The organism is Bacillus sp. CH_70 (assembly GCF_038007045.1).
Classification (GTDB): domain Bacteria; phylum Bacillota; class Bacilli; order Bacillales; family Bacillaceae_G; genus Bacillus_A; species Bacillus_A cereus.
The window spans coordinates 1,900,928-1,958,598 of record NZ_JBBOWL010000001.1 but is presented as its reverse complement, the minus strand read 5'-3'; the positions used below and the strand labels follow the sequence as shown (position 1 = coordinate 1,958,598).

Sequence of the window (57,671 nt, the reverse complement as noted above, 5' to 3'; positions counted from 1 at the left end):
CTGTAATTTCAAGCAAACCTACTTCGCTCTCATAATAAGCCTGGTACATATGCCATCCTCCAATTCAGTTCATATTAGTCATTGTAACACGAATATACAAAATTTTTCGTATAAGCGTTTTATTAGAGAAACAAAAAAGAGAATGGTAAAATATAAGAAAATTCAATCAAGGAGGCTATTTGATGAATTCCAAGCTTTTTTCACCTTATACAATTAAGAACGTTACACTAAAAAATCGTATCGTTATGTCGCCTATGTGTATGTATTCATCAGGGAGTGAGGATGGCAGCGTTACGAATTTTCATCTCATTCATTATGGAACTCGCGCTGCTGGCCAAGTAGGTTTAGTTATGGTTGAAGCAACTGCGGTGTTAGCTGAAGGACGAATTTCTAACAAAGACTTGGGCATTTGGGATGACAACCTAATTGAAGGCTTACATAAAACGACTACTTTTATACATGATAACGGTGCAAAAGCTGCCATTCAACTCGCTCACGCCGGAAGAAAAGCTGAATTAGATACGAATGCTTTCGCTCCTTCTGCAATTCCTTTTAATGATACGATGAAAATACCAGTAGAAATGAATATACAACAAATCAAAGAGACTATATTAGCTTTTCAGAAGGCCGCGTTACGTTCAAAACAAGCCGGATTTGATGTTATCGAGCTACATGGCGCTCACGGTTACCTTATCAATGAATTCCTATCACCACTTACTAATAAACGAACGGATGAATACGGCGGCTCACCTGAAAACCGTTATCGTTTCTTACGCGAAATCATCGACTCTGTAAATGAAGTTTGGGACGGACCAATATTCGTTCGTATTTCAGCAAATGATTATCATCCTGACGGGCTAACAGTTCAAGATTATGTTCAGTATACAAAGTGGATGAAAGAACAGGGAATAGATTTAATCGATTGTAGTTCTGGTGCAGTTGTACCAGCACATATTGATGTGTATCCTGGTTACCAAGTACAATACGCCAAACATATTAAAGAGCATACTAAGATTGCAACTGGTGCAGTTGGATTGATTACGACTGGGTCACAAGCAGAGCAAATTTTAAATAATAACGAAGCAGATTTAATTTTCATCGGACGTGAATTACTTCGCAATCCGTACTTCCCAAGAATAGCGGCCAATGAACTTGGCTTTGAATTGCAAGAACCTCACCAATATAAGCGAGCACCAGGAAAAATTCATACGAATAAATAAAACCGAGAAGTCATTCTTCTCGGTTTTATTTATTCTATCGTTGTAATTTCATTTGAATTATAAGTATGGATACCCGATTCTTCTCGCAGCGCGGTTATATACATACCTTTCGCCACATCTTTAGCTGAAATTGGTTTATACTTTTTGAAAGCCCCTTTAAAAATAAAAGGAATAATACGAGATAACTTTTCAGCCATTCGTTCGCCGAAACGAAATTCTTGTCGGTTTCCTACTAATAATGATGGTCTAAAAATGTGAATACCACCAATCACTAACTTTTGCAATTCTTCTTCCATTTTTCCTTTCACTTGTGAATAAAAGAAAAATGATTTAGGATTCGCTCCCATAGAAGACACAACAAGGAAATTTTGCACCCCTTGTTTTTCAGCTAAACAAGCAGCTCGTAACGTATATTCATAATCTACTTTTTTAAAATTTGCTTTTGTTTTTGCTTTTTTTATTGTTGTTCCTAAGCAACTAAAAACATCATCCACAGCAAAGAACTCTTTATATTCCTCTAATACCGAAAAATCAACTTGTTTCTGCTGTAACTTCTCATGTTGCAATTGCATTGGCTCTCTTACAAAAATAGTAACCGAATCGTAGTAATCTGATTCAAGTAATAGACGCGTTATCTCTTGTCCAACTAAACCACTTGCACCAAGTATTAACGCTGTTCGCTTATTCATATATGCATATACCTCTTATTTTACTTTTCTCTCCTTCAGTAAAATACAACCTTTAGGAGTTTCCTGCTCTTATTTTACCACAAGTAAAACACTATGCGTACGCATAGTGCTTTACTCACTCTTTTTTCTCATCTCTCTCTTGTAATTTCGTTATTGTTGTAGCGTCCCCTAAATTACTTATTAATCTTCTTAAAAAAATTAATACGAAAGATAATGGCAATACTACCGCTAATATTAATAAAATAGCTTCCATTAAGTAACCCAAGCGCTCATCCCCCTCTTTACCTCCTTTTCAATATATGAAAACAGCGTTGTCACATATGCATGCATTTGCAAAAATAATACACCTATATTTGACAACTTTATAACAAAAACAAATCGGAATGATTATTATTTATTGCAACTTTATTAAAGATGTATTATACTAAGTTCGCAAACTAAAACGTAATTATTCCGTTTTGTATTAAAATGATATTTTTCTTCTATAATTGGGGAAAATATATCCGTAAAAAAGAAAAGAGGAGAACTTCATGCCTAAAAGATTGACTATATTTTCATTCTTACTTATTTTTACCTTAATTTTCGCTGGATGCTCAAATAAAAAAGAAAGTAATGCCAAGAAAGATGGAAAGCTAACAGTTTATACAACGATTTTCCCACTTGCTGATTTCGCAAAGAAAATCGGTGGCGACTATGTAAATGTTGAAGCAATTTACCCACCTGGTGCAGATTCACATACATTTGAACCAAGTCAAAAACAAACAGTACAAGTTGCAAAAGCCAATTTATTCGTTTATAACGGCGCTGAATTAGAACCATTTGCTGAAAAAATGGAAAAAACATTACAAAAAGAAAATGTTAAAATTGTAAATGCATCTAAAGGTATTGAGCTTCGTGCTTCTACTGAAGAAGAGCATCATGATCATGGAGATGGCCATAAAGAAGATGAACATCATCACGATAAAGACCCACATGTTTGGTTAGATCCTACTCTAGCAATGAAACAGGCAGAAAAAATTAAAAATGCACTTGTAGAATTACAACCTGAACATAAAAAAGAATTCGAAAAAAACTTTGCAGCACTTCAAACTAAATTTACTGATTTAGACGATCAATTTAAGGCAGCTGTAGCGAACGCAAAAACGAAAGAAATTTTAGTTTCTCATGCTGCCTATGGTTACTGGGAACAACGATACGGCCTAAAACAAATTCCTATCGCTGGAATTTCAGCTTCTGATGAACCATCTCAAAAACAGCTTGCTGACATTACAAAAACAGTAAAAGAACATAATCTAAAATATATTTTATTCGAAACTTTCTCTACTCCAAAAGTAGCATCTGTTATTCAAAAAGAAACTGGTACAAAAGTTTTACGCTTAAATCACTTAGCTACTGTTTCTGAAGATGATGCAAAAAATAATAAAGATTACTTCACTTTAATGGAAGAAAACGTAAACACATTGAAAGAAGCAACAAACTAATCCATTATATTTTCTAGGCAGCTGAATCTAGTATTCAGCTGCCTTTTTATGTATTTATCCTTGACTTGACCAAAATAACAAGTAAAATTATCCATATTAGCTTTAAAGCTATATTAATTTAGAAGGTGAGTTGGAATTATGAATCTTCACATTTGTGAAGTAACAGCAAAAAATTGGCGTTCAGTAGTTGCTTTAGACGTCGCAAAAGATCAGCAACAATTTATTGAAAGTAACGCGTTTTCTTTAGCAGAATCATTATATGAAGGAAACGGAACGTCAGTAGGTTTATATGATGGAGAAACACTTGTAGGTTATGCAATGTATGGATGGTATTCAGTAAAACATAAAAGTGTATGGCTCGATCGCTTTATGATTGACCAACAATATCAAGGAAAAGGATACGCGAAACGTTTCCTTCGCTTACTCATTCAATTCTTACAAGAAAAATTTGAATGCAAAATAATTTACTTAAGTTTACATCCAGACAACAAACTTGCAATGGGACTGTATGAATCATTTGGTTTCCGCTTAAATGGTGATATTGATGATGAAGGTCCAGTTGTGGGTGTTGTAATGGAGTTACTAATAGACGAAAATACAAGCCTGTGAAAACAGGCTTTTTATTATACATGTATCAATTTTTAGTTTCTTTCCCTTATTTAATTCTGTTTTGCAATCTAATAGAATGCTTATAAAAAATAAGCCTGCGATTTACACAGACTTATTTCACACACTCCTCGAAATGTTCTTGGAACCACTCTTTATTAATATCTCTTCCAATAAAAACTACTTCACTTACTCGCTCTTCGCCCTCTTGCCACTCTCTATCGTACGAAGCAGCAAATAACGTATGTACACCTTGGAAAACGATACGTTTATCTACTCCATCTATCGATAAAATTCCTTTGTAACGATATAAATATTCCCCTAGCTCTTGAACGACAGCTGACATCCACTCATTAAGCTTTTGTAAATCCAGCGGACGTTCTTCACGTAATACAAATGATTTCACACCTTCTAAGTGGTTATGTTCTTTATGAGGGTAAATTTGCAACGTATCTTTCGTTTTAAACGTTTGGATTTGTAATAAAGATGGTATATCTACCTCACAGTTAGTCGCCTCAATTAACTTTGCAGTCGGGTTAATTCCTTGAAGTTCATGCAAAAGATTTTCTTTCTCACTCTCTTCAATTAAGTCTAATTTATTTACTAAAACGACATCAGCAAACGCAATTTGCTCTTTTGCTTCTAATCCTTTTTCAAAATGTTTATGTATATGATAACTATCTACCACCGTTACAACACCATTAATTTGGTATGCAGATTGAATGACTGGATCTAAAAAGAATGTTTGAATAATCGGCCCTGGATTTGCAAGGCCAGTCGTTTCAATTACTAAACCATCAAAATCCATTTTCCCTTCCGCTTTTACGTCCAGTAACTGTTTTAAAGCAACGAGTAAATCTTCACGTACAGTACAGCATAAACAGCCATTTGTCATTTCCATAATTTCTTCTTCCACATTCATAATCAACTGATTATCAATGCCAATTTGCCCTATTTCATTTACAATCACCGCTAATTTCTTACCGTGATTTTCTGATAAAATACGATTTAATAATGTCGTTTTCCCAGATCCAAGAAAACCAGTTAATATTGTTACTGGAATCATTTCGTACATCTCCTTCTAGCTATATGTTTCTACATTATAGCATATGAACACTCCCCCACTTAGCAAATCTTGAAGTGGGGGTTTCTAACGTTTCGACCTAACGGACGATTAACGTCAGGGGAGTTAACACATTAGCGAGCTTGTTTCACGCCTAACCCCTCTATCCCATTTGTCCATGCATTTGGGATTACCTTTCGTAAAATGTTAGCCGCAGCATTTACATCTGCATTAATTAAAGTTTTATTTGCTGAACGATATATGCCGCGCTCTATTCGTTTTCCTGAAAAAGTTGTATTTTGGTCATTTTCTCCATACGTTGGAATGAAGTCGTTATCCAGAAAACTTGCTTTCGATGTATATGATTCTTCAGTTACAACAACTTGAATGCCTACAGCATTTGCTTTGTATGTAATCATTTGAATCAATAAACTATGTGGGATATGACAAAACGTTTGGTTATTTCTTTTTCCCATATTCGTTTCTTGTTTCCAACTTTTGTTTTGACCAATAACAATTTTACAAACTTCTTCTTCTTGAGCTAGTTTTACGATATGGTGACTAACTTTATGGAAGACGTCTTTTATTTTCAAGTAACGTTTTTGATGAAGTTTTTCTATCCTTTTAGAAGTAAAAGGCCCTTCATTCGTTTGTTTTCCATTTCTAAGAACGCTTGTAAAATGACTCTTCATTTTGTTGTAATATTGATTTATGCTTTTGACATGTTTGCCCTTAACAAGGACAGGTTTCATACCTGTGTTTGTTACGATGGTTGCAAGGTTATCAATCCCTAAATCAATACTCATATAACGAGCATTCTCTTCAATCATTTGTTGTTCAGAAGGAACATCAATTACCAATTCCACTACATATTCATTGTATTTTGGAATCACACGAACTTGTTTCAGTTTACCCTCAGTGAAACCTAGTTTCCCAATATTTAATTGCAATTTCGTCTTTGGAAACTTTAAAAATCTATCGTTTTTAATGATGCAATCTTGATTTGTATACAGAATCTCTTTTTCAGAAGAACGAATATACTTTGGAATTCTAGGCGATTCAGCATATTTGTTTGGATTCTTTTTATAGTCTTTTAAACTAGCAAAAAAAGATTTCCAATTTTGGAACAAACCTTTCATGATTGACTGGCTACATTGCGTAGGCAAAGCTCGATAATCATTTTGAATCATAGCCTTAAATAGTGCATCTAGAAAGTTGTAATCTACATAAGGTTTTTCAAAATTAGGTTCTGAAAACAAATTACATGTAATCTCTTTCTGTTCTTCTTTAGGCTTTAATTTCTCTTTTTCCAATTTCTTCTGATAGGCAAGACGTTGTGTGTCATTCATCTTACCAATATTTTTATGAATATGATCCAGAACTTCTTTTTGCAAAGGCTGCAACTCTTTTTCTTGCGTTAATCCAGTGTACACCTGGCGTATATAAAAGTTTGTGGTGTTGTACATGTTCTTAGCGTTATGACAACATTCTTGAAAATAAGAATACATACGATGCCCTTTTTTAATCCAGATTTGAAGAGTTTTATAGTTTGATGGATTTTCCTTTGTCATTTTATTCACCTCCTGTTAAGGATATTATAGTAAAAACGGAACATACGTTTCTGTTTTTTTGCTTGAAAATAAAATATTTCTTTCGATTCACCTCACCACCTTCATTTACGTTTAGAGGTGGGAGTCCTCTCGAAAGGCATGATAGAAAAAATCGTTTTTATAGCAAAACATATTTATTGTTTGTACACCTAATTAACTATATAATAATATGTAGTAAGAAAGCCTTTTCAAAACATTATTATTCATCAAGGGGGTACTTATAATGGAGCGAGTTCAAATGGCTGAAACGCTAGAATTTTCTCGTATTATTCAAGGATTTTGGCGTTTAGCAGAATGGAATATGACAAAACAAGAATTACTTTCTTTCATTGAAGATTGTATGGATATGGGAATTACTACTTTTGATCACGCTGATATTTACGGCGGATATACGTGTGAAGGGTTATTTGGCGAAGCTTTACAATTAAAGCCTTCCTTACGAGAAAACATGCAAATTATTACAAAGTGTGGAATCGCTCCCCCATCACCGAAATTTCCAGAGCGATATGTTGCTCACTACAATACTAGTGCAGAGCATATTATGCAAAGTGTAGAAGCATCACTTAAAAATTTACATACAAATTATATTGACGTATTACTTATTCATCGTCCCGATCCTTTTATGGATCCAAATGAAGTGGCAAAAGCATTTACACAATTAAAACAAGAAGGAAAAGTTCGTCACTTCGGTGTATCTAACTTCTTACCTTCACAATTTAATATGTTAAGTTCGTACTTAGATTTTCCACTTATTACGAACCAAATTGAAGTTTCTGCATTGCAGCTTGAGCATTTTGAAAAAGGAACAATTGACTTATGCCAAGAAAAACGAATCAATCCAATGATTTGGTCACCTCTTGCTGGTGGTGAGATCTTTACTGGTCAATCAGAACGTGCTGTACGTGTACGCGAAACTGTGCAAAAAGTTGCTACTGAGCTAGGTGTTTCTAGTATCGATACGGTTATGTATGCTTGGTTACTTGCTCATCCAACTAATATGATGCCAATCGTTGGCTCTGGTAAATTAGATCGCGTAAAAACTGCCGCTCTTGCTACAAAAGTTAACTTAGACCGTCAACAATGGTTTACAATTTTCGAAAGCTCTAACGGACATCCTGTACCATAATGCATAAAAAGAAGAGCTGTTTTCTTACAGCTCTTCTTTTTCATATGTATTTCTAGTCATGGCAAATACACACATATCCCTTAATCCGTTTCCATCTACCGCAACACTCGCACTTTCTAACGTACCTTCTAACTTAAAGCCTAATTTCTCAGGTATCGCTCTACTCTTTTTATTTAAAGAATCACAACGAATTTCTACACGGTTTGCTTTCAATTCAGAAAAAGCGTAATCCGTTATACCTTTCGCAGCCTCTACCATATAGCCTTTTCCGCTAAACCTTGTATCAATCCAATATCCGATTTCAAATTGAGGTATATCCCAATTAATACGATGTAATCCGGCTGAAGCAATAAATTCACCTGTTTCTTTCGAAAACACTAGTAATCTTAAATCCTCACGTTGCAAAAATTGAATATGTGATTTTCTAATACTTTCTTCTATTTCTTGCTCTGTTTGCTCTTTTTGTGCAAACACCATCCAAGGTTTTAGTTCTTCTATTGAAGCCTGAATTGCATCATATACAACTTTACCATCTCCTGGTTTCGGCATTCGAATAAAAAGCCTGTCAGTATAAAATTCAGAAGGAAAATCGAATAATAACGGATTCACTGTAAACACTCCCCATAATTCTTTTATATATAATAATATCCATCTCAAGTTATATAGTAAAGAATTTTCTGAATTGAAAACCTTTTACTCATTCACTTCCAACGCTACACGAATTCCAGATTCAATCGCACCTTGAATCCATCCGTGATATAGCGTTGTATGATCTCCAGCGAAGAATATTCTCCCCTCTGGTTTGACAATCGCTGGTTGCAGCTCAGATTCTTGACCTGCTTGAAAAAGTGCAAACCCTCCAAGCGCATACGGATCTAATGTCCAGCTTTTTGATATTCCAGATATGAACTCATCATACACTTGACCACCTAATATTGTTGCTAAGTTGTGTAATGCGTAATAAATACGATCACCTTTTGATAAACCATCCCATAACAACGCGTCATAAGACCATGTATAGCTACCTAACATCATAGCCGGTCCTTTCTCCCCAATTCCATAGCTTGGATAATAGGCATAACGAATTGGCAAATCTGTTATAATTCTGCCGCCTAATTGTCCTTGTTCTTCCCAAAATCGGCTTTTAAATTGAATTCCTATTTTCGTCGCAGGCATATAATGTAATTCACGAATTGCTTTCCATTTTTCATGAGATATAGAATCAAACGGATCTACTTCTACAAAACGCATTGTCGAAAACGGAATGGTAACAATAACTAAATCTCCTGTAATACTACTATATTCAAAAGTTTCCTCGTTCCGATAGAAAGCTGTCACACCATTATCGTGTTGATGTAGCTTCATTAATTTTTGATTATATATAATATTCTCTTCTAATTGCGGTAAAAATGACTTTGGCAATCTATCGTTCCCGCCCACAATTTCACAAAATCCGCTCTCCTCTTGCATAATGTATAGAAAGCGTAAAGTCTCTACAAACGATCGTTCCAAAAAACCTTCTAAATCTAATAGAACACCGATCATCTCAATTGTTACTGGCGAAAAGTAAGTATTATACTGATAAGGATGATACTTTAAAAATTGCCCAGTAGAGTATCTTCCAAAATCCTTTACTACAACGTCCCAATTTTTTTCTGGGTTCTTTTTTATAAAATTTATAATGGGCTGTACCGCTAACAATAATAATTCCTCTGACGTTTTTCCAACTTCATTCATTTCCACAGGATATCTTAGAATACTTGGATCTTTTTCATATTGTTTTAACGTCGTTTTCCGTCCATTTACGTATATAATATCCGTCTCATTTCTATTAATAAAAGGTCTCACCTGTAGCCCAAATTTTCTTATATATGTCATCGTTAATGTATGCGAATATGGAATCCTCATTGCTCCAACATCTAAATATAATCCGGTATCTTCCATTCTAACCGTTTCTATACGGCCACCTACCCGGTTGTTTGCTTCAAAAATTTTCACATCATGTCCTGCAGCCTTTAATAAAGATGCTGAAACTAATCCAGCCATACCAGCTCCCACTACAATAATTTGTTTTGGATTTATCGTCTTCTTCAATCCTTTATCTATAACTTTTAACGCTTCATCCATTTCAGTGTTATACATTATATCTTTCTGCACAATTCCACCCCTTACTTCATCAAATGGACGTTAGTGGTTTAGTGCATTTTATTCATAAATCTCCATAAACATAACACCATTGCAATTTGAATATTCACTAAAAGTACATAAGAGACAGATTTCATATTTCTTTATGCTTCGTATAATATAGCAACCGCAACGAAGGAGTGACTAAAAAATGAAACATACTTATGATTACCACGCTACAAAAAAGCATTTAGAATTAAAGAAACAAAACTTATGTAAAAAACTTAGCAATATGACACTATCTGAAAAAGAACGTGAACAGCTAAAATGTGAAATTGACAACTATGAATATATTTTAAATCTGGTTGAAATGAATCATTATGAACGCGGATTTTCTCATTAAAAGCGGAAATAGGATTATCCACTTTTCATTTTGAGCATTTCACTACGCATTTTTCATAAGTAAATATATAATAGGATGTACATTAAGATTGAGAGGTATATTCTATGATCAAGTTAAGTGTATTAGACCAATCACCTATTTCAGATGGTAGCACAGCAGCACAAGCTTTTTCACATACAGTTACGCTTGCACAAGAAGTTGAAAAACTCGGATTCACACGTTTTTGGGTATCCGAACATCATAATTCCGTAAGCTTAGCTGGTTCAAGTCCAGAAATACTTATTTCTCATATTGCCACAAAAACGGATCGTATTAGAGTCGGTTCAGGTGGTGTTATGTTACCACATTATAGCCCATATAAAGTTGCTGAGAATTTCCGTGTTCTAGAAGCACTGTATCCGAACCGCATCGATCTCGGTGTTGGTAGAGCTCCTGGTGGTATGCCAATAGCAACTCGCGCACTTCAAGAAGGGAAAATGGTCTCACTTGATCAATATCCAGAACAAATTGCAGACGTTGCAATGTACTTACATGATCAAATACCAGAAAACCATCACTATGCAAACTTAAAAGCTACTCCAGTTATCCCAACATCTCCTGAAATGTGGATGCTCGGTTCTAGCGGAGAGAGCGCTAAAATTGCTGCAAACAACGGAGCTTCTTTCGCATTTGCACAATTTATTAATGGCTTCGGAGGCCCTGAAGTTATGAGGGCTTACCAAGAACAATATCAGCCTTCATTTTTAGGAGATAAGCCTAATTCAATCGTTGCCATCTTTGTTATATGCGGAGAAACAAATGAAGAAGCGGAAAAAATTGCTTCTAGTTTAGATTTATCAATCTTATTATTAGAGCAAGGAAAACGAACTACTGGTACACCTTCTATTGAAACTGCTCAAAATTATTCATACAGTGCTTATGATTTATTCCGTATAAAAGAAAATCGTCAACGTATGATTGTTGGTGATCCGTCTTCTGTAAAAGAAAAAATAATAAATTTAAGCAAAGCATACAATACAGACGAATTTATGATTGTCACGATTACCCATCAATTTGAACATAAATTAAAGTCTTATCGCCTACTAGCAAATGCTTTTAATTTATAACTCTAAAAAGAGATGCATCACATATGATGCATCTCTTTTTCTTACTACTTATTGTTTTTATTTCCTATATATTCAATAGCTTCTTTTAATAGCTCATCAAAGTTAATAGGATAATCATGATCTAAGTTAGGCACAACTTTATACTTATGTTCTATATTCTTATCTCTTAATAATCGTACAAATTGCTGCGTGGATTCGAAACAATCTTCATCTTGATCCCCGCATACTATATATCCTTTTATATGTTTATCCTGCAGCACTCTTAGCAACTCATCCCATTCTTCAATCTCAGGAAGCCATGGTGCCATAAAAATAAAACCATCTACATCTATATCTTTTTGTAAAATCGTATATAAAGCTACTCTTGCCCCTGCAGAAAAACCACCAATTATCACATTTTCTACTGTATGATTTTCTATAAACTTATTGTAATGCTCTTTTAATTCTTCTTTCCCTCTCTCTATATCATCCCAAACAAATCCATCTGAAAACTGAATTTGTGAAGGCTGTGGTAAAGCTAACGTGTAATCTTGTGTCAAAACTGATTTCCAATATGGCTCTACTATTTGAATATTTTCTTGATCACCATGTAATGTAAGTAGTAGATTCCCCTCTTTCTTGCTGTATATATATTTCACATCTGGTCTTTCCTTTTTATGTGCTAATTCTTCTCTTTCTTTACATAATTGCACCATTGTATGAAATTCTTTAAATTTATGTAGTGATTTTAAATCTTCGTCGGAAATTAAATATTCATTTCCATACCAGAATCCCTTTTCTATAATGGCCTCCCTCATTAAATGTAATGCTTCTTTTTCAAGTCCTGATGCACTTGCGAGCGCATACTTAAAATTATATATTTGCGCCTCATTCCCTATTACACCTATAGCGTTTTCCATTATATAATTGTACGCTTCAAAACTTCCTTTATTTGCATAACAACGTAACGTTTCATTTAATAATTGAATGTAAGTCATACTATTTTTCATGTACCAATTCCCCCGAAACTTTTTATAATATTTATTTTGCGAATCTTTATACCACTTTGTGAAGATTTTATATAACTCGCCCTAGCAATATCTTATTCTCGGAATGATACTTAATAGTTATCCTTCCCTATCCAATACATTTAATATAAATATTAATAAACTGAAAAGTCAATGTTTTTAAAAACAAAAAAAGACAACAATATATGTATTGTTGTTTTCATTACGTCTACCCGCTTTTTTGTTTTTTTCTATCTGGTTTACTTGAAACTAAATAATGTTTTTCTGAAATATATAAGTCTCTTTTTAAGCTACGATTTAAGTAAGGTCCTAGTTTCATTCCGCATATGAGGCGATCTTCGCTACCTTCAACAATTGGGAACATTTCTTTTTCTGTTACGTATTGATCTACTGCCTTTTGTACGACATCAATTTCTTTCACTAGGTTTAAATTTTCTGCTGTATGTTCAAATACCTCAAGCGTTTCCTTCGTTATGAGAAAATCATTTGTTGGAAATGCAGGTAAATACGGTTTTAACAAATCATAATTTACTGTATAATCTTCATTTACTAATACTGTATAAACGATATTAGCATTCGTTTCTAAAAACTGAGCCATCGCTTGTTCTAATTCATCTTTCGTAATTTCCCGCTCTTCTTTTCCAGTTCTGAAAAAGCGAAACATCGCATCGCCTCCTTTTTACTATATTATAGCATAAAAGAAAACTGAAAAATCATAAAAAAACCCATTGAAATAATTTTTCAATGGGTTTCTTTATATTTTTTATCGTTATTTTAAGAATGCACTTAGCATCCATACATGTTGTTCTAATGTTGTATGAATTGCTAACAGCATGTCAGCTGATGTTTCATCGCCAGCTTCGCCCGCAACTTCCATACCTTCTTTTAATTCTTGAATAAGTGCAGAATAATCATTCACTAATGTTTGCACCATTTCTTCTGCAGATTCTTTGCTTGTCCCTTCGCTGACACTAGATGTTGCAAGATATTCTTTCATTGTCGCTAATGGTTTACCTTCTAAAGCTAAAATACGTTCTGCTAACTCATCAATATACGTTCCAGCTTCATTATAAAACTCTTCAAATTTCTCATGTAATGTAAAGAAGTGTGGCCCTGTCACATACCAGTGATAATTATGTAGTTTCACATATAACACATTCCAGTTTGCTACCTGCTTGTTTAATACTTCAACAACATTTGTTTTCGTACTCATACAATCCACTCCTCTTATCATTTTGTAATGTTTATCTTTTAATAACCTAATTACATTTTACCATACATTCCCTTTCCTTTCGAACAATCGGCTTATATGTAACAAAGTTTTAACACCTTTAATACTTCCCTAATATCATTTAATTCATGTATTTTTTCAAACACTTCATACGTCTAATTGTCCAAGCTCATACATATGCATAATAGTACATCAAGCTCATCATAGTAGAAAGAGGGATAACATGGACAATCAACAATGGCAAGTAGCAAAGAAAGTAGCCGCTACTTATATCGGAACTGTCGTTGGAGCTGGATTTGCTACTGGACGAGAAATTGTTGAATTTTTCACAGTGAATGGATTATACGGGACAATTGGCATATGTATAAGTGGATTTTTTTTTATTTGGCTCGGCACAAAGATGATGTTACTTTCATCACAAATCGGGGCATTTTCAGCGCAAGAATTTAACAAGTATTTATTTGGGGATGTATTTGGGAATGTTGTAAACACATTATTATTACTCGTTTTATTCGGCGTAACGAGCGTTATGTTATCAGGGGCTGGTGCAGTATTTGAAGAGCAACTTCGCTTACCAAGACAACTCGGTATTCTCATTACAGTTATCGCTTGTCTCATTATAAGTAGCCGCGGATTACAAGGTGTTTTTGAAGTAAATACACTTGTCGTACCTATTATGATGATTTTTATTATCGGACTTGCTATTACAACCTTTTTTCACGGTACCCCTTCCATTAATAACACTATTCCTACAGAGAGTTGGAATATGAAATGGATTACTAGCCCTATTACATATGTCGCCTTAAATCTTTCTCTTGCCCAAAGTGTTCTCGTCCCATTAGCCAGTGAAGTAAAGGATCGAAAAGCCATTTTTTTGGGTGGGATTTTAGGTGGTGCTGGACTTTCTTTAATTTTATTATGCAGCCATTTAGCAATCTTATCAGTCGATCAATTTTATCAATATAACATCCCAATGGCTGAAGTCATAAGAAGATTTAATGCAACTTTTCACTTCTTCTTCGTTCTCATTATTTTCGGTGAAGTTTTCACAACTTTAGTTGGTAATGTGTTCGGGATGACAAAACAGATGCAATCTATTACCGGGTGGAAAAATAACAATATTATTTTCTTCATTTTACTAATTAGTTATTGCTTTAGTTACATCGGTTACAGTGACTTACTTCACATTCTATATCCTATCATCGGATGGGTAAGTATTGTTATACTTCCAATCATTGCGTTTAAACAACTTCAAAAAACATAAAAAAGCATCCATGTTATTGGATGCTTTTTTATGTTCATTCACAATCATCACATACTTCCCAGTACGGCCCCATTTCTAATGCTAAATATGGCTTTAATTGCAACCGAATCATTCGACTAGGCATGCGCTCTAAAACAAATTGAATACCCTCTTCATCTTCGTCTAATTCAACTTTTGAAATCACAATTCTTTGTATAGTCGTAATGGGAATTCCATCTTTATATAAAGTGATTTTCACCTCATCGTATTCATTAAAATACAATTCGACACTCATTTGATTTTTCAGTATTTCATCAACAATTTTATATGTATCATTTTGTTCTTGGATTATATATTTCCATCCGCCTCTATCTTCTTTCGGAGCTGTTTGAAATAATGTCTCCAAATCCTCGTATAGCATAAGATAACCCCTCTCTTACTAAAAAACGATGAGTATTTTATATACCCTTTATCTCTATCACTATCCATAGCTATTGTAACATATATCACCGTTCTTACCGTATTCATTTGCTTCATAGATACTTATAAAATAACTAATTCTATCTCCATTATTATGTATATTACCTCATTACTCCATACACTCTTACAAGTTTAAATAGCGTCAGACTTTAATCCATGCAAATATTGTCTACTCTCCGCTTTTATTAGCTCACAGCATTCATACTTTTACATATAATAAGACTACCACAAATAAAAAAGGAGAGTGACTTATACCACTCCCCTTAAAAGAACTTCCCTATAGCTGCTAAAACTAATACGATTATTAAAATTGCAAATAATAATGAGACAATGAAACTAAAAATAGGTAACGCTTTCTTTTCATTCTTCTTAAATAGTAACTTTAAACTAAGAAAAATATTTACTGGTACAAGTATAAAATAAAAATATTTAACAATTTGTACCGAGCTATTCGAAAGTGTTTTTAATATAAACACTTCAATTAGAAAAACAATAAAAAATGAAATACTTAGCCAAAATGAGACGTAACTAGGCCAAGAATGTCTTTTTGTCCCCCAATACACTCCCATAATACTCTCCTTTTATTTGTATTCTATACGTTAATAATTATACACAAAGCTAACAAATACCTCTATTTTTCGACAAACATTATGTAAAATGCCATTTTAAACGTCATAAAGAAAGTCTACATCCCTATTTGATTTTACACAATAAAACAGACTACCCTCTAGTGGCATAATGCTACTAGGGGATAGTCTGTTCTCTATTAAACTTTAAATCTGTCAATTAGTCCTTGTAACTCTTCAGCCATTTGAGATAGCGTGCCCGCTGCGGATCCAATTTCCTCCATCGAAGCTAGCTGTTCTTCAGCTGAAGCCGCAACGTTTTGTGTGCTTGTCGCATTATTTTGCGCTGTCATTGCAATTTGTCCTACCGAAATAGATACTTCATTTGCCCCTTTTGACATTCCATTAGCCGTTTCAACCATCGTCTTAATTTGATTAGCTATTTCATTTGTAGATTGTAAAATTTCAGCAAAGTTTTGCTTCGTTTCATTTGCGATAACAAGTCCAGATTGAACTTCCTCATTTACATGATTCATAGATTTGACTGTCTTACCCATATCATCTTGTATTTCACATATTAATTTACTAATTTCACTAGAAGATACGCTAGACTGCTCTGCCAATTTACGCACTTCATCTGCAACAATTGCGAAACCTCTTCCATGCTCACCGGCTCTTGCGGCTTCAATCGCCGCATTTAAAGCTAGAAGGTTTGTTTGATCTGCAATATTTTGAATTACTTCTAAAATATCACCAATTTGTTTTGATTTATTATTTAGTAATTGTATAACTGCATCTGATTGTGACACAGATTCTGCAATAGACTGCATCTGGTTTACTGTTCTTCCTACTAGTTTCCCACCATCTTCTGCTTTTTCACGAGTATGTGCAGAAGCCGTATTAATAGATGATGAACTATTTGCTACATGCTGAATTCCTTCCGTTACATCAAACAGTAACATAGCGCCATTTTCTACGCTTGTTGTTTGCGTCGTTGCCCCACTTGATATTTCATCCATTGCGATTGTGATTTGCTCAGTCGCTTCACTTGCTTGCCTTACACTTGCAGTTAGCTCTTCTGATGCCGCTGCAACATGCCCAGCTGAATCGTTAATTCTTCCGATTAACGTCCGTAACGAATTCGTCATCTCATTAAATCCTTTAGCAAGTTGGCCGATTTCATCATTAGAATGAATTTCAATTGTTTGCGTTAAATCCCCTTCACTTATTTCTTTAGAGGTAACAACTAATCTCTTTAAAGGCTTCGTAATTGAAAGTGTTACAAAATAAATAAGTGCTCCACCTATTACTAATGAGATAAGCATAACAATTAACATATTATAAAATACAGGTTGAGCAGCTTCAATTACTTCACTTGAGTACATAGTCCCACCAATTTTCCAACCTGTTTTTACATTTGTAGCAAATACCATATTCTTTTCACTACCGCCATAAGAATATGAAAAAGCACCGTGATTATCTTCATAAATTTTCTTTGCCCAAGAATCAGCCGCTTTTTCCCCTGATTTTTCTTGTGGATGAGCAATTATTTTTTGCTTTCCATCTAAAATGAAGGCATATCCTTTTTTACCAATATTAATTAACTTTGATGTTTTTAATAAATTATCTAAACTTAAATCTAGCGCAACAACCCCATTTTTATCTTCTGTTTGTTTTGCGATTGTTACAACAATATGTCCATTTCCTTTTGCCTTATATGGCTCAGTAACAACAATACCACCTTGTTTTGCAACTGCATCTTTATACCAAGAACGCTCTGTTGGATCATAGTCTGCTGCCATTTGTATATTTGGTTCTTGTACAAATTTTTTATCATTTCCGGCAACATATACTTGTTCAACATCTTTATTTAAATTTATATATTGAGATAACATTTTTCTTAATTCATCCTGATTATCTCCTTGATACATATTTCCCTGAATTACTCGTGCAAAGTTATTCACATCATTAAATTTCACTTCAATCATTTGATTGATTAAATTATCTAATATTTTTATATTGTCGTGAGCACTACTCGTAATTTGCGATTCAAAATTCTTTTTAGCTGTTTGATAAGACATGCCTCCGATAATAGACACAGCCGCAATTAAAATTACAAAGAATGAAATTAATAGCTTTTTTGCTACTTTCATATCACGAAACAAATTTAATAGTTTATCCATTATGAACCTCCTAATTTTCAAATTTAAAAGTTAAATTGAGTTAATTATGAATATTTCCCAATCCCTAATTATTATTTTCATAACCTATTATGATGAATACTTTGTAAAGTTTAAACAATTAAGTTCCCTTTGTCTATATATATGAATAATATTATTATAAAATTTACAAATAGAAAAAACCAAAGGGGCACCCTTTGGTTTTTACATTTTTTTATGTTGTTTAGAAAGCTTTTTCCACTTATCACGCTCTGCTCTGGCAAGGATTACATCTTGTTTTCTCATAAAATACGCCAGTTCTCTTTGTAATTTTTTATAGCTTTTCAAACGATCTATCGTAATAAGTCCGTTATCAATTGCACTATGCACCGCGCATCCTGGTTCATCCTCATGCTTACAATCACGAAAACGGCATGTTGTCGCAAGTTTTTCAATATCAGAGAATGTTGTTTGAATCGCTTCGCTTCCTTCCCAAAGTTGCAATTCTCTCATGCCGGGAGTATCAATTACGAGAGCGCCACTTGGCAATTGAAATAACTCTCGATGCGTTGTCGTATGCCTCCCCCTACTATCCTCTTCACGTATATCTCCCGTTTTTGCTACCTCAATTCCTATTAGCGCATTTAACAAAGTTGACTTTCCTACCCCTGATGACCCAACTAAAGCAATTGTTTTCCCTGAAGAAACGAATTGTTTCAACGAATCAATACCTGTATGCTCTAAACTATCAACAACGAAAATAGGAACACCAATTGCTATAGCTTCCGTTTCTACAATTTTCTGTTCTACATCATTACATATACTACTCTTTGTTAAAACAATAACTGGCATAGCGCCACTTTCATACGCTAATAATAAATAACGTTCCATCCTTCTAACATTAAAATCATGATTAAGTGCATTCACTAAAAATAAATAATCTACATTTGCTGCTATTACTTGTTCTTCCGTTCGAGTACCAGCTTCTTGCCTAGAAAAAGAGCTTCTTCTCGGAAAAATACGATGAATGATAGCTTTCTTTTCATTCTCTATTTTCTTTATATACACCCAATCACCAACAGCTGGATAATCTCCCTTCGTTACTGCTTCATGCCGAAACTTTCCAGACAGTTCTGCCATATATTCACCATCATTACAAATAATTCGATATATATGCTTATGCTCAAGTAAAATACGCCCTACTTCAAAGTTCTCTACAGCTTGTTCCTCAAAAAAAGAATCCCAGCCATACGATTCTAAAATATTTTGATTCAAATTGATATCCTCCCTAGTTTAAGCTAAGTGGAAGGATAGTGCGCTCACTTATATCGTTTCGCCCTTTCCATCCACCTTTGTATTTGGTTTATTATTCATATAAGTTATTTTCGCCATAATACATCACCCCGTTCTTATTTTAATTACTCTCATTATATGGAATTCTCCTATAAAAAGCTACATCATTTAACGTAATTTTCAAATAACTCGTTTTTGAGCATTCTAATTTGTCCTCGGTGACTAATTTCATCTTCTAGCACATGAAACCAAAGATAGTGCTGGTTATATACTACACCGTTAGGCCACTTTCTTTCTGACATGAGCCACTCATTACCTTGTTCACTTAAATACTTCAGAGATTCTTCTCGAACACTTTGTAGAAGTTGTACATAATACTGTATTTCATGACCACAGATCGCTCTACCTGCTTCCCCTAAATACAATGCATCTTCCCATATTTCTAATTCTTCTTTTGTAAATTCACGATCTTGAAATGAAATAAGCTGATGAACTTTTTCAATAGCTGCTATATGCTTTAATAAGGCGCCAATTGAATTTCCGCTGCTCTGCATAATTAAATCTAATTGCTCAACTGATAAATTTTTTACTTCGCCTAATGTTACAGCTCTCGTATGCTCAAGCATGCTTACTAATTCCCCTATTTTTTTTGTATAACCATCTACACTTCTTATTCGATAATCTATATTCATATGACGCACCCCTTTCTGCATTCATATTATTGTAAAAATGATTCATATAATAGACTGAAATCTATCGAAATTTTCTGTTATAATTAAATTGAATACAAAATATACCCAAACAAACTTTCTCAATATGCTTATATGAAATATTAAAAGGAATCAATATAAAATAATCGAATCTTATTCACTAAAAGGAGTGGATTCGATGGAAATGTATCAATGGCTAACCGCTGTTCTCGTTGGTGGCATTACTGGCTTCGTTTCCCATCTAATCAATAACCAAGGTAAGTTATTGCTTCCACGCCGTTTGAAAACTTTTTTTCACTTTGGATTTTTAACTGATGTTTTTACCGGTAGCCTAGCTGCACTTCTTGGACTCGTTTTATTCGATGTCACCGCAATAAAAGAAATTATAAAAGTATCCATTGTAACTGCTATTTCCGGTCAAACTTTCTTACTACATCAAGCTCTTGGTGGCGAACAGGCTAAAAATACGCAAATTGGGAAAGCTGATGAGAAGATTCAAGAAATTGACAAATTATTGCGACGTTAGTGTATACTTTCTTTTAAAATTATTGTTATAATGAGAAATAAATATTTTCTATTGCGTCGTTTGTCAGGAGAAAGGGTGTTTCGTATGACAAAAAAGAAAATAGAAGATTTCTTAACAAACTCCGAAAAAGAGGAACTGCTAGAAAACTATAAATGTTTACGAGAAGCCCGCACAAAAAGCGAAGCTAACTATTTTGGTGAAGCAGTAAACCATCTATTAAATAAAGCAAAACAACGAATTATTAAAGATGCAGGTATACATGATGAAAATGCTGCAACTGTTCAATCAAAGAGAAAAGCACTGTTTTAGCTACATTAGCTAAAACAGTGCTTTTTATTACAACATTTTTCACATTACTTTCACATCTATTTCACAATTATAAGTACTCCTATATGTTAAACTAGGTATATCCTTTTCCGAGGAGCTATATGCCGATATATAAACCCCTATCTATATAGGGGTTTTTTATTTTCCCATAATTTTATTACAAATCCTTTTCAATCATACAGCTCAACGACGAATTATTAAAAATACAGCAACTATGCAATCAAAAAGCACCTTTTTAACTTATCCTGAAAAATTGTTTTTTGATTTACTAAAACTTTATGATGCAATTCCTTTTTCATTATCTTTACTAATGTTTTCACCTTTTCTAAACAGAAATAAAGCTACAACATATAATAACGCTGTAAAGCTACCTACTAGTATAAAATTGTGAGATGTTGCAAATAACATTCCTGCTATTACCGCACCAATCATTTGGCCAATGTACATCGAGGCGTTAGCAAGGGCAGCACCTGTTCCCCGTGCTATAGTAGACATGTTTTGTAAATGTCCCATCATTAATACAAACAAAATTCCTGTCACAAAAAATAAAACAAAGAAAAAGAATTCAACAAAAATAAGATTCTTTAAATAGGGAAGTATTACATATAACACTGCCGTAAATACAATTCCACCATAGAAAGAAAGATTGTATCCAATTTTATTTACAAGTCTAGGGCCAAAAATATTACCAGCTAAATTTCCTAATCCTAGTACAAGCATAGCCGTACCTACTTCATGAACCTGTAAGCCAAATTGAATGGAAAGCCATACACCAAAAAATGAAAATGCAGCAAAATTTCCGGTTTGAAAAACAAAGTATGCAAAATAAGAAAGTGAAACCTTTGAATCTGTAAGTAATTGTTTATAACGCTGTAAAATCACTTTTTTATTTCCACCTATATGAACCGACTGTATTTCTGGTAATACAACATAAATAAGAATAACAAGTAGTGCTGATAATATACCAATGAAATAGAATGGGATTGTATAATGTATCGTTGCTAAATAAGCTCCCAGTGGCAGCCCTAAAATTTGAGAGATTGATAACCCTGCTGTTGCAACCCCAATTGCTTTCACAATTTGCTTTTTCTCTATAAGGAGCGGAATGGATGCCCACACTTGTGGAGATACAAAAGCTGCACTTACACCTGCTAAAAATCTAAATGTTAGCATCCATAAAAAACTCGGTGCAATTCCACACAAAAACGTACTTATTGCAAAAAAACTCATACCTAGTACCATCACTTTTTTTCTGTTTAATCCATCTGATATAGGACCAGCAATAAGCGCAAATCCAGCATACCCTAAAGCATACGAACTCACCATCCATCCTGACAACTCGGTTGAAACATGATACACCTGTTGTAATGTCGGCAACAGTGGTGAAATTAAGAAAGTGTCTGTACCGATCATAAACATTATCGTGAAAAATACAGCTAGTACTCTATTCATTTAGACCTTCTCCTTATATAAACAGAGGGTACTATCCCTCTGTTTCACTAATCTTCTAAAATAGATTGGATTTCTTTCATGACTCTTTCATTCAATGAAACGTCTACCGCTTTCACACTTTCTCTTATTTGCTCTGCCCGCTTTCCACCAGGTATAACTGTATCAATTCCTTCTTTATTTAATAACCATGCTAACGCTAAATGAGACACTTCAATATCATTTTCTTTCGCTAACCCTTTTAACTTTTCCACTTTCTTAAAATTACTCTTATATGTATTTTCTTCAAATAGATTTACATTTTGGCGCCAATCGACTTCGTTCAATTTAAAATCTTCTGTATATTTTCCGCCTAATATTCCAAAAGCAAGAGGCCCATATGGAATAAATGAAATACCCGCTTCTATACAATACGGCAACAGTTCTTCCTCAGCCGTACGTTCTAACACATTGTACGGAGATTGTACAACATCTATATGACCATGTTGGTTCGCTTCTTTTAATTGTTCTATGTTTACGTTCGATATTCCAATTGAACGAATTTTCCCTTCTTCTTTTAAACGAGTAAGCTCTCCGATTGAATCTATGTAACTTGTTTCAGGATTTGTAAAATGTAAATAATATAAATCAATATAATCAGTCTGTAATCTTCTTAAGCTATTCTCCACAGCATTTCTTAAATAACTTGGTTCATTGTTAATATAAGTTTCTCCATTTAACAACGGTTGAATTCCACCTTTTGTAGCAAGTATAAACTCATGACGTTTTCCCTTTAATACTTCTCCTACTAATTCCTCTGATCTACCGAAACCATATGAATCTGCTGTATCAAAAAATGTAATCCTTTGCTGAATAGCTTCTTCTACTAATCGCTTTCCTTCTTCTTCATTCACATCAGCATATAAATTATGTCCCCCTACTGCATTTGTACCTAAACCCAACTTTGAAATATTTAATCCTGCCTTTTGCAATTTTGTATACTTCATTTTTTCTCCCCCTATATTTCTATATGTTATAGTGCAAATATCTTAACTTATACAAGTAGGTGAAATATGCGTACACTCTATCATCCAAATCGAGAAGAAATTCAATTTTCTTCTGTCTTATATGCACTTAGCGATCAAATTCGTTTACAAATTGTAAATATGTTACTAGAGAAAAGTGAACAATCTTGTGGTGCTTTAAACATCCCTATTGCGAAATCAACTTTATCTCACCATTTCAAAGTTTTACGTGAGTCAGGTGTTATGTACACGCGCCTTGAAGGAACACAACGTTTCATTTCAATTCGTGAAGAAGATTTAAATGCTAGATTCCCAGGTTTGTTACAAGTTGTATTACATGCGACAAAGCCATATTAAAAAACATCTCATATTCATATGAGATGTTTTTTAATATGGCTATTCTTTTAATAAATCTATTAATCCATTCCCTTCAGATGTACGTTCGTACCCTAAAGGTACAGTTCTTTTAATAAGTTGTGCATATATTTCCGGCTCTGATAACTTTCGACCGTATTCTTTCTCACACTGTTTAATGAGCAAGGCGAGCGCCCCAGCAATATGCGGCGTCGCCATGGAAGTTCCACTTAACACAGCATATTTCCCATCTGGATACGTAGATAATATTTCATCACCTGGCGCTACTAGATCAATTTCTTGATTTGAATTACTAAAACATGCAATCTTCCGCTCTAAATTAACAGCACCAACTTCAATTACCTCAGAGTAAGCACCTGGGAAATCTAATTCCTCTGTTTCATCATCGCAATCTCCATTATTTCCAGCAGCACATACAACGAGAACATCCTGCTTTACCGCATTTTGAATTGCTTCATGTAATTCTGGAACATCTTGCGGACCACCAAGTGACATTGAAATAATTCTCACTTTCTCTTGATTCGGCCCTCTCCAATTTACAGCATAATGAATTGCCTCAATAATTTGCTCATAACTTCCAGAACCATCTCCCGCTAAAACTTTTAATACTAACATTTTAGCAAGTGGTGCAACTCCTAATACACCGACACCATTTTCAGTCGCGGCAATCGTCCCCGCTACATGAGTACCATGTCCGTTATTATCAAGATACACATTTGGATCAGCTTCATAATCTTTTGTGAAATTTCTTCCGTCGATAATACGATCTTTTAAATCTATATGATTAGTATCACACCCTGTATCTAATACGGCAACGACTACATCTTGCCCCTTCACACTCTTTTCCCATACTTGCGGAGCGTGAATCATTTGTACACCTGGTGGAATTTCATTTACTTGTTCTACCACCTTATTTACGGTAAACGGAATCAATTGTATACCTTTTTGTTTATTCACTGTACTACTCATCGTAATCCCTCCTGAAAATGTATTATTTTCATTTCAGACCACTTTTGAATACGTGTAAATGTAACATTCGTTTTATTCTTTTTGTTTTCCTTCTTTTCAAATATTTCTCAACATCATTTACTAACTCTATACTACTTTTTTATTTTCCCTATGATTTGTAGGAAGTAACCCCCATGTCGTTCAACTACTAACCAAAATAAGAGAACCAATTAATGGTCCTCTTACAGTCTTTTAAAAGAATGATATGTAATTGGAAAAATAATATAAATTAAGACTAAACCTCACTCTTGTTTAAAAACTTTTCTATTTCTTTTACTAAATATTCCGCTCCCTCTATCCCAACAGTAATATTTCCATTTGCTAATGATATGTTCTGTTCTGAAACATCACCTGTGATTTGGCAAGCATTGTAAGGTTGATATTTTTGTAAAATGATTTTATCTGCTTCTACAAAAATTTCAAGCGGTGATTTGATTTGTATTCCCAATACATCGCGTAATTCTTTAGGGATAACAATTCGTCCTAATTCGTCTACTTTTCGAATAACTCCTGTTGCTTTCATATTTCTCCCCCCTTACTCTATATTAATTTTTTCACCTCGCTTTTTCCATTTTATCACTTTTTGGCAATACTTGCCTCTTTTTAGAAAATTTTGTACTCGAGTTAAAAAAACACATTTAATGCATACGTAATCTCTCTTTCAATTGTTTTACATAACGGGATCTTATAAGTAAGAAGTATACAATTTGAATACCTATGAAAATACTTAATACAACTGTATTTTCTTTAAACAATGAGTACTCAAACATTTGCCCTAACGCAGTTAAGGCTACTGCCCCATGTAATGTTGCAACACCAATTGGAACGAAGAATAAAAGCGCCAATCGAATTGTAACTACCTTCGATAATTCCCCACTCGTCAATCCAACTTTTCGAATCATTTCGAACAAGCGAACATCATCCTCCAAATCGGAGAATAAACGGAAGTAAAGGAAACTTCCTGCGCAAACGAAAAATACTATACCAATAAAGAAACCTACAAATAAAATCGGTCCTGCAATTTGTAAACTTTGGTTTTGTTCGTACTCTTCCGCACTAAACGTTGACTGTTCTTGATACGGTTTAATTTGATGAGTAAGCTCTTTACCAATTTCAATCTCATCTTTCGTTCTTTCAGTTTTATACATATAATCTTTTGTCTCTATAAATCCATCTTGTAATGAATCATATTGATTATTAGAGATTACATAAACATTTCCTCTTAATATTTTCCCCAATGAAGATGAAGTAACTTTTTTCACCTTTAAACTTTCATTCATATTGGGTAAAGTAATTTCTTTTCTTTCTTTCATCGCTGGCCCTGGTATATCAGCTGACAAAAATACAATCTCTTTATTGGCTACAGTATTAAATGGTTCTCCTGTTAACTTTGCATATTCCTTATAATCTGATTCTTTTATAAAAGTGGCGCTTCTTAACGACTGTTCCTCCGTTTTCTTTGTCGAAATATTAGTTTTTGAAGCTGCTATATTATGTTTCTTTAATCCTTTGTCAATCATTTGTATATGTTGTGATTCATTACTATTCCCTTCCTTAGAATGGTAATGAAACGCAATTGGTCTCTCCATTATCCCTTTCGTCATGGATGCGAAGCCGACTAATGTCCCTATTGCGGAAAATGCTACAGTAGAAATAATGGTTACAATAAAGAACATTCTTGCGTTATCTCTCATGCGATACGCTAAATCTGATAACGTAATAATATTAGTCTGTGTCCAATAGAAACGTTTACTTTTTTTACATAATCGAATAATAAAGACACTCAGCTGCTTGTACAACAAATACGTCCCAATAATAACTACCGTTGTAACAGGAATCATCATAATAAATACCATTGCGCCATGCGATAGAAGAGCTCCTATATAGCCAGCACTAAGCAATACTACTGCTAATATTGAAGAAATGATTGATGCTTTCGGTTCTGGTTTTGCCTCTGCTGACCCTCTAAACAACTTCATAATTTTATTTTTACGAATCATTCCTGCACTAAACAATGATATGATCATAAATAATATGAAAAACATAATACTTGTTACAACAATTGCTTTCATCGGTATGTAATAGGATAAGGAGATATCTAGTTTTAATATCATCGGGGCGACAAATAGTAATACCCCTGAAAATAACATACCTGAAAGAATACCAAAAATAATTGCCCCTATTCCAATCATAATATTTTCAAAAAAGATAAGACGCTTTAATTGATATTTCGTCATACCTAGCATCATTAAAATTCCTAGCTCACGCTTTCTCGTTTTTAAAAACATTCCCATCGAATATAAAATAAAGAAGAATGTAAATAAGTAAATAATAGACTGTGCAAAAGACATACTTACGAATACGTACTGACCCAATTCTCCTGCACTTAATGCCGGATGAAACGCAAAAAATGAATACACAAAAAAGGCCATAATAGCAAATGCACTACTCAAAAAATAGGCTGAGTATGTCCGTCTATTTCGCGTTACATTCCGATATGCGAGTTCTCTAATGTTCATATTACTTCTCCGCCCTTCTTTCTACTAACTATGTTTTTATATTAGTAAAGTACGGAAATACCTTCCATCGATTCAAATGACAAAAACCTTACAGTTTTGAAAGGTTTAAAAAATTGCTTATACGTAGTACTTTATTTATAATGACTACATTCATATTCATACACACATCCTATTGTATATTCGTTAGTTTTGCGAAATAATAAAGGATAGAAGTATGTACCATTATACATATAAACTTATTTACCGCTTTAATATGAATAGGAGGAAAACATAATGACATTACAAGAACAGATTATGAAAGCATTACATGTTCAGCCTGTAATTGATCCAAAAGTTGAAATTCGTAAACGAGTTGATTTCTTAAAAGATTATGTAAAAAAAACAGGCGCAAAAGGATTTGTACTTGGTATTAGCGGCGGCCAAGACTCTACATTAGCAGGACGCTTAGCACAACTTGCAGTTGAAGAAATTCGTAACGAAGGTGGTAATGTAACGTTTATCGCCGTACGTCTTCCTTATAAAGTACAAAAAGATGAAGATGATGCACAATTAGCATTACAATTCATTCAAGCAGATCAATCTGTTGCATTTGATATTGCTTCAACTGTTGATGCTTTTTCAAATCAATATGAAAACTTATTGGGTGAATCATTAACAGATTTCAATAAAGGTAACGTGAAAGCACGTATCCGTATGGTTACTCAATATGCAATTGGTGGACAAAAAGGGCTACTTGTTATCGGAACAGATCACGCTGCAGAAGCTGTAACAGGGTTCTTTACAAAATTCGGAGATGGTGGTGCAGATTTATTACCATTAACGGGATTAACGAAGCGCCAAGGACGTGCATTATTACAAGAGTTAGGTGCAGACGAGCGACTTTACTTAAAAATGCCAACAGCTGATTTATTAGATGAAAAACCAGGTCAAGCTGACGAAACAGAGTTAGGTATTACTTATGATCAATTAGATGATTATTTAGAAGGTAAAGCAGTTCCAGCTGACGTTGCAGAGAAAATTGAAAAACGTTACACAGTGAGTGAGCATAAAAGACAAGTACCAGCGTCAATGTTTGATGATTGGTGGAAATAAATAAAACATAAAAAAGAAGCTAATCTCATTTAGCTTCTTTTTTATATGTTAACGATATACCCCTACTCTTTTCTCCAATAAATCTTGCAGGCAATCTTCATGCTGTTTACAAAATAACGGTGGCATGTCGTCTAACGGGAAAAACTTCAAATCCAACGTTTCATCACCATCTACTTTTTTGTCGCCCCCAACTATTGAGCATGAAAAACACATCACAATTGACTGTGCCTTGTCTCCATTTGGATATGATTGAAAATATTTTGTATACACTCCAATAAGCTCATTTATTTCTACATCATACCCGGTTTCTTCTTTTATTTCTCGGATTGCAGTTTCTGCAGCCGATTCTCCTATCTCCATTGCGCCACCTGGAAAGCCCCAAGCGTTAAAGTCTCCTCTTTTTTGCAGTAATACTTCCCCTTCTTTATTAAATACACAACCACCGGCAAAGTTTAAGAAAACATAATCATGTCCTACTTTTTCACGTAATTCTTTTATATAATTCGCCATTCTCTTTCCCCTTTTCATACTTCTTCTATCGCTATTTCTTATCTTTTTCAAGCAATTCAATAATTCGATCTAGCTTCTGGTTCATATTAATCACGTGGTGTTTCTTTGCAACGCTGCTTTGTAATACTCTTCTAATAAACAAAGTAAATGATATGAAAAACAAAACGATAAGTCCGATTACTAAACAAGTATATATCAATGTGAAAATATTACTTTCGAACAAGTTCATTCAGCATTCACATCCTCTCCTTTTTATTTTATCACATAATTCCCAATATTTTAAAGTGATCAACAAATATAAAAAGAGCATCTTTTACAGATGCTCTTTCTCATTGCTTAATACGTAAATGTAATTGTCGCCAATGAATAACCAGCCAATGCACTATAAGGTGCTACTTGATAAGACACACGCTTTGCACCTTTTGGCCAATTTATTTCATTTAATACTTTCTTTATATCTTGCATCGTTCCATCCATGGACTGCTTATATCGTACTTCTACTTTTTCTGGTTTGGCTGCAAACTGTTGCTGCAACTTTTGCTTAAATTCATTATAATTTTCTGCTCCGTATTCTGCAGATAAGTATTGTAAATTTGTTTCTTTTAACATCTGCTCATATACAACAGTTTTTGAGCTACCAGCTTTTATTTTATTTGTTAATTCACCAAAATAACTTGTAGTTGCCGCTGGATATTTGCTACGATCCCATTCATGATCTTTACTTAACTGTTCGTCAGACATATTAAAATATGAGTAAGTTACACGCCCTGCTTTATCTGGTACTGGATCATCAAATGTAGTATCTAGGTGATACCATTTGTTTTCAATGTTCACTAAATTCCACGCGTGAGCTTGTCCATTTCCTGTGCCTGTTACAATATGATTTTGAATACCTGCCTCTTTTAACAACTCATACGTTAATAATGTATATCCTTGGCAAACGGCAGAACGATTCGCTAATGCTTCATATGCTGTATACGCTTGATAAGACGTATCATAAGACACATGCTTCACAACGTAATCGTGAATAGCTTTTACTTTCTCATGCTCATCCATCCCTGGTTTTACAATTGATCCAACAATTGATTTCGCCTGAGCTTTTACATATTGAGTTTGTTCTTTTGATTCACGGTATTTTACTTGCAGTGTAAACGTATAGTCCCCTGGCATTCCTTTAATAGAATATCTAGTAGACGCTACATTATATTTTACATACTCATCAGCATCTACAATTTTATTAAACTCACCATACAATTGATCCATAATATTTCTAGCATTTCTATCTTTTGTTTTATATGTGATTGTAATATTTTCTTCTCGATTATCAATCTGTTTTTTTAATTCTTTTCTGAAATCATCTAATAACTTTACATCTGATTGTGCTGTCACCGTAGTCGGATTTGTAGCTGCATAAGATACAGATGACGCTTGTAAGCCTCCCATTACTATAGTTGAACAAAGTGCGGCAGCTGTCACATACTTACTTGTCTTTCCCATCTTGTCACTCCTTATATTCTATAACTATACGAAAAAGTATCGTATAGTTTCAGAGTATACAATACTTTTTCGTATAGGTCATATGAGATTATGCATATTAACTAATTCACATAAAAAGGTTGTTCTTTTTAAAAGAACAACCTTTTTTCATTAGCATGTTTGTAATACACAGCATGTATTTTCAAAACGTTGATTTTTCAAATCTTCATTACTAATACAGAAATATAGCATCCCTAGTTCTCCCCAAACCATATTACAATTTTTATGATCTGAATCAATTTGGAATAAAAGAGTCATTTGCTGCGGGTCTACTCCCATATATTCTCCTGTCTCATATAACACTTCTTCTTGTACAGAGAATGGCTCACCAAACATTTGATGGTTATCGTAGTTATCTGGAATTAGCTCTTCAAGTAATTGCAAGAAACGATCTGAATCAGCCTCATCTTCAATGAAAAGTTCTGGTAATTTGTATGTCAGTTCAAAAATAATTGCACACTGGTTATATTTCGCTTGTATTTCATTTTCTCTTCGTAATTGCTCTACAGGAACATCATAATAAAGTACACGCCCAGCTTCTGTTAGATTCACATTTTCTTCAAAATAATTTTCAATGCAAAAGAAATACAGCATCCCCGTCTTAGGAAGATTGTGATCCATACCAACGTTTTGTAAATCAGTTAAGTTAAATTGCGCGATAAATTGTAGTGGATTTCCCTTATGCTTTGGATATTCAAATAAAGCTGGTAAATCAGGAACTCCTCCCATTTTCGAACTACCTATCGCAACAGTTTCCTGCTGCTTTGGCACAACTTTTATACAAGGAAATACAGTATTAATAAGTTCTTCTTTCAAGTGTGTTAGTTCATATTTATCAATTAATACTTCAATTTTTTTATTCATAAATTCTCCTTACATTTACATACTTATTTATATCATAGTACAAAGATTATACTTCATTCTTTACAAAATCAACAAGCCTCTAAAAAAACGGGCTTATCCTTCGTACGCGAACAAGTTTAAAAAAGCATACTATACATTGTTCCTACAAACACGATAATTCTTTATTTCTTCCAGTACATTTTCCCCTCGTTCATTTTTAAATATAAGGAGGAATTCCACATGGGTTACGGATATAGTTGCTGTGGTTACGGATACGGTGGCGGCGGTTGTGGTTACGGAGGTTTCGCTTTATTAATCGTTTTATTTATCCTTCTAATCATCATCGGAGCTAGCTGTTGGGGCGGCTTTGTAGGCTGCTAGTAAACTTAAAAACTATTAAAAAAAGCACGTACAATACGTGCTTTTTTGCCATTTCCAAATCTTTTATTCGAAAGGAAGTATGTTTAATGAAGATTGATGGTGTTTTTGAAGGAGGCGGTGTGCGCGGTATTGCGCATGTCGGGGCAATTTGCGCGTTAGCCGAAAAAGGTTATGAATGGGAACGTGTAGCTGGTACATCGGCTGGTTCGATTATTGCAGCGCTCCTAGCGGCAGGATATTCTTGTTCAGAGTTAAAAACGATTATAACTGATATTGATTATAATAAATTTACGAAAAGAACTTTTATTGATAGAATTCCTTTTATCGGTAAGGGACTAAGTGCATGGACTACTCTAGGTATATACTCTAATGTATTTATAGAAGAATGGATTGAAGAATTACTTCGAAAAAAAGGTGTTCATTTATTTACTGATTTACCAGATCTAAACAAACTCAAAATCATCGCCTCTGATATTAGTAATGGTAAAATGGTTGTCTTTCCTGACGACTTACCAAACTACGGATTTTTAAATTATCGCTTCTCTATCGCTAAAGCGGTAAGAATGAGTAGTACAATCCCCTTCTTCTTTGAACCCGTAAAATGGAGAACTCCAAAATGGAAGCAGTCTTGTTATATGGTTGATGGAGGAATTCTAAGTAATTATCCAATTTGGATCTTCGATTCACCTACCGCTCCTCGCTGGCCGACTTTCGGATTTCATTTTGTAAAAGATGAAATTCAAGCTGACCCTGCTCACTATAACGAGCCTATTTCTATGTTCAAAGGACTATTTAAAACAATGATGCAAGCTCACGATTTACGTCATTTAGATAAGGAATCAAAAGCAAGAACCATTACAATTCCAACAGGAACGATTACAAGTACTAATTTTGAACTGACAAAGGAAGAAAAAGAATGGCTTTACAATTCTGGTTATAACTCTGCTAATAAATTTTTACAAGCTTGGAACTTTAGGCAATATATTGATGAATATAGAAAAGGAAATCAAGACCGAAAGACAAATCGATTTTTTCGTCAACTTGACTCATAATATTATTATTTTGCATACAAAAACGTTTGACAAATTAATAGTAAATAAGCCTAGTAATTTCTTATATTACTAGGCTTATTTACTTCCTATACAATCTCGTACATTGTTTAAGGATACGATAACCCTTCGGCTTCTTCTGCAGTAATAACTATGTAACGATTTCCCGTTCTTAATCCTAACAGTTCTGCTTTTTCAATTGCTTCTTGCTGCGTCTCGGCATAAGCAGCTAAATATTTTTCTCCATTGATCATTTGGCAAATTACATATTGTTTCATTACTTTCTCCTCTTACTTTTTCATTAGTTGTGCAAGTTTTTTTATACCTATTTCAATTTCTTCTAACGTTGCGTATGAATACGATAGGCGCAAAAATTGATTTGCACTTCTATCATATAAAGTACCTGGGTTTAATAAAACCTTTTCTTGCAGAGCTTTATCAAATAAACTGCGATATGAAATGGGTATTTTTATATGTACCCATATATAAAACCCGCCTGTTGGTTCATGCCAAGTTGCTATTTCACGAAGATATTTATCTAACATTAGTAACATAAAATCTCTTCGTTTTTTCAATTCACTTCTTACAAATCGCAAATGCTCATCATATAGACCATTTGTAAACCACTCTGCTGCAATTTGCTGGGATATAGTGCTTGAACCATAATCTGTTTGCATTTTTATGTCTGACAATCTTTGAATTACTGGCTCGGGTCCAACAATCCATCCAATTCTTAAACCTGGACTAATTACTTTGGACATGCTTCCAATATGTAGTACAATTCCATTTTTATCATAGGCTTTTAAAGATTTCGAACTAGGTGCATCAAACCATAAGTCTTGATACACTGCGTCCTCTATAATAGGTAATCCAATTTCATTACATACTTCCATTATTTCTTTTCGCTTCTTAGTATTCATACTAAAATTCGTCGGATTATGAAAAGACGGGATTGTATATAAAATAGAGGCATTGAACTGCTTCTTATATTTCTTAATATATGATGTATGTAACCCGCTCTCATCCATTGGGATTCCAATTAAACGTACTCCTGCTGATTGAAAAACATTAAGCGAATATAAATAGGATGGTTTCTCTAATAAGATGGATGCCCCTTTCGAAAGAAGCCCCATAGAAATAAGTTGCAGCGCTTGAATTGCTCCTGAAACAATTAATATAGAGGCAGGAGATACATATACGCCATGCTCCTTTAAGTATTCGGAAATCTTTTCCCTTAAATACAGATTTCCTTTCGGCTCTTCATACCCAAGCGTCACATTTGACTTTAAAAGCTTATTCATAATTTCTTTCATCTTTTTCTCAGGTAAGAGACTCGGCGCGAGCTCACCTGTTCCTAACCGAATTACATGTGGATAAAATTCAGCTTGATTAATCTCTTGAATAGCTGGGAGATTCGGATAATGAACTCCTGTTTCTACATAAGACTGCCAATTAGGCGGGGGTGCGTAAGTTGAAGCATTCTCATTATTATTTACAACAATTGTTCCTTTCCTGCCATTCCCTTCAATATATCCCTTCGCAACTAGTTCATCGAAAGCCATTACAATTGTGCTTCGATTCACACCAAATGTATGGGCCAAATCTCTTTGTGAAGGTAATTTTGTTCCAACGGTCCATTCTCCATTAACAATCCTTTCTTTTATATACGTTTCTATTTGTTTATACAGCGGCGTCGCTAGAGACATATTCGGTTTCCAAACGAATCTTTCCATCATATCACCTTATATTCTTTTTGGTTGGTAACCTCCCCAACCATATGGATGGATACAAATTTTCATTTCTTCTATACAATATACACTATCATAATGAATTAAAATAGGAGGTAATATGATGAGTGAAGCAATTATTCATGGTATCATTCTTGCATTTGGACTTATCATTCCATTAGGTGTACAAAATGTTTTTGTCTTTAACCAAGGCGCTAGCCAACCAAACATTTGGAGGGCAGCCCCTGTAGTATTAACTGCCTCTATATGTGATACGTTACTCATATTGATTGCGGTGCAAGGTGTCTCCCTTGTACTCCTTACTTTTTCTTGGCTAACTAACTCGTTATATATAATTGGATTTTTCTTTCTCCTATATATGGGCTTTGTTATTTGGAGAAGTAACCCTTCCAACGATGTAAAACAAGAAAAAAGTATGTCCTTAAAAAAGCAAATCCTTTTCGCAGCATCAGTTTCGTTATTAAATCCACATGCAATTTTAGACACAATCGGTGTAATTGGAACAAATTCTATTCAATACATAGAAAGTGAAAAGTGGGCTTTTACACTTGCAACTATTATCGTTTCTTGGATTTGGTTTATAAGCTTAGCTTTAGCGGGGAAATTTCTAAAAAGACTAGACTCAACCGGAAAGACAATCTTATTATTAAATAAATTTTCTGGTCTCATCATATGGGGTGTCGCGCTTTATATGTTAAAACAAGTTATTTATTCTTAATGAACGAAAGAGAATTGCATGTTACTGAAAACATCATGCAATTCTCTTTCAAATTATGAAGTAGGTTCTGGTTTCTGTTTTACCATCTTTGCATCTTTTGCTGGTTTAATCCAAATGATTGCTATAACAGCACCAATGGCAGCGAAAATACTTGTCAAATAAAACACTTCATGGTCCGCCCCTTTCATAAAAAAAGAATATAAAGGTGGTCCAGCTGCTACACCGATAAATCGCATTGAACTATAAAAGGACGTAACCGTTCCCCTTTGCTCCTTTTCAATCCCTTGTGTAATGAGAGCATCTAAACATGGGAGTGCCATACCAATTCCTATCCCCATAATAACGAGACAAAGAAGTAGTAAGTAAATCCCTTTTATAAATAAAGGAATGATGACTGATGCAGCTGCCATTAAAAAACCAATATAAATACACTTCTTCATAACATTTTGATTATCTCCAATTTTTTTACCGGCCATATAGGAACTAAGTGACAGTACAAGTAACGGGATAGCAAGCACACACCCTTTCCATATACCATGAATGTCATACTTTGATTCCAGTATAGTCGACAAATAAAAGAGAATTCCGAATAAAATAAGCATAATAATTGCACCTAATGCAAAAATGGCAATTAACCATCTTCCCTTTTCTCGAAACGTAGAGATAATAGATCGAATAAACTCTTTTAGTGGCGGTACTTCCCCTTCTTGTTTTTTTGCCTTTACTAATACCAGCAATAAAACAATTGCTACGACACATAAAACTGGAATCGCCCAAAATGGTAAGAACCATACAATGGCAGCAAGAGCAGATCCTAAAATAGGGCTCAGCACTTTTCCAAATGTATTGGATGTCTCAATGATTCCCAAACCTGTACTAACTTGTTTTTCATCTTTGTATAAATCACCAACACACGGTATAACAACCGGCATTGCACCAGCAGCACCAATACCTTGAATCGCTCTACCGATTAGTATCCAAATGTAGGGATTATCAACTTTCCATGATACCCAACCAGTTATCGCTCCTCCTATAGCCGCAATCAGCAAACTCGGAACCATTACCATCTTTCGTCCCCATCTATCTGATAAATAACCAGCAATCGGTATAAGTAAAATGGCTACGATAGAGTAAATTGTAATAATCATGGATACTTGAAACGATGAAATATGTAATTTCTTTTCAATTGTCGGCAAGATTGGAATGAGCATTGAATTCCCTAATGTCATGACAAGTGGAACTGATGCAAGCGCAATTAAACAACAGTTTTCTTTTTTTAACATGTTGATTTCGGAACCTTTCATCATATATTTCTTACCATATAATAGCCCTGCTGGAACATAATTTTCATTCCACCAGGGCTATTACATCTTTAATACTTCCCATTCACAACAAAAGAAATTGGGTAAAATATAGTATTACTTCTATTCTTTGAATTCTGTTCACTATATATCCATACCAATTAATTGAAAAAAAAAGAAAGGAAGAATCCTTCCTTTCTCCTATAACCTTCTACATTTAGCGAGTATATCCGCCACCAAGCTGTTGTTCTGCCATCGCTACTAGGCGTTTTGTGATTTCACCGCCTACAGAACCGTTTGCACGTGAAGAAGTATCAGCTCCAAGTTGTACACCGAACTCTTGTGCAATTTCATACTTCATTTGATCTAAAGCTGCTTGTGCTCCATGTGATGCTAATTGATTAGAATTACGATTTCTAGCCATTACCAATCACCTCCTTATTTATATATAAATTGTGTTAAATTCAAATTAAAATACATGGAAATTTTTGGTTATTTTTTACCGTAAAAAAAGAGCCTCTAAACGAGACTCTCACATCATTTCACATTACGAAGTTACTACTTCTAATTTTCTATTTATTAATACTTTCATTTCTTCTTTTAATATCTCTTTTGAATTATGTCCAAACCATTCTAAGGAAGCAAAAAGATCCGTATTTCTCACTTCCTGAATAATCTCATCATAATTTACAATACCTTCAAATAACGGAACCATACCTATACGACTTCCTGCTGCAGCATATACATTATTAGGTTCAAACACATGCAAATAATCCGCTGAAGATATATTCTTAAAATGGTAATGTAGTGTCCACGGCTTTAATCGATGGAAACTGTCTATTGGATCTGCGCCAGACTCCCATATATGAAGAAAATCAAGATTTATTTTTAAATTCGGATGGTTTACTTCTTCTAATAACTCTATAGTAGAAGGCAATGTGTCCGTTAGTGTATTGGGATGTGTTTCTAACAGCACATACATATTGTTCTGAGCAAACACATCACAAATCTTACGTATTCGCTTCACATACTCTTTTCTCTCTTGTTCCGAGAAGTCCTTGCTCCCTTTTTGCCCAGCAAACGTGCGAATTTTATTCGTATTAAACCAATTAGCTAGTACTACAAGTTGTTCACTTTTCTCTATCGTTTTTTCAAAATCTGCTGATAATGATATATCTAAGTAATCACTTATCATCGTAATTTCTAAGTTTTTATCCTTTAGAAAATTCAATTCTCGTTCTGTCGTTTCACGTTCTTGCATGTACAAATTTTGTGCATGCGTCCCCCATAATTCAATTCCTTCAAAACCGTTTTCATATGCAAATTGAACAATATCAGTAAATGAAATTAATTGATGACGAAATGAAATGGTACATAGCGAATATTTCATAGTATTAAACTCTCCTATCTTAAATTCAGTTAGCTTATTAAAGAGTTGCGACAGATTGATTTGTTTTCATACCTTTCCATGATAGAAACTGTCTCTCTAATTCCTTCTTAATTTGCAGTTCAATTGCATTCATTTCATCCAGTTTTTCAATAATCGATACTAGCATACCTTTATTATTCGTCATTGCCATTTTAATTGCACGATACTGTACATTTGTAAATCCTTGTACAATATCCTCTACTCGATCACACCAATAATCAAATTCTTGCTCCGAATATTGCAACGTTTCACGGAAGTATGCAAAGGCATGCTCATAACTATATTTACGAATTGCAAGTACTGGTATTTGTTTTACTGCTGCTACAAGTCCAGAAAGCGCATATCCTTCTTCCTCATTTGCCATTTTTACAATTAAATTTTTCAGTTCCATAGTCAGTTCATTGTCGTTCTTTTTGAATGTTTCTGTGAAATAACTAGCTACTGTTTCTTGCGTTGGCTCTCCAATTCCTTCTATATCAATGAAATAACCTCCACCAAATGGGTTATCTTGAATAGAGTGAAGTACTTTTTCTCTTTCCATATTTCCTTCCCAACGAAAATCAGGATCTAGCATGAACCATTCTTCTTCTTTCTCTGTTTTTGATATCATTAAATAATGTGGAAACGGTTTTTGATGAAATTTATTTTCCCTCTCTGGTAATAGAGACATATCAACCATTACAATGACATAACGATTTTCCGGCTTGTTTTCTACTAATTCTAAAAACGTTTCTACATTGCTATCTTTATCTTTTGCATGATCATACCATTCGTTTACTTTAATACCGTACAATTTTTCAAACCAAAGTAAATAATGATCATGGTTAATGTTTTCAGAGTGATATGAAATAATTCCGCCTTGTGTTATATCAAAATCTCCATCCCATAGTCCAAAATAAAATGGACGAAAATCAATGTCGCTACGCCTTTTTATAATTTCACAAAAACAACTCACTAAACAGTGCACTTTAATTGAAGTCATACTCTCATCCACTTTCCTAAAGGTTAGTTATTCACATTTACTTCCTGTAACGGCTCTAACTCTTCCATAAAATCAAGCAAAGATCCTACAGTAAGAAATGCCTTTGGGTCTACCTCATCCTCTGGAACGCATAGCTTTACATCCATTTCTATGTATACAATAAGCTGTAACATCATTACCGAATCTATATATAAATCTTGATTTAAGCGCATCGTTTCTTCTAAATGCGTTACATTTTTCAGTTCCATTTTTTCTATCATAATTTTTAACACGGCATTCTTTAACGCTTCCCGTCTCATGTTGTAACCTCTCCCATCTCTAGTAACTTTCTACTTACTTTTCCAGTTTTATTTTTAGGAATTTCATTTACACTTTCAATTTCATGCGGAACTTTATAAGAAGGTAAGTGCTGAATACACCATTCTCTTATTTTCACTGGATCAACATGAGAGATCACTTTCGCTTTAACTATTTCGCCCATCACAGGATGTTTCCCCCGATATACAATTGCCTCTTGCACACCTTCCAATCGAAGCATCGTTTCTTCTACCTCTATAGGAAAGACTTTTAATCCTGAGACATTAATTACATCGTCCATACGCCCCATAAAATGAATGCCACGCTCAGATTTATACCCTAAATCCTTCGTGAAAATTTCCTTATCATTCATTTTCACGACGATTTCTTCCGGTGCATTTTCATCTGAACCTATGCTTATACTTGCATGAGGTAGAGGGTTTCCTAAATCTAAATGGCTTTTCATATCATGACATATACTAATACAACCTGCTTCAGAACAACCGTATTGCTGCATCATATATGTTGTCATTTTTTTTAGTTTATAAAATAGGGCTTCTGGCAAAGGCGATCCTGATGTCATAATTTTATGAAACTGGAACGTTCCTAATGGAAAACTCCCCATAATGTGTAACATAAGTGGTACTGCATATATAATATGTTTTTCTGTATTGCGAACTATATTTAATGCGAATTTAGGATTTTTGTTCGTAATGATTACAGGCTTGCTCCCCCTCGTAATTGCTGATAACGTACCACATATTAGTCCATATGAATGTGAAACAGGAGACATAACGATTGGCACTTCATCTACTTCACAGTTTAAAGCTTCATTATAGGCAGTAATTTCTGTATCAACTTCCGTCCATGCTCTACGAATCAGTTTCGGTTCTCCCGTAGTTCCCGAACTATATTGCAATAAAGAAGGCTCTTCTAGTAAAAAGTTCCCTACTTCTAATTTTGTAAAATCGCCATATTCTCCATATAAAATCCCTACACAATTTGCACGCTTTGCCATTTCAATAGCCGTTTCTTTTGGCGTATCTTCATGTATAAGTAATACTGATGATTTCTTTTCTTTTAAGAAAAACACAAGCGTAATAATATCGAATGGATCTTTCAGACAAAGTGCAAATCTATTTCCTTCTGCTTTTTGAAATTGTTCCATTTCCTCATAAACTTGTAATCTCAATTCAAAATCACTTTTGCTATACTCTTGTTTATTAACGATTAGCATAATTTCCCCCTGTAACAGCTGATTTTTGTTTCATAAGTTGTCTTACTCTATACAATGGATTTGGAACTTCATGAACAAGCGATTCCACATCCATATATAATCGACGTTTCGTTAATTGTTCAGCATAGAATGTAGGTGCATATAATTGAATATTTTCAAATCTACCTTTCAAATGTGGATATATTCTTAAATGATTTTCAATTTCTTCAACAACCATCATCCAAAAATGTTCTTCTTTCAATCCATACTCATCCGCAAGTACGAATGCTAATTCTCCTAAATTAAACAGGAATAGTGCATCTAACACCATCTCTTGCAAACATTCAATGCGATCCATTTCAAAGAAATCATTCATTTTTCCATTCGCATATGTTTTATGCATTTTAGTAAAGTCGGGACATTTGTCAACTTCTTTCAAATATGGACGATAAAACTCAAGCCCTTCATGAAAATCCTTTAACGCAATACGAACAGGCACCCCTTCTTTATGGACTAGAATCATATTTTGTCCATGTGATTCCAGTGCGATGCCATGCTCTACAACAAGATGTATAACTGGTATTATCGCTTTTTGAATAAGTAATTGTAGCCAATCCTTCATTCCATATTTATTCAACCACGCATCAATAATTGGTGTACCATCTTTCTCTTTAGCGTATAAACCATTAAAAGGAATTGCATCCTCTTGTGCATCTAAATACTTGTGAACGCTTTCGCGCCAAATACATCCTAATGAACCATATATAGCTTTCTTATTCGTGTCATACGTTACACTTGAAAACTCACTTAACAAGATTAAACGTGCTTCATCCATTAAATAGGCGTCATTACTTACAACATCATTTAACCAATTTGATATTACTGGTGCACTCACAACAGAGTATGGTTTCAGCGTACGAAGTGTTGAAGTGTTGAGTAAATTCATCGATAATTTAACGTACGGTTTCTTTTGACTCGTAATATTTCTTAACGTTCTCATTGACTGTTGCGCGCAATAATCGTCCTCTGATGTTTCTAAATAAATAATAAATTTCCCCTGTATATGATCCCCATAATTTGAAATGATGAAATTCTCCCACTGCCATGGGTGAACAGGTATAAACACGTACTGTTTTGGATTACATCCCTTATTACGAATTCGTTCCATAAACTCTTCTAATTTACGATCGCCAATCTCCTCTCTTAAAAGGTTGTTATACATCACTTCATTCTCATAACCTACAGTCGCATAATTCTTATGCGCTGCAATCCATATGAGTTTTATTGGCTGCATAAATTCATAACCATATTGAAAATTGTCACGATATTGAAATCCAACACGTGCTTTATAACTAGGATGATATGGATGGCCGTCTATTAAATGACTTTCAAACTCATCGTAAGATTTTTGAGTGTATTCTTTCTTATTATTTCTTTCATATTGTGCAATCGTGTCTTTAAATATTGTTTGTTCTAATTCGTGCATAAAAGAATCTAATTTAGCTTGTTCTACACTAGCAACCCGAAAAACTTCTTCTAGAAATTGCGAGACAGATTGTATTTCTTGCTGTTCATCTTGGACTCTTACTATTAATGAGTCTAAAGAAATACGTCCAAATGTCATCCGTTCCCTGCCATAGCATTTGTACGTGACACTTTTGTCTTCTTCATCAAGTCCTTGTATTATAAAAAGAATTTGTTCTTCTTTTTCTATGCGAACCGGTGTAATAATCCCCTCATAAATTAACGATTCTACTAATTGACGTAGCACTCTTCTTCGTACCGAAATGTAATCTTCTGATTCGAGCGCCTTCAATACTTTCGTATGATACATGTCCACTCTCATAAAACCCTCCACCTTATGACAAAATACCATTATTTGTATTACGTGAAATTTTAACGCTATTTATGAACGAACAGCCACTTCTCTAACAAGCGGATTATGTACTTGCACATAAATTGCTTGCTCTAATGGATTACTTAACTCATCGACATCGAAAAATCTCGTTAGTAAATTTGCTTTACACGCTAACTTATCTTCGTCCAATAATTCTCTTAAAAAAGTTGAAGGTTCCCGGTTATACGGAAGGAATGATTCAAGTACAGACCTTAATTCCGAGAGAAGAATTTCCTCCTTAATTAATCCTGCTGTGCCAAAACCATTAATGAGGCCAAACATATGATTGAAAATTAAGTAGTAACGAAATCTCTCATCCACAATATAGTCGTCATATAAATTTCCAGTACGTTCTCCAATACCAACTAATTCATTATTAAGCATCTCTTTCATTGAATTACAGAAATAAAATCCTTGATTATCACGGAAATAATATTTGACCGGATAACCATCTTTTAGCTGAACAACGCTATTTTGCTGATGAGCTTCTAATGCAACACCATACTGTAAATACATCCATACCATTGGCTTTAAAGAAATATTCATATATCGTCTAAACCACTCTAAGCTTACTTCTTCACAGCTTTTACTTTCTAAATTTGCTAGGCGATGAATAATATTCGATAACCGCGTACGCTCTCCAGGTATAGCGTCTTGAACTAGCCCAGCAATTAATGTTGCGTCGTTTGCATGTTCACTATAAAAAGGGTTCTCGCGAATAATCACTTCAAATCCAGATTCTTGTGTTCCATAATTTAATGTAATATAGGCTGGATCACAAATAAAATCAAAGCCTGGAAATCTTTCTCGTACTTCACCAATAGCCGTATTTAACATTTCCTTTCCTTCAAGACCACTCTCAAGTTCTTTCAGTTTATTAATACGCATTGAATTCGTTACTTTCACCGGAAATGAAAACTTAAGCATATACTTCGAATCAGGATGATACAGTGTCCTTAGTGATGATGTTGCCATATAATACTTACCTACAGGTCCAATATACTCAAGCAATTCTTGAACTATCCAATCTTGTACGTAAGCTTGATGCAAGAGCCATTCTGCCTGAAGCGGATGAATTGGAATTAATGCATATTGATCTTCCTTACAGTACTTCTCTATAAATTCCTTACTAACCATCTCATCATTACTTAATTCTTCTTTTATAATCGTTGTTGTAGAATCTGATAATAATGATTTTTCATTTACTATACTTTTATGGGCCCGAAAATAATGAAGCTGACATTCTCCTTTTAATTCTGGAGAATACATTGCATTTTTCCAATCCAATATCCCCTGTCTACTCTTTGGTGTAGGATGAGTTAAATGCCCAAATAATAAAGACTGCTCCGCTTCTATAAAAGTTGTATGGAAACCGTATAATGCGGACGTATCTTCTATTCTCTCTTTTGTAAATTCCTCAATATTTTGACAACTACGGATAACTCGAAGCATAAGTTCCGCAGGATTCGTCCCTTCTCCGTAGTTGATAGACATCTCTTTTATTAAAAATGTAATAACTGTAACGTAATCTGCTTTAATAACAGAATTACTATCTCCAATTTGATAATAAAATTGTTCTCCAAACAAATGACGATCTGTTGATGATTTATATATAACTTCTCCATACAAAGTAACGTTCTGTGCCGATAGCCGACAACATAAATATGTGGGGACTGTATCTCTATTCAACGTATTACTGAAGATAAGCTTCATTCTTTCATCCTCTGTAATCCATTCTCCACTCGCTGTTTCTCTTAAATAACAGTTTAAAAAGCTTTGTAATGTTGCATGTTCTGCGATTTGTTTCGCATGCTGCATGTTGGTCCTCCTCTTTATATTAAAGCTATCGAAATTTTATATAATAAACGATAATTGAATGTCGTTATCAATTATGATTCTAATTGATAATGATATTCAATTCAAGAGTATATTTCAGAATTTTTTTATCTGATTTAATTTTTCTTGTTTTCTCTCTTTTCTTTAATCTAGTTAAAAATACACGAAAAAAATACTCAATTTCAAACTACATACTTACTATTTTTCATTAGTAATCTATCCAAAATGGTTAAACAAAAGAGGTATACCTTAATTGGTATACCTCTTTCAAACATAAAGTTTACATAATAATATTATTTAAGCAAATCTATATAACTTTTTGTATAACAAATTCAAATCTCTCCAACAATACGCTGTTTCTTCTACCCTTACTCTCTCTAAAAATTTCGTATCAATTTTTTCAGGGTTAAATTTTTCATAAAACTTTTTAGAAGGATTATTCGTAACAACCCAAACTAAAAGTGATTGCATATCATTGTTTATACAATCCGATAATAAAGCTTGAAATAACTTTTGTCCTATTTTCATTCCTTGATACTCTTGTAAAAGGTAGATTGCATATAATTCTCCATCACAATTATATGTACCAGTTCTTTCTACTCCCCCATCGACGAATCCAACTATGTCTCCATTTAAATTCTCTGCTACAAATCTAAATTGATGATTACCTTCTTTTTGAAAAATATCTTCCCATTGTTTTTCTCGTTTCTCATATGCTACATTATCTAGAATTTCGTCAGCAAATATCCCTTTATACGTTGTTTTCCAACTATCAACATGCACCTTTGCTATACCTGGTATATCATCCTTTATTGCTCTTCTAATATGTATTCCCATCATTTCTCCCCCTTGTTACTCATCATTATATCAATTTCATTCCTTAAAAATCCAAATAAAAAAGAGTGAATTCACTTCACTCTTTTTATCACAATTATCTACTTTCCACTTCAACTGAAACTACTCGATCAATCTCTTTCAGGGAACTATATAACTCTGTTGTATATAAATCTTCTGGAGCTAAAATAACCATCTCCAGTTGCTGAAATGCTCCACTATCTATATCTTTAATTTTCACGCGTTTCACATGCATGCCTAAATTTTTAATTTGCTTAAATATACCATCTAACTCATGATGCTCTTTAACAGTAATTTTTATAGATAAATCCTTTTGTCTTAATGAATACGGTCCTGCAATTTTCACAAGTTGCGGAAGTACATTAATCGCTAAAATAATTAAAACCATAGCAACTGTCGCTTGTAAATAGAATCCCGCACCAATTGCGATCCCTAAAGCTGAAGCAGCCCACACCATAGAAGCTGTTGTTAATCCAGAAATAACATCATTACTTCTTCGTAAAATGACACCTGCGCCAAGAAAACCAATTCCACTAACAATTTGAGCGGCCAGTCGCATCGGATCCATATTTGTATGTCCTGGAACAGAATATACATGCACAGATTCAATTGAAACCATCGTAATTAAACAACTTGCTACAGAAATAACCATACTTGTTTTCACACCAAGTGGTTTATTCTTTAGCTGCCTATCTATCCCGATGAATAATCCTAAAAAGAGTGCTAAACCTAATTTGAGTAAAAATTCATATGACATATTTCCATTCTCCTTACTTTACAATGTTTCCCTTAGAATAACTCACTATAACTCTTTTATGATATCAATTCCAGTCTTTTCTATTCATTTAACGTAAAAAACCGAAAAAACATTTATAACGATGTTTCTCCGGCTTTTTATTACACTTTAGATTCTTCTTTATTTCTGATCTTTAATCTTAATTTCTGCATCTTTGTAGAATGCTAATTTACTGTCATTATACTCTTTTGTAAATTTGTTAAACTGCTCTTTCGACTTTTGTGCTTCCACATTTAATTCATTAACAGTTTTAACTTTTTCACCGATTTCTTTTAATTTCGTTTCTTTTACTTTTAATTTTTCATACAGTTCTTTTTCAGTCGCTAACACTTTCGTGTAATTTTCATTCATCTTTTTGAATGCATCATAACGATTTTTATACGACTCTTCTACTGCTTTTGCTTGTTTTTGTAACTTCTTATCTTCAATCTTCTCTATATTACTTTGAACAGATTTCGTTTCCTTCTGTGCTTTTTCTAGCATTTCTTTTTCACTTTTCAATACTTTTTCACGATCATCTACATTTGCAGTAGCTTGCTCTATTTTCTTCACAACTGCTTCATTATGATCTTTACCTTCTTGCAAAATTTGAGCATATAATTCTTGCCCTTGTTTCTCTAACTGCTCTAATTTTTTTGCTTCATCCACTAAAGATTTTTCTTGTGTTGCTGCTGTTTCAAAAGCTGTATATAGATTTTCTTCTGGCTTTTCACCGAAACAACCTGTTAAAAGTCCTACTGATAATGCTCCAACTACTGCTACTTTTCCATACTTCAACGTTCATTCCTCCATTACATACGGTTATCATGCCAGAAGTTCACTGGGAAGTGACTCTCTTCATGATAAGCTTCAAACTCATAACCCTTTTCTTTTAGCCCCTTTAAAATTGCTGGCACAGCAGCAACTGATTGCGGGTGAATATCATGCATTAAAATTACTTCTTGTGGTTTTGTTGCATTTGTTAATACGTTTTGAGCAATTTGTGCTGCAGCTGCATCAACTGGCATTTTATTGTATCTCCAATCTAATGAATCAATTGTCCAATCCCACACTTTAAATCCGCCTTCTACCACTTTATTTCGAAGACCTTCATTCAATCCAGGCATCGAACCATATGGAGGACGTGTTAATTTAGGTGATTTCCCAATAATATTAGCGATTAAACCTTGATCTTCTTTCATCTCATTTACATACTCGCCATTTTTATATAACTTTGCGAAATTATGTGTCATACTATGCATGCCTACATAATGACCCTCAGCATTTTCACGTTTCACTAAATCAGGAAATTCTTTTACATTCGCTCCAATTAAAAAGAACGTCGCCTTCGCATCATGTTGTTTTAGCGTATTTAATAATTCAGCCGTATATTTCCCTGGCCCATCGTCAAATGTAAGATAAGCAACTTTTCTTTCTTTTCCATTAAAACGACTTGGTGCCGTTTTATTCATTTCAACTTTCGGCTGTTCACTTGCAAGCTGCACTACATTTTCTTGTTTCGCAACAGCTTTTGCTGGTGAAGTAATTGATTGAAACATGTAATACCCAATAGCTACTGCGGCAATCGCTATTAAAACGACTACTATTTGTTTAATTTTTAAAGCTTTTTCCATTCTATCGAATTCCTCTCCCTATTAATCTTATATATAAATCGCCCAATATAATTATACATCTATTTATTTTTATTTCACCATATAAATAGATTTTATTTGTATTATAATGGGAGTTTTATCAAAATTGTTGTTCCTATTCCTTCTTTACTTGTAACACTAAGCGCACCGCCATGAAGCTCCACCATTTTTTTAACGATAGCTAAACCAATACCTGCACCTGCAGCATGATTATTAATTTGGTAAAATGATTGCTCAATATATGGTAAATGTTCTTTAGCAATTCCAATCCCTTCGTCTCTTACCTTAATCACTGCTTGTCCTTCTATTTTAGTCGCTTCAATGTGTATTGTGCTTTTTTTATGTGAATACTTAATTGCATTTTGAACAATATTCAAGAAAACTTGCTTTAGCCTATTTCGATCTCCCATCAATTCAATTCGGTCTATAGTAGTAATAAATTGAATTTCCTTCTCTTCCGATTTAGGAGTTAATTGCCAAATCGTCTCCTCTAGTATATCGTACAATTGCACCTTTTGTTTATATAAATTAAAATGATTTGATTGTAATCTTGAAAAATCTAACAATTCTTCTACTAAATGAATCAACCTATCTGTCTCACCTGAAATAATGCCCATACCTTGCTTTATTTCTTCTTCTGTTAAATGATCTACTGTTTTTAACGTCTCACTCCAACCTTTAATTCCTGTTAAAGGCGTTCGTATTTCGTGCGAAATAGAAGCAATGAATTCATTTTTCATCTGCTCAGCCTTATCTATTTTATAGGCCATATAATTTAAACTATGTGCCAAGTCACCTAATTCTCCAGGATAATCTTCTTTAATTTTTTGCTTTAATGTGCCTTCTGCAATTTGTGAAGAGGCTTGAATAATGGATTCAATTGGCTCAACAAATGAATTTGCCAAACGTCTACTAATTAAGAAGACGACTCCCGAAATAACAATACCTACAGAAATAGTAAACGTAATAATTTCAATAATCTTTTTATTTACATTTGTTAAAACAGTCGTATATTTTAAAACACCAATAGTTTGTCCTTGATGTATAAGTGGGCTTAGCACCTCTAGTTGTTTTTTATTACCTTTCTTAGTAACTTGATTATACATTTCACCTTCTAATAATGATTGTGGAATGTTCACTTTACCTTCTATCTTTTCACCACTTGAAGATTGTATAACCGAGCCGTGACGATCAATTAACTGTAATTCTGTTCCTTCTAATTGAAAGCTACTAATTATGTCACCACTATATTCTTGTAATCGAATAAAGTATAGTGAATTGTATTCTGAAAAAAAACGTGTACTCGTTTTCGCATGAGACTCTATATATTGCACAATACCATTATAATAGTATCGATAAATTGAGACTGAAAATACAACTTCAAATAATACAAGCATAAGTGTAATGACCGTCATAAAATATAAAGTCACTTTCCGTTTCATCTTATACTTTCCTTCCACACATATCCTTTTCCCCACACCGTAAGAATAAATTCAGGTTCTGATGGATTACATTCTATCTTTTGACGTAACCGTCTCATATTTACATCTACCACTTTCGTCTCACCTACGTAATTGGTTCCCCAAATCATATTTAAAATTTCATCACGCGAAACTGGCTTTGAAGCCTGATTCATTAAATACTGTAATATCATATACTCTGTAGGTGTTAAATCGACTAATTGTCCATCTTTATACAATCTTTCTTCTATAATATTTAACGAAAATGGACCTGACGTAACAATATTCGTTTTTTCTTCATGTACTTCTATTCTTCTTAATAAAGACTGTATACGTGCAGTTAATACTACTGGACTAAACGGTTTTGCAATATAATCATCTGCACCTATCCCTAGTCCTTGCACCTTATCTTCATCTTGTACACGTGCGGTTAACATAATAATACCCATTTTTTTATTTTCTTTCCTGATAGCCTTACAAACTTCTAAACCATTAATCCCCGGTAACATTACATCCAGCAGTGCTATATCAACAGTTTGTTCACTCAAAATTTGTAACGCTTCTTCTCCAGTAGTAGCTTCTATTACATAAAATCCAGCACGTTTTAAATTTAAAACAATAAAGCTACGGATTGTTAATTCATCTTCTAAAACTAAAATTTTTGACATAATTCTCACCTCCTACTCTTGTTGATAATCCGCTAGCGGTTTTATATATGCTTTCACTTTTTCAAATTTTGATTGCTTCGGTACTGCATATACGTGAGAAGCCGTTTTAATTGCTGCGCTGTAGCCTTTTATATTGAACCATTCTTTCCGCTTAAAAATATGAACTTCAAGCCATATTTCATTTGTTCTTGTATCCAAAAACTTTTGAGAATTTGATTCTTTTTGCTGATCTGGTATTGTAATTTTCCCTATTAACTCTTTAGGGATTTTCACATAATACCCTTTTTCTATATCTATATATCGTTCTTCAATTGGTTTAATTCCAGATTCACTCCACTGTATGTAACGTTCGAAAAGCGGACTATCACCATGTGATTTATCTTCCCAACCTTTTGGGCGTACAGTACGAACAAATTCAATAATGTCGTCTTCATTAACATCTTTACTTTCTACAACATATTCATTAAATAAATCTTCTTTCCCATCTATAGGTAATACTTCATAATGATCCTGATCAAATTTTGCTACATAAGTTATACCTGAATGAGCCCCTGTTCCCGCATCGATTACAACTGCCTTTAATGATTTAGAAATACGACCCATTTGTATTCTTTGAATACTATTTATATACGGATCAAATGTAACCTCTGACAATACCTTAAACTTTTCAATGAACTGAACCTTCAACTGTTCATCTTTCATATGCGAAACAAGGCTTATGTCTTTAAAACCATTTTTGTTTAAATCATCTATAAATAACTTTGTATACTTCTGTCTATAAAATTCCTTTATATCGTCACTCTCATCGGAAAAAACATACATTGTGTTTTCTAATAAATCACGATTGGTAGTTATTCCTATCAATAGTTCCCTTTTCCCACTCCCTGTGAAATCTCCTACCTCAACAATATCTACTTCTTCCCCATCAAATGTATAGGTTGACTTCATATTCCATCCATTATTTTTCTTCTCATATACGGCTAAATATATATGATAATCTTCATTAGGTATTTTATATACGATGACAGCTTCTTTGTTATTATCTCGCTCGAAATTCATTGACCATGTCGTCTGTTTATCTCTATTAGACATTGGAGTAAGTAAGCGATAATTAACAGGTAAATCTTTATCAATTTGTTCATTTAATTCATTAATCCATTTTTTATTTGTAGGAGCTTCCATTAGACTTGTTGGAGCTTCAGACATTTTACATCCAGTCAATATAAAGATAATTCCCATCATGCTTAACCATTTCTGCATATGATATCTTTCCTTACCACAAATTTTGAATATGTCCTTTTACTTTTTTACCTATCCATTATACTCATACATATGAGTATAATTTTTCTAAACTAAAAAATCGTTACAGAAAAGTTACAAATACATTCCAAAAAAAAAGATTGGCAAAAGCCAATCTTTTTTTATTATTCGTTTCGAACTGGTTTTGGCGTTACACCTAAATGATCATTTAATTTTTTTGAAATATCTTTTACATTTTTTTCATTTGGAATGTAATAATAAATACCACCGATACGTTTATCTGTACCTTCTATTTGCATTTTTTCCATTTCCAAATTAGATCCTGCCATATTTTTTGTAATGGCAAGCATATCGTCAAATGTTAAGTTCGTTTTCATGTTTTTATCAACCGCATCTAGTAAAGAGCCCATTTTGCTAATTGATTGAACAGACATCGCTTTTTTGGCAATTGCTTCTATTACAAGTTGCTGTCTCTGTCCACGCATTGCGTCACTATCAATTTTACGCGTTCTTGCAAGTGCAAGTGCTTGTTCTCCATTTAAATGTTGGTAACCTTTTTCTAAATGGATCATACCAGCTTGGTCTTTACTATCTTGTTCAGTGAAAGTAACTGGTACATCAATATCAATACCACCAATTGAATCGACAATTTGTACGAATGATTCAAAGTTAAACTTCACATAATAATCAACAGGGACATTTAAAAATCTTTCCACCGTATCGCGTGTGCTTTCTACGCCACCAAATACGTGAGCATGAGTAATTTTATCTAATTTTTTTCTAGTTGGAATATAAACACGTGAATCACGTGGAATACTTACTAGCTTAACAGACTTATCATCTTTATTAATTGTTGCTAATAAAAGTGCATCTGTTCGAACTGCTTCGCCATATTGGCTTTTTCTCATTTCACTTCCATCTACACCCATGATTAATATTGAAATATTATCCTTTAAAGGTTCAACTTCTTTATCACGCTTTGATGACTTTTCAATTTTCGCATACGCATCATTTACAACAGCTTTTGCTTTATTATATATAAACGAACCATATCCTACTCCTCCAAAAATAAGTAGGAAAAATGGAATTAATATGAACCATTTTATTGACTTTCTTTTAGAACGCTTTTTATTACTTCTCGTATTTTGTTCTAATTCAGAGCTCATACCCATTCGCCTCTCTTTCTCTTTACCAAGTATAATGTAAGTCTATTTATCTTCATATTGAATTTCCTTTCATTAACCTTACAATTTTGTAAGGTTACTACTAAAACCCAATATGTATTCCATTTCACATTATACTCTCGTACTTATTTTTGGCAAGTCACTATTTACCAATTTCAAAAATTTAGCACTTCGCAACATGCAAATTTATAAACTCATTAACTCTTTCATTTTAAATTAGGATATCTTTTTCCAGATAAACGATATGAATAAAGAGTCCAGCTAATGATAAAACCTCTATGAGTACAGTATATTTCACGTTATTATTTCTCAAACGGCGTATACATGCTTTTCTTCCCCTGATTATCAATAAAAGCCGACTTTGCTTTTATTTTCGTTTTTTCTACTTCCATGTCTTCATTTGAGAAGTTCACAATGATTTTAATATTTTTTCCATAAGAAACAGATTGTACTAGCTTATCTTCTGACAAATACGCAAAATTCGTCATCTCTTCTTTTACTGCTTTTTCATGAACTTCATTCCAAACTTTTAGATGCTCTGTAATTTCTTTTTTATGTTTATTCCACTCTACTTCATTTAAATGGTACAACGGAGGAACATTATACAATAATTCAGACAGCATTCGATTTCCAACTTCATCTTTTACCTTTAAACTTCCCCATTCCCAATGATGCGTTGTAATAACGGAATCATTGTATACTAATTTATATAATGGTACCGAATATACTGGGTTTAAATACACTTGTTTATATTCTTCTTTCAATGGTACTTGTTTTGCATATTTTTCGGGAACATTTTGATTTGGTGACCAATATCCACCGACATAATACGGACTTGTTTTATTTTTCCGCATATCTTCATCGTCCCATTTAATAACAGGTGTTTCAATTCCGTGTGCAAATGCAATCGTACTACTAGCAAAATCATTTCCACCTTCAGAACCAACGACCATACCCTTTTCTTGTGCAATGTAGTCCATTCGTTTTAAACGTGCTTTTAAATCTTGCTCTTGTGTCGTTATATGTTTCGCTGAATAGTCATCGTAAATTTCACCTGTCGCATCACAATCAATAAACCATGAATTATATTTAGGACCATTTTGTAATATATCATTCATGCGTTCCTTTACACTAGGCAGCGATAAAGTCGGGTTTAACTTGCGACCTCTGCCTAAAAAGCCTTGCACCTTTTCTCCGTTTTTCTTCGTTACAGTAGCCTCTTCATATAATGATGGGTCATTAAAGGATGCTGTGTTCCAATTTTTATCACTTTTTTCGTGAATGGAATGATATGAATCATACGGACCAACTAAATACCCCATTTCCTTCGCTTTTGTCACGAAATTAGGTTGCATAAATCCTTGTTCCCAGTTCGGCAGACCAATCCACGCTTTTTCTATTCCTACCTCTTTCATTTCCTTTAGTATGTCCGTTCCATCTGCATTACCCCATTTACTTACCTCTTCAACCGCATCACCAAGTAGCGACTTTAATAAATGCTTATTTAAGCTATACAATTCTGTGTTCGTTAAGTGACCTACACCTTTCTTTAATAGCACACTAGCTTCCTGATCAACGTTTTGAAAAATATCCTCTTTATAAAATTCCTTCATGGATAATACTTCGTTTATATAACGTAAAATAACATTTTTTTGATACTTATCAATGAAATCTTGTTTACTTACTTGATCTAATACATTCAGTTCCCCAGGCTCTGAACTATTCTTTTGAATAAGTTCTCTTATATGACTAAACAGCGGGCTATTTATTTGCTCCCTTAGTTTTGGCCAATTTATATTATTTTCTGATAAACCATTTTGATTCCAAAAATAAAAATGCGCCGCTCCATATAACTTTTCGATTTCTTTATTTTTTCTAGCCTTTTCTTGTAATGTTTTAAATTCACCTTTTCGAACAATATCATCCTTATACAGTTTAGCAATGCTTACCGCATCATTATTTGTCACATATAATTGAAATCCATATGTTTTATTTTTATTTATGCTCGGAAATTCATGTGTAAAATCAAATCCTATTTTCGGATCCGAATGAAATTTCAATTCATTATTAAACATATTGTTTGCAATATATACAATTGAATATTTCGAACCATTTAAAGCGAAAAACTTCATAGAAAATGATTCAGCAAATGAATATGCATCATCCTTTAAAAACTTCTTCCAATTCTCATCATTGCTCGGAATTTGCTTACCCTCCCACAACGGAAGTGTATAATTTTCAGCTTCTACTTTCGGCCATGTAAAGCTTTCTGCACCAGTCGATTCCACTTCAATGTTTAAGTGGTCTTTTTTCTTTTCTAATTTTATTTTTACTTTTTGATCTGGATATTCCCACGATGTACGATCCTTTTCTTTTTTTACATTCGATACCTTCATTTTCGGTAGGGGTTGTGATGCCTGTTCCTTTACCCCCTCATGTTCTACAGTTAATGTGAATGTTTCTGGATTTACATCATAAGTAAAATCTTTATACGTCGATTTCTTTATTTTAGACTCTTGTACAGCATTACTACCTTTTACGTCACAACCGACTAAAGTCGAAAATGGCATAGTTGTTAGAAGACATATCGCTATCATTTTTTTCATCCTCTGCACCTCCACCAATGAATATACAGGTGGTTTGTTACAGGAATGTGGCAAAAAATAATAGAGCTAGCATTTTGCTAGCTCTATTTGGAGTATTAAAAGTTGATATGAACAACTATAATTCGCTTAGAAGATATGTAATACAGTAACTGCATTTTTTCTCAACAATTATGAAACTAAACAAATCAAAATTTTAACAAGCATTCTTTAACTGAAAAAATAAGTGTATACAATGTATCCTAAAAGTAGTACTAAAATGATTATCCCTGTACCTTTCCAATTCATACCGCCTGCTATATCAACTGGACTACCTGTTTCCGCTCTATTGAGTCCGTCATGTAAAGAACCCGTAGGATTACTTTTTAATTCACTTTGTCTCATACGCTCTCTTTTTTCTTCTGGTGACTCTTTATTCATTTAATCACCTCCAAAATGAATGCACTCTTTACTTACATTATTCAAAATCAACATTTGTTTTATATTTTTTTCCGAAAAAACCTAATTTAAAATAGGTTTGCAACGTAAAGAAAGCTAGCCATGCCAGCTTTCTTTACGATCCAATATGCTCTTCCTTATTTACAATAATACCTTTATGGTCGATTTCAAGCTCACATACTTTCATATCTGTAAATACTCTCGCTAATTGCTCAGCGATTTCTTGACGTTTCTCATATGGCGTTAATATAAAAATAGATGGTCCCGCACCGCTAAGTGCTGTACCGTACGCACCAAATTCTTTTGCGCATTTACGAATAGATGGTAATAACGGTACGAGTTCTAAACGATATGGCTCGTGAAAATGGTCTCTCTCCATCATTTCACCTACAACTTCCCACCGCTTTTGACATAATGCAGCTACTAATACGTTACTTATCGCACTAGCTTTAACTGCCTCATGAAACGAAAACATCTTTGGTAATACAGATCGACTTTCATCTGTATTTAATTCTTCATTCGGAATAAGAGAAATTACCCCTAACTCCTTGCTCTCAATTCTTACGACGGAAATATCCTTTCCATCAAGTGCTCCGATTACAGTTCCACCTAATATAGAAGCAGCAACATTATCAGGATGTCCTTCAAAATTTGTAGCAATTTGAACTTTTTGATCAGCAGTTAAGTTCAAATTGCCTAGTTGATTCGCAAGTTCTATCCCAGCTACAATCGCTGATGCACTACTTCCTAGCCCTCTTGTTAATGGGATATTACTAGTAACTTCTATTATATGGGGTGATATAGAAGGACAGACTTTACATGCCGTGCTAACGATTAAATTTTTATCGTCTGTCGGAATTGATTCTTCAAAGGAATGGATTACTTGCCATTTATCAGCTTTTTCTTTAACCACCACATCTAAATACAATGACAAAGCTATTCCAACTGAATCAAATCCAGGACCAACATTTGCCGTACTAGCAGGGACACGAACACTTAATGGTATCACGACATAATCACCCCTTTAATATGATCTTTAATCTGTTCTATATCATTTGACAAACTTGCGATGTCTAGTTGATTTGAAGAAATAGCGATATCAGGATCCTTCAAACCATTTCCAGTTAATACTGCAACAACTGTTTCTCCCTTTTTGATTTTTCCAGATTTAACATGTTTAATTACGCCAGCTAATGAAGCATTTGATCCCGGTTCAGCGAAAACTCCTTCAGTTTTTGCCAATAACCTATACGCATGTAAAATTTCTTCATCTGATACCATATCTATTTCACCACAAGACTGCTCGGCAGCCTCTACTGCATACGACCAACTTGCTGGGTTACCAATGCGAATTGCTGTTGCAATTGTTTCAGGCTCTTCAATTACATGCCCTTTTACAATTGCCGCTGCTCCTTCTGCTTCAAAGCCATGAATTCTTGGCTTCTTATAACCTTTTTCTTTCTCATATTCACAGAAGCCTTTCCAATATGCTGTAATATTCCCTGCGTTCCCAACAGGGATAGCTAGAACATCTGGTGCATTTTGCAATTGGTCACAAATTTCAAATGCTGCTGTTTTTTGTCCTTCAATTCGATAAGGATTCACTGAATTTACTAATGTAACCGGCTCTTCTGCAGCAATATTTCTTACAGCCTTAAGTGCATCATCGAAATTCCCTTCTATTGAAATAATTTCAGCTCCATAAGCGACCGCTTGCGCTAATTTTCCATGCGCAATCTTTCCTTCAGGGATTACGATTATACATTTCATCCCAAGACGTGCCGCATATGCTGCAGCTGATGCTGATGTATTACCTGTTGATGCACAAATGATTGCTTCTGAACCTTCTTCTTTCGCCTTAGCAACTGCCATCACCATACCACGATCTTTAAAAGAACCTGTCGGATTCGCTCCTTCGTACTTACCATATAGCTGAATCCCTAATTGCTTTGATATATTTAATAACGGAATAAGAGGTGTGTTTCCTTCCATTAAACTGACATCAGGTGTGTTTTCATTCACCGGTAAATAAGAAGCATATTGTTTTAATAGTCCTTTATACATATTGTTTTTCCTCCTCAATAATGTAGTAACTGTTTATTTCACTTGCGACAGCTTCTATCGCTCCTAAAACTCGTTCGAATTGATACTTGGAAGTTCGATGTGTCACAACAACAACTTCTGCCAGTTCACGGTTTAAAGGTAATTGAATAACTTCTTTTAAACTTACAGAATAATTAACGAAACATTCTGTTATTTTTTGTAACATCCCAGGCTCATCTCGTAATGAAATACGCAAGAAATATTTCGAAACTACTTCTTCATCACTTTGTAATTCATAAGGAACTGGTTCTTTTAACGCACTTTTATTTTTCGGCACTTGATTCATATTTTTAACGATTGAAATAATATCACTTACTACAGCAGAACCAGTTGGCAACTTTCCAGCTCCAGGTCCGTAAAACATTACTTCTCCTACCGCTTGACCGTGAACATATACTGCATTAAATTCATTATTTACATTCGATAATGGATGACGACTTGGTAAAAGTGTCGGTTCTACACTTAAATGAATGGCTGATCCTTGTTTTTCTGCTTTCCCAATTAACTTCATAG

At 33.9% G+C, this 57,671-nt stretch carries 60 protein-coding genes and 2 pseudogenes (2 of these 62 running past the window's edge); 14 read left to right on the top strand and 48 right to left on the bottom strand.

Annotated elements, in window-relative coordinates; all coding sequences use genetic code 11:
* Positions 1-49, bottom strand: the 5' portion of a protein-coding gene (locus tag N2V79_RS10070; RefSeq protein WP_000283912.1) for a methylated-DNA--[protein]-cysteine S-methyltransferase. It extends 404 nt beyond the left edge of the window; only the first 49 of its 453 coding nucleotides appear in the window; its start codon is at positions 47-49; its stop codon lies beyond the left edge, outside the window.
* Between the two features lie 133 nt (positions 50-182).
* On the opposite strand from N2V79_RS10070, the gene namA reads away from it, so the two are divergent.
* Positions 183-1,220 carry an NADPH dehydrogenase NamA gene (namA, locus tag N2V79_RS10065; RefSeq protein ID WP_053564694.1) on the top strand — a complete coding sequence of 346 codons (1,038 nt, stop codon included), beginning with the start codon at positions 183-185 and terminating at the stop codon, positions 1,218-1,220.
* Positions 1,221-1,249: 29 nt separating this feature from the next.
* On the opposite strand, the gene N2V79_RS10060 is transcribed toward namA, so the two are convergent.
* Together N2V79_RS10060 and N2V79_RS10055 are read right to left on the bottom strand one after the other, a co-directional pair.
* A complete protein-coding gene (locus tag N2V79_RS10060; protein WP_001042736.1) occupies positions 1,250-1,909 on the bottom strand; it encodes an oxidoreductase in 660 nt (219 codons plus the stop codon).
* A 115-nt stretch (positions 1,910-2,024) separates the two neighbouring features.
* Complete coding sequence (locus tag N2V79_RS10055) at positions 2,025-2,174, bottom strand: hypothetical protein (protein ID WP_000540932.1); 150 nt, start codon at positions 2,172-2,174, stop codon at positions 2,025-2,027.
* 265 nt (positions 2,175-2,439) lie between these two features.
* On the opposite strand from N2V79_RS10055, the gene N2V79_RS10050 reads away from it, so the two are divergent.
* The gene (locus tag N2V79_RS10050) at positions 2,440-3,390 is read left to right on the top strand and encodes a metal ABC transporter substrate-binding protein (RefSeq protein ID WP_001126154.1); all 951 of its coding nucleotides are present in this window, start codon (positions 2,440-2,442) and stop codon (positions 3,388-3,390) included.
* 138 nt (positions 3,391-3,528) lie between these two features.
* Positions 3,529-3,999 carry a GNAT family N-acetyltransferase gene (locus tag N2V79_RS10045; RefSeq protein WP_001048677.1) on the top strand — a complete coding sequence of 157 codons (471 nt, stop codon included), beginning with the start codon at positions 3,529-3,531 and terminating at the stop codon, positions 3,997-3,999.
* Between the two features lie 112 nt (positions 4,000-4,111).
* Here the strand turns inward: N2V79_RS10045 and N2V79_RS10040 are convergent, their stop codons facing one another.
* Complete coding sequence (locus tag N2V79_RS10040) at positions 4,112-5,062, bottom strand: CobW family GTP-binding protein (RefSeq protein ID WP_053564697.1); 951 nt, start codon at positions 5,060-5,062, stop codon at positions 4,112-4,114.
* 97 nt (positions 5,063-5,159) lie between these two features.
* Positions 5,160-6,630 (bottom strand): annotated as a pseudogene (locus N2V79_RS10035) (RNA-guided endonuclease InsQ/TnpB family protein).
* Between the two features lie 262 nt (positions 6,631-6,892).
* On the opposite strand from N2V79_RS10035, the gene N2V79_RS10030 reads away from it, so the two are divergent.
* A complete protein-coding gene (locus N2V79_RS10030) occupies positions 6,893-7,795 on the top strand; it encodes an aldo/keto reductase (RefSeq protein ID WP_069355452.1) in 903 nt (300 codons plus the stop codon).
* Positions 7,796-7,819: 24 nt separating this feature from the next.
* On the opposite strand, the gene N2V79_RS10025 is transcribed toward N2V79_RS10030, so the two are convergent.
* Entirely contained in the window at positions 7,820-8,404 is a 585-nt protein-coding gene (locus tag N2V79_RS10025) for a GNAT family N-acetyltransferase (RefSeq protein ID WP_088025267.1), read from the bottom strand.
* 84 nt (positions 8,405-8,488) lie between these two features.
* A complete protein-coding gene (locus N2V79_RS10020) occupies positions 8,489-9,952 on the bottom strand; it encodes a flavin monoamine oxidase family protein (RefSeq protein WP_140155563.1) in 1,464 nt (487 codons plus the stop codon).
* Between the two features lie 178 nt (positions 9,953-10,130).
* Here N2V79_RS10020 and N2V79_RS10015 point away from each other — a divergent pair, with 178 nt between their 5' ends.
* Together N2V79_RS10015 and N2V79_RS10010 are read left to right on the top strand one after the other, a co-directional pair.
* A complete protein-coding gene (locus N2V79_RS10015; RefSeq protein WP_000683364.1) occupies positions 10,131-10,322 on the top strand; it encodes a DUF3896 family protein in 192 nt (63 codons plus the stop codon).
* 104 nt (positions 10,323-10,426) lie between these two features.
* A complete protein-coding gene (locus N2V79_RS10010; RefSeq protein ID WP_340719819.1) occupies positions 10,427-11,428 on the top strand; it encodes an LLM class flavin-dependent oxidoreductase in 1,002 nt (333 codons plus the stop codon).
* 44 nt (positions 11,429-11,472) lie between these two features.
* Here N2V79_RS10010 and N2V79_RS10005 read toward each other — a convergent pair whose 3' ends face one another.
* The 3 genes from N2V79_RS10005 to N2V79_RS09995 all read right to left on the bottom strand — a co-directional run bounded on the left by N2V79_RS10005 (position 11,473) and on the right by N2V79_RS09995 (position 13,648).
* Positions 11,473-12,417 carry an alpha/beta hydrolase gene (locus N2V79_RS10005; protein ID WP_340719818.1) on the bottom strand — a complete coding sequence of 315 codons (945 nt, stop codon included), beginning with the start codon at positions 12,415-12,417 and terminating at the stop codon, positions 11,473-11,475.
* Between the two features lie 226 nt (positions 12,418-12,643).
* Positions 12,644-13,099, bottom strand: a complete 456-nt coding sequence (locus N2V79_RS10000) for a DUF3939 domain-containing protein (RefSeq protein WP_000488209.1) — start codon at positions 13,097-13,099, stop codon at positions 12,644-12,646.
* A 105-nt stretch (positions 13,100-13,204) separates the two neighbouring features.
* Positions 13,205-13,648: a Dps family protein gene (locus tag N2V79_RS09995; RefSeq protein ID WP_000105199.1), complete on the bottom strand. Its 444-nt coding sequence runs from the start codon at positions 13,646-13,648 to the stop codon at positions 13,205-13,207.
* Between the two features lie 241 nt (positions 13,649-13,889).
* Here N2V79_RS09995 and N2V79_RS09990 point away from each other — a divergent pair, with 241 nt between their 5' ends.
* Positions 13,890-14,930: a YkvI family membrane protein gene (locus N2V79_RS09990; protein WP_340719817.1), complete on the top strand. Its 1,041-nt coding sequence runs from the start codon at positions 13,890-13,892 to the stop codon at positions 14,928-14,930.
* Positions 14,931-14,964: 34 nt separating this feature from the next.
* Here the strand turns inward: N2V79_RS09990 and N2V79_RS09985 are convergent, their stop codons facing one another.
* The 6 genes and pseudogenes from N2V79_RS09985 to N2V79_RS09965 all read right to left on the bottom strand — a co-directional run bounded on the left by N2V79_RS09985 (position 14,965) and on the right by N2V79_RS09965 (position 20,099).
* The gene (locus N2V79_RS09985) at positions 14,965-15,330 is read right to left on the bottom strand and encodes a DUF3979 family protein (protein WP_000965063.1); all 366 of its coding nucleotides are present in this window, start codon (positions 15,328-15,330) and stop codon (positions 14,965-14,967) included.
* Between the two features lie 322 nt (positions 15,331-15,652).
* Positions 15,653-15,958: a hypothetical protein gene (locus N2V79_RS09980; protein WP_340719816.1), complete on the bottom strand. Its 306-nt coding sequence runs from the start codon at positions 15,956-15,958 to the stop codon at positions 15,653-15,655.
* A gap of 197 nt (positions 15,959-16,155) precedes the next feature.
* Positions 16,156-16,974, bottom strand: a complete 819-nt coding sequence (locus tag N2V79_RS29220) for a methyl-accepting chemotaxis protein (protein ID WP_406741423.1) — start codon at positions 16,972-16,974, stop codon at positions 16,156-16,158.
* Between the two features lie 123 nt (positions 16,975-17,097).
* Positions 17,098-18,036: pseudogene (locus N2V79_RS29215) on the bottom strand (HAMP domain-containing protein); the annotation flags it as partial.
* Between the two features lie 303 nt (positions 18,037-18,339).
* Positions 18,340-19,389: a ribosome small subunit-dependent GTPase A gene (rsgA, locus tag N2V79_RS09970; protein WP_069355450.1), complete on the bottom strand. Its 1,050-nt coding sequence runs from the start codon at positions 19,387-19,389 to the stop codon at positions 18,340-18,342.
* A gap of 182 nt (positions 19,390-19,571) precedes the next feature.
* Entirely contained in the window at positions 19,572-20,099 is a 528-nt protein-coding gene (locus tag N2V79_RS09965; protein WP_069355449.1) for a DinB family protein, read from the bottom strand.
* A 196-nt stretch (positions 20,100-20,295) separates the two neighbouring features.
* Here N2V79_RS09965 and N2V79_RS09960 point away from each other — a divergent pair, with 196 nt between their 5' ends.
* Both N2V79_RS09960 and N2V79_RS09955 read left to right on the top strand, forming a co-directional pair.
* Positions 20,296-20,643, top strand: coding sequence for a DUF4257 domain-containing protein (locus N2V79_RS09960; protein ID WP_000426321.1), 348 nt, complete (start codon positions 20,296-20,298; stop codon positions 20,641-20,643).
* A gap of 84 nt (positions 20,644-20,727) precedes the next feature.
* Positions 20,728-20,952, top strand: a complete 225-nt coding sequence (locus tag N2V79_RS09955; RefSeq protein WP_000162602.1) for a hypothetical protein — start codon at positions 20,728-20,730, stop codon at positions 20,950-20,952.
* A gap of 294 nt (positions 20,953-21,246) precedes the next feature.
* Here N2V79_RS09955 and N2V79_RS09950 read toward each other — a convergent pair whose 3' ends face one another.
* The gene (locus N2V79_RS09950) at positions 21,247-22,422 is read right to left on the bottom strand and encodes an MFS transporter (RefSeq protein ID WP_061661205.1); all 1,176 of its coding nucleotides are present in this window, start codon (positions 22,420-22,422) and stop codon (positions 21,247-21,249) included.
* 47 nt (positions 22,423-22,469) lie between these two features.
* Positions 22,470-23,405 carry an aldo/keto reductase gene (locus N2V79_RS09945; protein WP_053564707.1) on the bottom strand — a complete coding sequence of 312 codons (936 nt, stop codon included), beginning with the start codon at positions 23,403-23,405 and terminating at the stop codon, positions 22,470-22,472.
* 66 nt (positions 23,406-23,471) lie between these two features.
* On the opposite strand from N2V79_RS09945, the gene N2V79_RS09940 reads away from it, so the two are divergent.
* Positions 23,472-23,780, top strand: coding sequence for an ArsR/SmtB family transcription factor (locus N2V79_RS09940; protein ID WP_053564708.1), 309 nt, complete (start codon positions 23,472-23,474; stop codon positions 23,778-23,780).
* Between the two features lie 39 nt (positions 23,781-23,819).
* Here the strand turns inward: N2V79_RS09940 and N2V79_RS09935 are convergent, their stop codons facing one another.
* The 3 genes from N2V79_RS09935 to N2V79_RS09925 form a co-directional block, all read right to left on the bottom strand.
* Positions 23,820-24,767, bottom strand: a complete 948-nt coding sequence (locus N2V79_RS09935) for a serine protease (RefSeq protein ID WP_053564709.1) — start codon at positions 24,765-24,767, stop codon at positions 23,820-23,822.
* A gap of 274 nt (positions 24,768-25,041) precedes the next feature.
* Positions 25,042-25,329 carry an AbrB/MazE/SpoVT family DNA-binding domain-containing protein gene (locus tag N2V79_RS09930; protein ID WP_000648324.1) on the bottom strand — a complete coding sequence of 96 codons (288 nt, stop codon included), beginning with the start codon at positions 25,327-25,329 and terminating at the stop codon, positions 25,042-25,044.
* A 115-nt stretch (positions 25,330-25,444) separates the two neighbouring features.
* Positions 25,445-27,325 carry an FtsX-like permease family protein gene (locus N2V79_RS09925; protein WP_071731023.1) on the bottom strand — a complete coding sequence of 627 codons (1,881 nt, stop codon included), beginning with the start codon at positions 27,323-27,325 and terminating at the stop codon, positions 25,445-25,447.
* Positions 27,326-27,598: 273 nt separating this feature from the next.
* Here N2V79_RS09925 and nadE point away from each other — a divergent pair, with 273 nt between their 5' ends.
* Entirely contained in the window at positions 27,599-28,417 is an 819-nt protein-coding gene (nadE, locus tag N2V79_RS09920) for an ammonia-dependent NAD(+) synthetase (RefSeq protein ID WP_000174904.1), read from the top strand.
* A 48-nt stretch (positions 28,418-28,465) separates the two neighbouring features.
* On the opposite strand, the gene N2V79_RS09915 is transcribed toward nadE, so the two are convergent.
* The 4 genes from N2V79_RS09915 to N2V79_RS09900 all read right to left on the bottom strand — a co-directional run bounded on the left by N2V79_RS09915 (position 28,466) and on the right by N2V79_RS09900 (position 31,327).
* Positions 28,466-28,927, bottom strand: coding sequence for an NUDIX hydrolase (locus N2V79_RS09915; RefSeq protein ID WP_000024996.1), 462 nt, complete (start codon positions 28,925-28,927; stop codon positions 28,466-28,468).
* A gap of 31 nt (positions 28,928-28,958) precedes the next feature.
* Positions 28,959-29,156 (bottom strand): DUF4083 domain-containing protein, encoded by a 198-nt coding sequence (locus N2V79_RS09910; RefSeq protein ID WP_001048104.1) that lies wholly within the window; start codon positions 29,154-29,156, stop codon positions 28,959-28,961.
* Positions 29,157-29,263: 107 nt separating this feature from the next.
* Positions 29,264-30,424, bottom strand: coding sequence for a transglutaminase domain-containing protein (locus N2V79_RS09905; RefSeq protein ID WP_000520865.1), 1,161 nt, complete (start codon positions 30,422-30,424; stop codon positions 29,264-29,266).
* 150 nt (positions 30,425-30,574) lie between these two features.
* On the bottom strand, positions 30,575-31,327 hold the full coding sequence (locus N2V79_RS09900) for a YwqG family protein (RefSeq protein WP_340719814.1): 753 nt from the start codon (positions 31,325-31,327) through the stop codon (positions 30,575-30,577).
* Between the two features lie 219 nt (positions 31,328-31,546).
* Between N2V79_RS09900 and N2V79_RS09895 the strand changes: the two genes are divergently transcribed.
* Both N2V79_RS09895 and N2V79_RS09890 read left to right on the top strand, forming a co-directional pair.
* Positions 31,547-31,687: a YjcZ family sporulation protein gene (locus N2V79_RS09895; RefSeq protein WP_000540419.1), complete on the top strand. Its 141-nt coding sequence runs from the start codon at positions 31,547-31,549 to the stop codon at positions 31,685-31,687.
* An 86-nt stretch (positions 31,688-31,773) separates the two neighbouring features.
* On the top strand, positions 31,774-32,739 hold the full coding sequence (locus N2V79_RS09890) for a patatin-like phospholipase family protein (protein WP_340719813.1): 966 nt from the start codon (positions 31,774-31,776) through the stop codon (positions 32,737-32,739).
* Between the two features lie 107 nt (positions 32,740-32,846).
* On the opposite strand, the gene N2V79_RS09885 is transcribed toward N2V79_RS09890, so the two are convergent.
* Positions 32,847-33,014 carry a DUF3933 family protein gene (locus N2V79_RS09885; protein ID WP_000816390.1) on the bottom strand — a complete coding sequence of 56 codons (168 nt, stop codon included), beginning with the start codon at positions 33,012-33,014 and terminating at the stop codon, positions 32,847-32,849.
* A 12-nt stretch (positions 33,015-33,026) separates the two neighbouring features.
* A complete protein-coding gene (locus tag N2V79_RS09880; RefSeq protein ID WP_340719812.1) occupies positions 33,027-34,469 on the bottom strand; it encodes an aminotransferase-like domain-containing protein in 1,443 nt (480 codons plus the stop codon).
* Positions 34,470-34,587: 118 nt separating this feature from the next.
* Between N2V79_RS09880 and N2V79_RS09875 the strand changes: the two genes are divergently transcribed.
* Positions 34,588-35,202: a LysE/ArgO family amino acid transporter gene (locus N2V79_RS09875; protein ID WP_340719811.1), complete on the top strand. Its 615-nt coding sequence runs from the start codon at positions 34,588-34,590 to the stop codon at positions 35,200-35,202.
* 53 nt (positions 35,203-35,255) lie between these two features.
* Here the strand turns inward: N2V79_RS09875 and N2V79_RS09870 are convergent, their stop codons facing one another.
* The 21 genes from N2V79_RS09870 to N2V79_RS09770 all read right to left on the bottom strand — a co-directional run.
* Entirely contained in the window at positions 35,256-36,485 is a 1,230-nt protein-coding gene (locus tag N2V79_RS09870; protein WP_053565513.1) for an MFS transporter, read from the bottom strand.
* Between the two features lie 235 nt (positions 36,486-36,720).
* Complete coding sequence (locus N2V79_RS09865; protein WP_000113545.1) at positions 36,721-36,927, bottom strand: alpha/beta-type small acid-soluble spore protein; 207 nt, start codon at positions 36,925-36,927, stop codon at positions 36,721-36,723.
* Positions 36,928-37,050: 123 nt separating this feature from the next.
* The gene (locus tag N2V79_RS09860; protein WP_000877687.1) at positions 37,051-37,893 is read right to left on the bottom strand and encodes a sugar phosphate isomerase/epimerase family protein; all 843 of its coding nucleotides are present in this window, start codon (positions 37,891-37,893) and stop codon (positions 37,051-37,053) included.
* Between the two features lie 37 nt (positions 37,894-37,930).
* On the bottom strand, positions 37,931-38,914 hold the full coding sequence (locus N2V79_RS09855) for a DUF6005 family protein (RefSeq protein ID WP_000200729.1): 984 nt from the start codon (positions 38,912-38,914) through the stop codon (positions 37,931-37,933).
* 23 nt (positions 38,915-38,937) lie between these two features.
* Positions 38,938-39,213, bottom strand: coding sequence for a petrobactin biosynthesis protein AsbD (gene asbD, locus N2V79_RS09850; RefSeq protein ID WP_001250560.1), 276 nt, complete (start codon positions 39,211-39,213; stop codon positions 38,938-38,940).
* Positions 39,210-40,448 (bottom strand): AMP-binding protein, encoded by a 1,239-nt coding sequence (locus tag N2V79_RS09845; protein ID WP_340719810.1) that lies wholly within the window; start codon positions 40,446-40,448, stop codon positions 39,210-39,212. The genes asbD and N2V79_RS09845 overlap by 4 nt, the downstream gene beginning before the upstream one ends.
* Entirely contained in the window at positions 40,435-42,273 is a 1,839-nt protein-coding gene (locus tag N2V79_RS09840; RefSeq protein ID WP_254488702.1) for an IucA/IucC family protein, read from the bottom strand. Before N2V79_RS09840 ends, N2V79_RS09845 begins: the two co-directional genes overlap by 14 nt.
* Before the next feature lie 60 nt (positions 42,274-42,333).
* Positions 42,334-44,142: an IucA/IucC family protein gene (locus N2V79_RS09835; RefSeq protein WP_340719809.1), complete on the bottom strand. Its 1,809-nt coding sequence runs from the start codon at positions 44,140-44,142 to the stop codon at positions 42,334-42,336.
* Positions 44,143-44,457: 315 nt separating this feature from the next.
* On the bottom strand, positions 44,458-45,000 hold the full coding sequence (locus tag N2V79_RS09830) for a GNAT family N-acetyltransferase (RefSeq protein ID WP_061661211.1): 543 nt from the start codon (positions 44,998-45,000) through the stop codon (positions 44,458-44,460).
* A 91-nt stretch (positions 45,001-45,091) separates the two neighbouring features.
* Entirely contained in the window at positions 45,092-45,772 is a 681-nt protein-coding gene (locus N2V79_RS09825) for an MgtC/SapB family protein (RefSeq protein WP_000119510.1), read from the bottom strand.
* A 159-nt stretch (positions 45,773-45,931) separates the two neighbouring features.
* Positions 45,932-46,588, bottom strand: coding sequence for a YkyA family protein (locus N2V79_RS09820; protein WP_000873563.1), 657 nt, complete (start codon positions 46,586-46,588; stop codon positions 45,932-45,934).
* Between the two features lie 14 nt (positions 46,589-46,602).
* Positions 46,603-47,424, bottom strand: coding sequence for a peptidoglycan-N-acetylglucosamine deacetylase (locus N2V79_RS09815; RefSeq protein WP_000409484.1), 822 nt, complete (start codon positions 47,422-47,424; stop codon positions 46,603-46,605).
* A gap of 101 nt (positions 47,425-47,525) precedes the next feature.
* Positions 47,526-48,884 (bottom strand): sensor histidine kinase, encoded by a 1,359-nt coding sequence (locus N2V79_RS09810; protein WP_000824526.1) that lies wholly within the window; start codon positions 48,882-48,884, stop codon positions 47,526-47,528.
* Positions 48,881-49,570 (bottom strand): response regulator transcription factor, encoded by a 690-nt coding sequence (locus N2V79_RS09805; RefSeq protein ID WP_000036074.1) that lies wholly within the window; start codon positions 49,568-49,570, stop codon positions 48,881-48,883. The genes N2V79_RS09810 and N2V79_RS09805 overlap by 4 nt, the downstream gene beginning before the upstream one ends.
* A gap of 12 nt (positions 49,571-49,582) precedes the next feature.
* On the bottom strand, positions 49,583-50,830 hold the full coding sequence (locus N2V79_RS09800; RefSeq protein WP_340719808.1) for a hypothetical protein: 1,248 nt from the start codon (positions 50,828-50,830) through the stop codon (positions 49,583-49,585).
* Positions 50,831-50,994: 164 nt separating this feature from the next.
* Positions 50,995-51,996, bottom strand: a complete 1,002-nt coding sequence (locus N2V79_RS09795; protein WP_002093954.1) for an LCP family protein — start codon at positions 51,994-51,996, stop codon at positions 50,995-50,997.
* Between the two features lie 320 nt (positions 51,997-52,316).
* Complete coding sequence (locus tag N2V79_RS09790; RefSeq protein WP_340719807.1) at positions 52,317-54,620, bottom strand: glycoside hydrolase; 2,304 nt, start codon at positions 54,618-54,620, stop codon at positions 52,317-52,319.
* A gap of 207 nt (positions 54,621-54,827) precedes the next feature.
* Positions 54,828-55,037, bottom strand: a complete 210-nt coding sequence (locus N2V79_RS09785) for a DUF6366 family protein (protein ID WP_001031479.1) — start codon at positions 55,035-55,037, stop codon at positions 54,828-54,830.
* A 133-nt stretch (positions 55,038-55,170) separates the two neighbouring features.
* Positions 55,171-56,064, bottom strand: a complete 894-nt coding sequence (gene thrB, locus N2V79_RS09780) for a homoserine kinase (protein ID WP_340719806.1) — start codon at positions 56,062-56,064, stop codon at positions 55,171-55,173.
* A complete protein-coding gene (thrC, locus tag N2V79_RS09775; protein WP_069355439.1) occupies positions 56,061-57,119 on the bottom strand; it encodes a threonine synthase in 1,059 nt (352 codons plus the stop codon). Before thrC ends, thrB begins: the two co-directional genes overlap by 4 nt.
* A protein-coding gene (locus tag N2V79_RS09770; protein ID WP_069355438.1) for a homoserine dehydrogenase crosses the window boundary here: on the bottom strand, positions 57,112-57,671 show its 3' end. 736 nt of this gene lie beyond the right edge of the window; only the last 560 of its 1,296 coding nucleotides appear in the window; the start codon falls outside the window, past its right edge; its stop codon occupies positions 57,112-57,114. Before N2V79_RS09770 ends, thrC begins: the two co-directional genes overlap by 8 nt.

Excerpts from the sequence above, each read along its gene's own strand:
- namA (WP_053564694.1), top strand. The coding sequence starts at position 183 with ATGAATTCCAAGCTTTTTTCACCTTATACAATTAAGAACGTTACACTA.
- N2V79_RS10060 (WP_001042736.1), bottom strand. The coding sequence starts at position 1,909 with ATGAATAAGCGAACAGCGTTAATACTTGGTGCAAGTGGTTTAGTTGGA.
- N2V79_RS10050 (WP_001126154.1), top strand. The coding sequence starts at position 2,440 with ATGCCTAAAAGATTGACTATATTTTCATTCTTACTTATTTTTACCTTA.
- N2V79_RS10045 (WP_001048677.1), top strand. The coding sequence starts at position 3,529 with ATGAATCTTCACATTTGTGAAGTAACAGCAAAAAATTGGCGTTCAGTA.
- N2V79_RS10040 (WP_053564697.1), bottom strand. The coding sequence starts at position 5,062 with ATGATTCCAGTAACAATATTAACTGGTTTTCTTGGATCTGGGAAAACG.
- N2V79_RS10030 (WP_069355452.1), top strand. The coding sequence starts at position 6,893 with ATGGAGCGAGTTCAAATGGCTGAAACGCTAGAATTTTCTCGTATTATT.
- N2V79_RS10015 (WP_000683364.1), top strand. The coding sequence starts at position 10,131 with ATGAAACATACTTATGATTACCACGCTACAAAAAAGCATTTAGAATTA.
- N2V79_RS10010 (WP_340719819.1), top strand. The coding sequence starts at position 10,427 with ATGATCAAGTTAAGTGTATTAGACCAATCACCTATTTCAGATGGTAGC.
- N2V79_RS10005 (WP_340719818.1), bottom strand. The coding sequence starts at position 12,417 with ATGAAAAATAGTATGACTTACATTCAATTATTAAATGAAACGTTACGT.
- N2V79_RS10000 (WP_000488209.1), bottom strand. The coding sequence starts at position 13,099 with ATGTTTCGCTTTTTCAGAACTGGAAAAGAAGAGCGGGAAATTACGAAA.
- N2V79_RS09995 (WP_000105199.1), bottom strand. The coding sequence starts at position 13,648 with ATGAGTACGAAAACAAATGTTGTTGAAGTATTAAACAAGCAGGTAGCA.
- N2V79_RS09990 (WP_340719817.1), top strand. The coding sequence starts at position 13,890 with ATGGACAATCAACAATGGCAAGTAGCAAAGAAAGTAGCCGCTACTTAT.
- N2V79_RS09985 (WP_000965063.1), bottom strand. The coding sequence starts at position 15,330 with ATGCTATACGAGGATTTGGAGACATTATTTCAAACAGCTCCGAAAGAA.
- N2V79_RS09980 (WP_340719816.1), bottom strand. The coding sequence starts at position 15,958 with ATGGGAGTGTATTGGGGGACAAAAAGACATTCTTGGCCTAGTTACGTC.
- N2V79_RS29220 (WP_406741423.1), bottom strand. The coding sequence starts at position 16,974 with ATGGATGAAATATCAAGTGGGGCAACGACGCAAACAACAAGCGTAGAA.
- N2V79_RS09965 (WP_069355449.1), bottom strand. The coding sequence starts at position 20,099 with ATGAATATAGATTATCGAATAAGAAGTGTAGATGGTTATACAAAAAAA.
- N2V79_RS09960 (WP_000426321.1), top strand. The coding sequence starts at position 20,296 with ATGGAAATGTATCAATGGCTAACCGCTGTTCTCGTTGGTGGCATTACT.
- N2V79_RS09955 (WP_000162602.1), top strand. The coding sequence starts at position 20,728 with ATGACAAAAAAGAAAATAGAAGATTTCTTAACAAACTCCGAAAAAGAG.
- N2V79_RS09950 (WP_061661205.1), bottom strand. The coding sequence starts at position 22,422 with ATGAATAGAGTACTAGCTGTATTTTTCACGATAATGTTTATGATCGGT.
- N2V79_RS09945 (WP_053564707.1), bottom strand. The coding sequence starts at position 23,405 with ATGAAGTATACAAAATTGCAAAAGGCAGGATTAAATATTTCAAAGTTG.
- N2V79_RS09940 (WP_053564708.1), top strand. The coding sequence starts at position 23,472 with ATGCGTACACTCTATCATCCAAATCGAGAAGAAATTCAATTTTCTTCT.
- N2V79_RS09935 (WP_053564709.1), bottom strand. The coding sequence starts at position 24,767 with ATGAGTAGTACAGTGAATAAACAAAAAGGTATACAATTGATTCCGTTT.
- N2V79_RS09930 (WP_000648324.1), bottom strand. The coding sequence starts at position 25,329 with ATGAAAGCAACAGGAGTTATTCGAAAAGTAGACGAATTAGGACGAATT.
- N2V79_RS09925 (WP_071731023.1), bottom strand. The coding sequence starts at position 27,325 with ATGAACATTAGAGAACTCGCATATCGGAATGTAACGCGAAATAGACGG.
- nadE (WP_000174904.1), top strand. The coding sequence starts at position 27,599 with ATGACATTACAAGAACAGATTATGAAAGCATTACATGTTCAGCCTGTA.
- N2V79_RS09915 (WP_000024996.1), bottom strand. The coding sequence starts at position 28,927 with ATGGCGAATTATATAAAAGAATTACGTGAAAAAGTAGGACATGATTAT.
- N2V79_RS09910 (WP_001048104.1), bottom strand. The coding sequence starts at position 29,156 with ATGAACTTGTTCGAAAGTAATATTTTCACATTGATATATACTTGTTTA.
- N2V79_RS09905 (WP_000520865.1), bottom strand. The coding sequence starts at position 30,424 with ATGGGAAAGACAAGTAAGTATGTGACAGCTGCCGCACTTTGTTCAACT.
- N2V79_RS09900 (WP_340719814.1), bottom strand. The coding sequence starts at position 31,327 with ATGAATAAAAAAATTGAAGTATTAATTGATAAATATGAACTAACACAC.
- N2V79_RS09895 (WP_000540419.1), top strand. The coding sequence starts at position 31,547 with ATGGGTTACGGATATAGTTGCTGTGGTTACGGATACGGTGGCGGCGGT.
- N2V79_RS09890 (WP_340719813.1), top strand. The coding sequence starts at position 31,774 with ATGAAGATTGATGGTGTTTTTGAAGGAGGCGGTGTGCGCGGTATTGCG.
- N2V79_RS09885 (WP_000816390.1), bottom strand. The coding sequence starts at position 33,014 with ATGAAACAATATGTAATTTGCCAAATGATCAATGGAGAAAAATATTTA.
- N2V79_RS09880 (WP_340719812.1), bottom strand. The coding sequence starts at position 34,469 with ATGGAAAGATTCGTTTGGAAACCGAATATGTCTCTAGCGACGCCGCTG.
- N2V79_RS09875 (WP_340719811.1), top strand. The coding sequence starts at position 34,588 with ATGAGTGAAGCAATTATTCATGGTATCATTCTTGCATTTGGACTTATC.
- N2V79_RS09870 (WP_053565513.1), bottom strand. The coding sequence starts at position 36,485 with ATGTTAAAAAAAGAAAACTGTTGTTTAATTGCGCTTGCATCAGTTCCA.
- N2V79_RS09865 (WP_000113545.1), bottom strand. The coding sequence starts at position 36,927 with ATGGCTAGAAATCGTAATTCTAATCAATTAGCATCACATGGAGCACAA.
- N2V79_RS09860 (WP_000877687.1), bottom strand. The coding sequence starts at position 37,893 with ATGAAATATTCGCTATGTACCATTTCATTTCGTCATCAATTAATTTCA.
- N2V79_RS09855 (WP_000200729.1), bottom strand. The coding sequence starts at position 38,914 with ATGACTTCAATTAAAGTGCACTGTTTAGTGAGTTGTTTTTGTGAAATT.
- asbD (WP_001250560.1), bottom strand. The coding sequence starts at position 39,213 with ATGAGACGGGAAGCGTTAAAGAATGCCGTGTTAAAAATTATGATAGAA.
- N2V79_RS09845 (WP_340719810.1), bottom strand. The coding sequence starts at position 40,448 with ATGCTAATCGTTAATAAACAAGAGTATAGCAAAAGTGATTTTGAATTG.
- N2V79_RS09840 (WP_254488702.1), bottom strand. The coding sequence starts at position 42,273 with ATGAGAGTGGACATGTATCATACGAAAGTATTGAAGGCGCTCGAATCA.
- N2V79_RS09835 (WP_340719809.1), bottom strand. The coding sequence starts at position 44,142 with ATGCAGCATGCGAAACAAATCGCAGAACATGCAACATTACAAAGCTTT.
- N2V79_RS09830 (WP_061661211.1), bottom strand. The coding sequence starts at position 45,000 with ATGATGGGAATACATATTAGAAGAGCAATAAAGGATGATATACCAGGT.
- N2V79_RS09825 (WP_000119510.1), bottom strand. The coding sequence starts at position 45,772 with ATGTCATATGAATTTTTACTCAAATTAGGTTTAGCACTCTTTTTAGGA.
- N2V79_RS09815 (WP_000409484.1), bottom strand. The coding sequence starts at position 47,424 with ATGGAAAAAGCTTTAAAAATTAAACAAATAGTAGTCGTTTTAATAGCG.
- N2V79_RS09810 (WP_000824526.1), bottom strand. The coding sequence starts at position 48,884 with ATGAAACGGAAAGTGACTTTATATTTTATGACGGTCATTACACTTATG.
- N2V79_RS09805 (WP_000036074.1), bottom strand. The coding sequence starts at position 49,570 with ATGTCAAAAATTTTAGTTTTAGAAGATGAATTAACAATCCGTAGCTTT.
- N2V79_RS09800 (WP_340719808.1), bottom strand. The coding sequence starts at position 50,830 with ATGCAGAAATGGTTAAGCATGATGGGAATTATCTTTATATTGACTGGA.
- N2V79_RS09795 (WP_002093954.1), bottom strand. The coding sequence starts at position 51,996 with ATGAGCTCTGAATTAGAACAAAATACGAGAAGTAATAAAAAGCGTTCT.
- N2V79_RS09790 (WP_340719807.1), bottom strand. The coding sequence starts at position 54,620 with ATGAAAAAAATGATAGCGATATGTCTTCTAACAACTATGCCATTTTCG.
- N2V79_RS09785 (WP_001031479.1), bottom strand. The coding sequence starts at position 55,037 with ATGAATAAAGAGTCACCAGAAGAAAAAAGAGAGCGTATGAGACAAAGT.
- thrC (WP_069355439.1), bottom strand. The coding sequence starts at position 57,119 with ATGTATAAAGGACTATTAAAACAATATGCTTCTTATTTACCGGTGAAT.